Here is a 57,671-nt window from a genome sequence, read left to right as displayed (position 1 = left end):
AACCGTCTCCGTTCCGACTTTTTTCCCATTCTCCCACTTGTCCTTCTGGCCGCCCCAGAACTCCGTACTCGCATGGTCGGGCTTCCTTTTTTCGATCTCCTTAATCGTCATCATGACCAGCTTGTTCTTCTCCGGATACTTTAAAAATGAGTGGAAATAAAATCCGCCCACAATTTTCCCACGGTCAAAAGGATTCCTGATCTCGAACTCATACCCTTCATGAGGATGATTAGCATCTTTCTTGATAGGAACGAAATAATCAGAGGAATAGACAAGTTCTACGGTCACATGATCTGGAACCTCCAAGCCGTATTTAACAGCCTTCAATTCCAACCCCCGGTACCCTTCTATAAATCCGATGTCGTACTTACTTGTGTTGTTATTTTTGAAGGGGACTAGATTGATGTGATTTGGCTGAGAAGGGTCAAATCCAATTCTGGCGTAGGCCACCACATCCCGCGCCAACTTGTCCATATTCACATTTGCCCAAGTAACTGGCAAAGAATCGCGGTATTTCTCCGACTTCTTGAGCCGCTTTTCCTCGGTTGTCTTAAGCACCGAGTCCAGGGCAATGAAATAGTTTTGCGCAAGGCGCTTCTGAAAATCTGTCAGCGCAACTTCGCCCACATTGGAACCAAACTCGGAAATAACTTTCGCCATGAACCGCTCTGACTGAGTAGGTTCCTGCTTTGCTACGGCAGCCTGTTTTTGTGCTGTCAATTAAATCGCCTCCTGCATGCTGCTATTTTTCGTCTCCACCCGAAGCTTCTTGTCGGACTCAGACACGATTAGCCGAATCACTTGGGCGTCCGTATCGATCAACTGCGTCACCGCCTCGGCATTGTCAATGAAGATCGGGGCTGAAAAGCCGTAATGCTCGCTTAAGGTGTTGATAATATCCAACCCTACATTAATCCGAGCGGCATTGTTCAGCCCACCATCATAAGGAACACCATTGTAGAGCGTGTCACAGACCTCTTTTACTCCGCCATTAAGCTGATCCTCAAAGAGTCGGAATCGGGCATACTTGAATTTGGAATTGATCTTCGAATCCAACAAAGCCACTTTAGACCGAGTGAACTCTTCCGTAAGAAAAAGCTCTTCTTGCAGTCGTTCATACTCTGCTGCAAGCTCCCGCTCCTGTTGTTCAAGTTCCGCTATCCGTTCTTCAGTCTTTCGAACCTGGGCAAATTTCGCCTTTTCTACTTCTAAGGTATCGAGGTGTGCCTGTAGTTCCCTAATTTCTTGCTGGACACGTGAAACCTCATATTTTAGCGAATCATTGAGTTGAGCAAGCTCGCTACGAACAGCATCCTTCTCCTCCAGTAATCGTTGGTATTCGGGATCTGACTTTGGATCCTGTAATCCAGACCTAAGTGCTGATAGCTCTGCTTCAGCATTTACTAGACGTTCCTGTAAATTTGTAGATTGGCTGCTGATCCGCTCAATCTCATCCATCAAACGGGCGTTATCATGTTCAAAATGACGTACCTCGTCCTTGGCCGCCTTGCCTTCGGCACTAATTTGCTCCAACCGATGGGCTTTCCCGAGATTAAAGGAAGACATCGCTTTGACATGAGCTTCCTGAATCTGTTCAGTAGGTAGGGCCTGGCCGCATGCAGGGCAATTTTCGTCATGATGATGTTCAAATTCTTGAGCATTGACTTCGTTCCATTTGGCCTTTAAACGCTCAGCTTCTTGATTACGCGATTCGATAGTACGTTCGTTCTGTCTGATACGATGCTGATTGTCATCAATCTTCCGACGAATAGAATCAAATTCGGATTGCAGCCGGTTAACCTCATCGCGTTTAATCGCAACCTTGTCCAAAACGTTCGACTGCAGTCGGCTTTGAATAGTAAGCAATTCACTTTCTATCTCACGTATCCGCATCTCTTTAACAGAAGACTCACTACCGTTCTGGATCCGGATCAACTCTTCATTTTTGGTCTTGATCCGGGAACGAAGATCATCGATATCCTCCAGGAGAAGCTCTTCGTCCAGCCCTGAAATGTCTGGCTGACTCCGCTGTGCTTCACTTATCCGGATCGGCAATTCGCCGATCTCTTTATTAATGTCCTTGCATTTAGCGGCGACGGTTCTACGATGATTCTCTACGTCCCTATCACCGAGAATAGCCGGCAGCCGGCTGAGTTTCGGATTAGAATGAATGACCTCAGCATCAGTAATATCGCCACAGATCTCAAGTAGCACCTTTCGGCGCTCCTCCTTTTTAAGCTGTTCATTGAAAAATCCCGGACTAGTTAAGAGTCGGAATAAATCCTCTTTAATGAGAGAATCAACCTCAGAATCGTACTCCGATTTTTTAGCAGGAACACCGTCAATGTAATAATCCGTCGTGTGACCTTCGAACGAATCGGTAGCAGAACCACGTTTCTTTGTCCATTTCTCGGAATAAATTCGGCGGAACGTCCGGCGCCGTCCATTGACCAGAAGGTCCGCCTCCACTTCGTGCTCCAATTTATGCCGTAAAACATTTCCAAAAGAATCCAGTTCTTTGATTTCAAACAATTGCTCTGAACGATTGGCACTGTCCTTGCCGAACAGGAGCCACGTAAATGCGTCAAATATGGTCGTTTTACCTGTACCATTGTCACCGAACGCATCTACGTTCCCGCCGTTGGTAGAAAGGATAAATTCACGAAACCCTTTAAAATTACGGAGCGTCAAACGCTCTAAGATGATTTTTTTCATGCTGCACCCCCTTGGAGCAGACTAGCGACAGCCTGCAGCGCCTTGAACTCGTCGCGCAATCTAACGAGTCTGGTGACATTATTTTTCAAGTGCAGCTCTGCATTATCGAGATTTTGTCGCTCATATTCAGTATGCTGACGCATTTGGGCAGCGCGAATCTCAGCGTTTTTCCCATCGATCACATTACCGAGTAGCAAGTCATCCTCTTTTTGCTGCAGAAACTCCTTAGCTAGTACCACCTGTCTATCTGCTTCAAGAACTGTGTATTCCACAGATGCGATCTGCCCAGGCAACTCCAACAACCGATTAACAATCTCTTGCTTTGTCATGCAATGTCCTCCTCTATAGATTGATTGATTTCATGATTTAAGATAACTTGCTGTTCCGGAGTTTCTGGATATCGAATACCATCCAGATAGGTCCGAAGAGCATATTCGATCTCCGCCAGCTGCTCGTTTGCGGCATAGATTTGAATTGAACCGAAACTTCCCTTTAATGTGACCATCGGCGGAAGAAATGGCGTTTCTGGCTCGATAGTGGTTTCAACATTCTGATCGCTCAGATCAACTGAGTAGGTCGAGTAAGCCTTGTTCATTCCAGCCCCTCCCTCTTGTATGATGCGCCCCCATCTGCTACGATAGGGGCAAGAAAATTAATTAAGTACCAGACATGACCCGTTGCAGCGGGTCATTTTTCGTTTTCACAGTCCTCGCATTTACGAGGATAGCCAGTCTCATCGCCGTCTATATAGCTGCCGCAAGTCTCACACAGCAGCCCGTCCAAGATCATTTCCGTAATCTCGCCCATTTGCCACCTCCGCCGGTCCGTCTTCGACAATCACTTTCCAGTCCAGAATCACTGGACAATTTTCAATACTAGCAATAAGTTCATTATTCTCGTCTAGCACATGGAACTCAGAAAAGACCCCATTATCGTGCTCATACCCTACCTGCTTGATTTCGATCACTTCTCGGCCACCAAGCTCGGTCCCAACCTCGAAGATCCGGGTCGGATTGCTAACCACTGTTAGACACTGAATCACATTAACTCCCATTGAATATCCTCCTTTCTAGATATTGATGCGTCAGCCGCATCTCTCGACGCCGAACGGAGAAAAGGTTATAAAAACCGTCCGACGCCGGGAGACAGGGCCGAAGCCTGTCTATTTTTGAATCCCTGCTGCAGCTGCCATCTCTCGAATCGCTGCCTTGCTGACCAACTTACCCTTGAAATCAATTAGATCCTCTGTATCGCCGGTGAGAACGCAACCTGGTACATACTTGCGAAGAATGATCTGTTCTCCATAAGTGAAGATCTCAAGTGGATCCTTCTCACCGATCCCCAACGTGCGGCGTAACTCCTTTGGAATTACAACCCGTCCAAGCTCGTCCACATTTCTAACAATTCCAGTTGATTTCATATTCATAGTTAATTACTCCTTTTAATAGTTATTAAACCGAATGCGTAGCGCCTCGAAGGCTACTCCCTTGTGATGAAAGTCCAGGTAATCCATATCCGATAGATTCACTTTGTTAGATTCGCTATATAGGTGCAGTGCCAGAGCCATCATGAACTTCTCCGACTGTGACCAGCCTTTCGTTGCTACCCGAAGCCTTTGAATATGAAGAATCCCTTTCTTCGGGTTCATGTATTGTGTTGTTAGGAGCGGCTCTAACCGCGGTGTATTTTGAAAAATATAGAGTAAGGCTTTCCAACGACGGTCCATCAGGCAATTTCCCCCTTGCCCTTCTGGCTATCGTCACGTAAAATAAACACAACGAGATTCTTTAGATGAGTTCTCAAACGCGACTGCCCTGGCCGGCGGTCGTTTTTCATTTGCACTTCTGCTTCCGCGAATTTGATCATAGTGTTCAGATAAGTGATACCGTCCACTAATTTCTTGGAAGATACCATCCGCTCCGGTTCCCGCGTAATCATCTGCAAGTTATGTTCAGCTGCTTGTCCAGCTGCCAGCGCTTCCGCTGCTAAAACCTCTCTGTTCAAATCCATCACCCTCCTATTAAAGTCATTAGATTTTGCATGATATTAAGCCCGTCCATCCCGCAAAGGAACGCTACAGCAACTTCCTTTGCGCCAGTCGCGTCTACCCACGATAGAAATGTTTGCATGTCAGGAACTTTACGATCTTTCTCGAATTTGCTAATGCAACTCTGCGATCTGTGTAGGCGTTCAGCCATTTCCTCTTGACTTAATCCTGCTCGTTCCCGACAAGCTTGCATGATTGCACCAAATTTCAATTTCATTTCACCTCCCGTTTATTCCAGATTGGAATAGGAAGATGGAGTTACTAGCAGTAATATGTAGTTAAGAGTTTTACTCCACCCCTTATCCCCTCATCCGCCGGCCGCTGGTACCGATCCGGCGGGTTTCTTCTATCCTTTTAAGCTCAGCCCTTGCATCCCTCATCAACCGCCTGTGCTCCAATTGAGAGATTGATTCCGGATTGACCGCATATTTCGGGAGTGAAACCTTCAAAGCTGCCTCTATCTCCATTCCTTTTACATGGCTCCGGATAACAACAGCATAGATGCAAGCTGATCGTGATGTTTGCTTCAGCCAACGGAATCGCATCGCTATGCAACACCTTTCTTTAATCGTGATTTTTCACCTGCATTTTCTCGTACCCAGTCTGTATGTTCATCAATCCAAATCATCAATGAGTTTGTTGGTACTCTAGGGCGACCAAAATCACGGATCACAGGGAAATCTTTTCGATTGAGTAATTCTGTCGCCTTCGTGCCCTTAATATCAAATAGGTCCATCAATTGAGCTTTAGTAAGCACTGGTGGCAGGGAATTTTTAAAAGCGTGACGTTCGATTGCTTTATCAACTGCATCAGCAACTACCGTATTGATCATCTTCTGCAGTAACTCGACATCGAAATCCATTTTAAAAATATTGGTAGACATTAGATAGCCTCCCTTATTTAAATTTCACAAGAACATAACGGCTACGGCTTGGCTCGTGGTTAATGTAATTGATCACCCAGCCATCTTGCAGTAGCTGATTTGCTTCCTTAGGATCTCGTGTCTCGTGAATCTCTTTAATGTCCTGCAAGTTGTGTTCCAATTAGATGACCTCCTTCCGTGTTGCACCTCCTAATATCTGCTAAAATGGGATTGTCTAGATCACATTGCAGAAAGGAGAGATAGAGTTTGAAAAAGATTGGATTAAATCATGAAATTCTGAGCCAGATTGGTATGAGTGAGTTTTATACAGATCATTTAAATCGCCTTGATTCGACTTCTGAAATAGGACAATCAAACAATTTTAGTGCTGAATGGAATGAACTTGCCTTTGAAGCAATCATTAAATCTGTTGCAGTAATGATCGAACAGAACAACAACGAGCTTCTAAAGCAGCTAAAATCCGCTGGCGTGCTTCCGGATCAGTGATCCTCATTTCAACACGACGTTTACGAGTTTCAAGCAACTGCAGTTGTTCTTCAAGAATTGCCGCCGTTCCCGCGGCGGCTTCTCCCTTAAGATTCAAACCGCATATTCTGCAATAGTTGTCCATCTCACTTATCTCGCTGTTACTACAGCGTGGGCACTTGCTCAACTACCCCACCTCCTTTCGTTCGGATGACAAAGCACTTTCAGCATTCAACTTTTCGTGGATTTTTTCTTCAAAAAAAATTGCAATCGGTACTCCTAAAGCCTTCGCTATCAACTCCAGTTCATTTGCAGAAATTGTTCTTTTTCCATTCTCTTTCATATTATAATTAGAGATCGTCAACCCCGTTTCAGTTGCTACAAAAGTTTGTGTGATTCCCTTTGATTGACGAACAACTCTAATTCTTTCAAACAGTTCCATTCTGTATCACCTCAATTCCACGTAAAGTTGATTGGTTGTTTTCATTATAATTCCACGTATAGTGTAAGTCAACTATTAATTTAACTTTTTGTGGATTATGTTTAACGGAACGTGAAATGTTGTTATGATTTAACGTAAGAAGATAAACAAGGCGGTATGTATTTATGAGTTTAGGGAGTCGTTTAAAAAAGGAACGAGAAAAAAGAGGTTGGTCTCAGATGTACGTTGCTGAAAGATTAGGGATAACCAATACCGTACTCTCTAATTATGAACGTGACTACCGAGACCCCGACACTGGTATGTTATCGAAACTTGCTGATCTTTATGATGTTGACGCAGATTATTTATTAGGACGAACTGACAAACCTCGTTTTTCAGGTCGAACAATTGATTTTGATGAAAAAGAACAGGCAGAATTCGAAGCCTTTATTAACAATCCTGAATACGGGATCTTTTTTAAAGATTACCTAAACGCTCCGGAAGAACGTCGTGAAGAAATGCGGAAAATATGGAGTATCTTGAGAGAGAAAGAGAAGGATCGTAAGCCCGGGGATCGTCAGGGGGAATAACTTTGGAGAAAAAATGGATTCCTATAGAAGTAGACGAACTTCCGTCTACTGATGATTTTATGGATCGATTAAATAAATGGACGAAAGATCCTGAGAGTGACCCTGAATTAGAAGAGTGGTATAAGTATGGAGCTCCAGAAGGATTATCATTTCAGATCAAGAAGCCTGAACAATGGGAATTAGATCATGAAATTTACTTCCCTATGTACGATGAAGCTCAACGACTTGAGATGAATGAACATGAGGAAAAAGCTTTAAGTATTTACTTGGAGATTCATGAAAAGTTTATTCCTCGAGGAACAGCTTACTATGACCATCTGCTATGGATACTTGAAAAACGCGGACAATTTGATAAGGCAATAGAAATTTGTGAAAAAGCGATAGATGCTATTTCACGAAAATTATTCAACGCAGATGTCGAGCCATACAATCGGGATATAACTAGATTAAAAACAAAAAAGATACAATGTAAGGACTTCCCTTCATATGAGTCTTTTGTATTTAGTAAAATCATTGAGTTAGTTAAGGAAAATCCAAATATTAATGTAACCACCCTTCAAAGTAAGTTGGATAACAATGATGTCTATGGCGGACGAAGTTATATCGATAAAGCAGTAGAACAAAATCTCATAACTAGAGAAAAACGAGGACGTTCTTTAATACACAATTTACCTTAAATAAATCAGACAATAAGGAATACGGTGAATGCTAAAATGAGCAAATCAATAAAAATTCTGTTCCCTTTCATCATTGCTTTTCTTGTGTTTTTTGTTATTAAGAACTGGGATCCTATAGCTAGTAATAATTCTGAAGAAACTAAAAACTTTTCTAACGATTATTTTTCAGTCGACTACCCTCGAACGTGGAAACTGTCTAAAGAAGGGAATAACATCTCTATAATTAACTCAAAAAGCATATCAGGATATAAAGAAAATGTAGTCGTACAAATTCAAGAGTCCAATTTTGGTAAAGCACCTGAAGCTGATAAGCTTTCAGACGCTTTGGTGAAAAATATGTCATCATATGACGATCCATACATGAGTGACTTTAAGATGATTACTTCAAAGATTGTCACTCATCAGAATTATGAAAGTGCTAAAGTCATTGCCAAATTCACTGCTCGAAAAGCAAACCTAGATATTATTTCCTATTATCTATTGGTACCTGTCGGTAGAAACGTGTTTACATTATCTTACGCAACTCCATACAGTGATAGTGATAATAGCAATAGTGATGTGTTATTCGAAGAGTTACTAAGAACTTTTGAAATAAAATAACATTACAAAAAGAATATCTCATTGTATTAATCGAGCCGGTAACGGCTTTTATTTTCACATCAAAACCGAACATACATTCCCCTACCGGAGGTTATCACCATGGTCAAACATTATCGAATGACTATTTTGGAAGAATTTATAGAGCATACGTATGTAAGTGCCGGCATTACTTCCCCCGATCAGATCAACATTGATGAGCTATCTACGCGGTTAAATGTATGGGTCCATTATGCAGAGGTCGGCAGTCGAGCCCTGGAAGCAGTCAGCGGCATGTACAGCATGTTTATCGACAACCGGTTGCCACAAGATCAACAGCGTCTGGATTTCCTCCATGAGCTCTGTCACCTTCTCAGGCATGCCGGTAATCAAATGACGATGCCTGAATCGTATACCCAAATGCAGGAGCTCGAAGCCGAACAGTTTGTTTTATATGCAGCAATGCCAGCGTCAATGGTGTTCGAGCTGACCCCAATCATGCCCACTATGGCGGATGCGATACCATGCCTGGTGGAAGTATTCGACGTTCCTCCTGAACTTGCAGTCAAGCGCATAGAGCAAATTAAACGACGAATACTAGACGGTTACCGTCAGAGCAAACGGTGCGAGCTAAAGAACCGTATCCATGAGCCTGCTTGGTCATGCGAAACTAAAAGAATCCTGCAGCAACTCGATAGCCAGTTGATTGCGAAGGGCTTACCTCGTTATCAGGATCATGGTCTGTTATAAAGGAGGATTTTAATCATGGCCAGCTATACTAAGGTACCAGCCAAAAATAAGCAAGGCTATAAATATGTTTGCGTCATTGATGGTCCATCTGACCCTATTACGGGTAAAAGGAAGCAGATCTCTCGGCGTGGTAATACACAGAAGGAAGCCTTAAAAAGGGCGGAAGCTGCACTAGACGAACTTATAAATCAAGAGGAATCTGAAGAAATTATAGCCCCTCCTACTTTCGAAGAGGTCGCAAATGACTGGCATGCTACTTTTTCAAAACGAAAAATCAAGCCTGCCACTAAGAAAAAGCGTCTAGACGATATCAATTTGCTGCTTCGTTTTTTCACAAATGTTATGATTAATCAAATTACGCATAAGATGTATCAGGACATGCTTAATAAGCTAGACGACGACGATTATGCGCTTAATACCATGAAAGGTCTCCATGTTACGGCCAATATGATCTTTGAATATGCAATTAAACATAAATTTAGAGAGGATAATCCTTGTAAAGATGCGGTGATACCTGAACGAATACCTACGGTTGCAGAAATAGAGAGTAATCCTATTGAAGAGAAGTATCTGGAAAGATCTGAGTTAACAGAGTTTCTCGGGACTGTCTTAAAACATGGTTTGCCACTAGATTTAGAACGTTTCTATCTTTTAGCTTTTAGCGGTATGCGCCCAGGAGAGCTTTGCGCTCTGAAAGTCAACGATTTTAACTTCGATACTAATGAGGTCCGTATATCAAAGACTCTCTATAATGAAACTGGTAAAATGACCGAATATGAAGTGGTTACACCTAAAACAAAAGGTTCTATAAGGAGCGTCAGCGTTGATAAATCGGTCATGATAATGATCAAATCATTAATAGATCGTCGCCAAGTGATCATGACTCTAAATAAAAAAATAGATCCGAATTGGCATGACGAGGGTTTTGTATTCTGCCGTGATAACGGATATCCATTTATAACTAACGCTATTGTGGACCGGATGAAGAGGATATTGAAAAAGACGGGCATTAAGAAGAATGCTACCCCTCATATCTTGCGTCACACTCATGTCAGTATGCTTGCCGAAGCAGGAGTAGATCTTAAGACTGTTATGCAACGGGTTGGACACGAAGATCCGAATACAACACTTAAGATTTACACTCACGTTACTAACAAAATGAAGAAGAACGCTGATGAGAAGATAAAAATTCATTTTGCAGATATTCTGAGTTTTAAATTCAGTAATCAAGAATACGGATCTGATCATTCTGCCGAGAATGTGATTTTTTCGTGATTTTATTTCAAGGCCCTTCCCTCTTGAACTCTATATACACTAGGATTTCGGGGGTTTTGAGGAATAATCTATATTATGTATAACATAATATAGCAATAATTTTCACTTGCAATTATTACCAACTGACTTTGCCTAGACTTTGACGTAAAAAAAGTTGGCTCTACTACCAACTTTTCTTACGTCAAAATTGAACTTAATGCGCTGTTTTAGTCGATTTTCTGCTTAGGAATCCGTACAGAATGTTTAGGATTGGCGCCACAATACAGAAGATAGCGAACGGTAGATACTCAAGCGTAGATACGCCGAGTGTACCCGTGATAAATACTCCACTGACTCCCCAAGGAATCAGAGCGTTCACAGCCGCTCCGCCGTTGGCCAGTATTCTTGACATTTCTTTGCGGTTCAATTGGATCGCATCGTATTGTGATTTGAATGCTTCACCTGGTAAAATAATCGACAAATATTGCTCGCCGAGCAGCAGATTGACCCCCATCGAGCTTAAGCCCGTCATAAGAATCAGTTTTCCTTTAGTGCTTACGAATGAGGTTATGCGCGAGATGATCGTCTTGATGATATTCATTTCGACGAGCAGTCCACCTAGAGCAAGCGCCAAGAGAATCAAGGATACAGACCACATCATACTCTGAATCCCGCCGCGTGTAAGCAGATTGTCCACGCTCTCAACACCTGTATTAGCTACATACCCATTTTGCATCAGCGCGGAAATATCCGATAAGCTGATATGCGGGTGATAAATGTAGATCACACCGATCGTAAACAGAATGCTTAACAGTAGTGTCGGAATAGCGGGTACCTTCCGCCATGCACATAAGAAGAGCACAAGAACAGGAATTAACGTTACGACAGAAATAGGGAATGAAGTGCTTAGTGTATTTACAAGTTCATTGACTTCCTGTCCGGTTGTCAATACCTTGGCATGTCCCGTGACTGCGAAGAAGATTAAGGAGATGAGGAATGCCGGGATGACAACACGCATCATATAACGGATATGATCGAATAAATCAACCTCAGCAATGGCCGATGCCAGGTTGGTTGTATCGGATAATGGAGAGATATTATTGCCCAAGAAGGCACCTGAAATGATAGCACCAGTCGTGATTGCAGGATGGTAGCCCATAATTTGCCCCATGCCGAAGAATGCGATGCCGACGGTTGAGATCGTTGTAAATGAGCTGCCTACCGTAATCCCTACGACCGCACAAATGACAAATACGGAAGGCAAAAAATATTTAGCGGATAAAATTTTAAAACCATATATCATAATGGTCTGAATTGTACCTGCTGAAATCCAGACACTTATTAATGCGCCAATTAACATAAAGATAAGTATAGGTATCAAACCTGGAGAAATTCCGTTCTGGATTCCCTTATGAATCCGATCCCAGGAAGCCCCTTTAATTTTAGCAAATACGATAATAACACCCAGTGAGACTAAGATTGGAATTTGTGGATCCATTCCTAAGCCGATAATACAAGCTCCAATAATAGCTAACAATACGACTAAAAGAAATAGGCTTTCTTTTAGAGACACCTCTTTGTTCATAAGCTGAACTCCTTATCATGTATTAAACACCTGTTGAATTGGGTGATCATTTATGGATTGATCTTAGAGTGGACAAAAGGAGTCTTTGCTATTCAATGCGCCCTTCTGCCTTGTTGTATGCGCCATGCCAGACAGGACCTACGAAGCGGTTAAAAGCAAATCCGCTTTGAATAGCCGCTGTTGTGAATTGTTTGGCCTTGGAGACTGCATCCTTGACGCTCATTCCTTTAGCTAATCCGGCAGCGATAGCAGCCGCAAAGGTACAGCCTGCACCATGATTATGATTCGTGTCGAGCTTATTCGCCTCATATAAAGTAAATTCATTGCCGTCATACAGCAGATCGACCGCCTTCTCAGCTTCAAGGGACTTACCACCTTTAATAACGACGTTCTTGACACCACGCTCATAAATTCGACGTGCAGCTTCCTTCATATCGTCGATCGTTCTTACCTTAGATATTCCAGCAAGTTGACCTGCTTCGAACAGATTTGGTGTTGTAATTGTAGCCCGTGGCAGCAGAAGCTCGCGAATCGCTTGTCCATTCTCTGGTTGAACGACCTCATCCTCACCTTTGCAGACCATGACCGGATCGATAACGATATTTGTGATATCATGCTCATCAATCACTTTGCTTAGCATTTCAATAATTTCAACGGAGCCAAGCATTCCGGTCTTCATCGCATCCAGCTTGCCGCCAGCCATTACAGTCTTAATTTGCTTGAGAACCAGCTCGGAATCAATAGGCTGAACTTCATGATGCCAATGATTATCGGGATCCATGGTAACTATTGAGGTAATACTGCAGAATCCGAAGGTCCCATATTCCTGAAATGTTTTTAGATCGGCTTCAAGACCAGCACCACCACTGGAATCTGAGCCTGCAACTGTCAGCACTTTTCTAATGTTGGACATTCAAAGCACCCCTTATATTGGATAAATGAGGAATGCGTAACAACCGCACTTGGGTGTTACGCATTTCCTTATTTATGGAAGATTAGTTCATTTCGTACATGTAGATTTTTTCAAGCTTTTGTTGCATAGCTTTCTCAATCTTGGCTGCATATTCTTCAAATGTCTCAGCATCATGAGCATATGGAGACAATGCACAAGCTCGAAGGATTGTTACTTTACCAGCGCGATCCCATTCTTGGTTAGTAAAGCCTAGGCTCTTCACGAATTCCAATGGGCTGTTGCCATAGTCAGGAATAGCAAAGTCAGTATGAGAAGTGATGAACTCATTGCTGTACAAACCGCCTTTAACGTAAGAAGCATAGTCAAAGAAGTCATGGTTCAATTTGTTCATTTTAACCAAATCGGTATTTCCTTCTTCGTTGAATACGTAGTCGACCATGTTGAAGTCTGGCTTCGTCAATGGATGAAGAACGATGGTCTTGTCGCCAACTGTAAATTTCTTGTTCTTCAAGAAGTTATAGAAGCGATAAGCACCCTCGATACTAGCGCCCATCAGTTTACCGTAGCCTGTTACGTTCAACGGCAATACCTTGTGAGCTGTCCATACAGCAGCTGCAGTTGCGCCAGCCTTGGAACCTTCAAGGATATAAGCACCAAGCAATGCAGGAATATCTGCGCCTTTTTCAAATACATAAGTTGCGAAGTAAGAAATCGACTCACGCATACGAATGTCACGAATCGCAATCGCACCCGCAGAGTAAGGAATATAACCCATCTTGTGAGGGTCAATGGTAACTGATTCTACTTGGCTGATGGCTTTGAATGAATTGTAGATATCTTCAGTAAGCCATTCGTCCTTCAACTTCATATCTGTAAAGATGTTGTGTTTCTTGAATACTTCATCGATTTTGTTGTATTCAATGAATTCATCATTCTCATCAAGGAAGATGGCACGTGCATAACCGCCATATGCAGCATCGACGTGAATATAATAATAGATGCCTTCTTTAGCGAGTTTTTCACGAAGTTCAACAATTTTATCGATATGGTCAATTTGGCCTTCTTCTGTACTTCCGACAACTCCGACAACCCCAAGAACCGGAATATTTTGTTCAGCCAATTCACGAATGCGTTTTTCCAGTTTTACGATGTCCATGCGATATTCACTGTCAACATCAATGGCTTCAACTTGATCCAAGCCGATACCGATAATGTCGCCAGCTTTCAACCAGGAATAGTGTTTCGTTTGTGGAATGAGCCATTTACCAAGTTTCTGCAAGTTTTTACCAGAACGAGCAGACTTAGCTTTAATTTCATCCATTTTGTCAGCCAGTTTCTCTGTAAGCTCCATGATTTCATCCGTTGACATATTCAGCAATTCCCATTCGGATTTGCCTTCAACAGCCTCAGGTACAACTTCTTTAATGGCCAATGGAAGAGACTTGATATTACGTGCATACCAGAGGCCTTCCAAGTTGGCAATCGAACCGTCGGCAGCAATGTGGCCCCAGCTCTCGCCTGCTTTGTAGCTCATCAGTTTAGCAATTTCATGACCTACTTCTTCTTCCATTTGCGATGTACCTGGAGAAGATTCATAAGCCACGTTATTACCGTTCCAGAGCATTGCTGCTGTATAAGCGATAATCGATGGCATCAAGGTTTCGGAGTTCATGTGGCCCCAGAAACGACCTGCAGTGTGCCAAGGCAGCGATTCGGAGCGAAGCTTCGAAGACAATACATTGAATACGCTGCGCATATGATCGGCAGTATCTTGGAAGCTCTTAGAACTTTTATCGAAAGGAGTGATCACTGGCAAGTCTTGAGGCATATAATTTTGGCGCCAGCCCACATGCTCGTCAACCATTTTCAATAGGATTTCCTTAAATAAATCGACGTTCTCGCCTTTATCACCAAGGAACAATGCTTTGAGGTTAATATCAGGAATTGAATAGTTCATGTTGAGTACCTCCATATTATGAAATTTATAAAAAAGGATTAATGAGTGCGTCTTAGCTGTGATTAATCACTTTTTTTCCAGCTAGGTTTCTTGAATTTATATATGATCAGGGCAACGCCAACCATCACTACAGTCGCAACGACTTGGTAAATGACGTATCCCGTGGAGAAACTCGCAGGCAGAATGGATGGTGGAATCAAGCTGACAATGATCGTAATTACAACACTGAGCATTGACAACAGCGATACGAACCACATCATACCGTTGCCTTTGCCAAGACGGAACGGTCTATTCATATCCGGCGCTTTATAACGCAAGCGAACTGCTGAAATCGCGATCAAGGCGTATACGATACAATACAGAATCGTCGTTGTAATTGTGATAACCAGGAACGCACTGTTAACGTCAGGAACGACGATGTACATGACCGATACTAAGGAAATTACGATCGCTTGAAGCAATACGAATGTAATTGGAATACCTTTGCTGTTTCTCTTCTGGAAGAATGGCGGCAAATTGCCGTCTTCTGCTACTTTAATCATCGATTTACTTGGTCCAAGCACCCATGCACTAAGCTGTACAAGGACACCGATTAAGATCATCGCGGAGATAATGTTAACGAAAATAGATGGAATACCCAGGTCTGCACAGAAAATCATATATGGCTGAGTAATATTAGAGAGCTCCATTTTCCCCATTGGAACACCGTTCGCAACAGTCAAACCGGCAATCAAGTTGAAGATAACCAGCAAGATTACGGAAGCAATAACTGCAATTGGATAGTTGCGCTTCGGATTCTCGATATTATTCGCATGCACTGAGGAGATTTCAACCCCGGCAAAGATGAAGATAATACCGGACAGATAAGCCAGGCTACCTAGATCGCTAAGATTAGGCAACAGATCGCCAGCCTTAAAGTTAGCCAAGTAACCCGCTGGATTAATTCCGTTCTTGAACATATAAGCAAGACCAAGCACGACGAGAACTACAAATGGAATATATACGCCGATGATCGAACCCCAGTTACCGGCGATCTTAACCATATCGAACTTCAAGTTCAGGAGTGTAACACCCCAGTAAGAAATCAAAATAACTGCAAAGATGAAGAAGTTATTTGAAGATAAATGAGGTACATTAATTACATATCCGAACAGTACCCCTACTGTTGAAGCAACCATAACCATACCGAAGAACATTTGAACCCATAGGAGCCATGAGGTAACAAATCCCCATTTCTCACCTATTGCTTTTTTAACCCAGACTTGCGGTCCGCCCTCTTCTTGAAATCCTGTGGACAGTTCAGCCGACATCAAAGCGATTGGAAGTGCAAATAATACTGCTGCAACGAGCATGTAGAAAATTTGTGTCCAACCGGTGATAGCGAGCGTCGGTACACTACGTACAGTACCGAAGAAGGCCATCGTGATACCAATCAACCCGAATAAGGTTAATTTTTTTGAATTGGCCATAAAGTCTCCCTTCTTTCTCTCTAGTCTAGCTTCTTAATTCATCCAAATATGAATAATTGATGTATTACAAATAAATGGATGAATCATGAAGTTGTGGTGCAAGGAAAATTTATGAATTCGTTAATCGATTAACTTTCCTCGTCAATATACGCCTAAATTTTTGTTGTGTCAATTCGGTTCAAAGCCTTGTCACATAAGATAATTTTGATAATTTCCAGAATCTTATTAACATTCACTTTAAAGGTTTTACTATTTCATCGCAAAGTGCTTTAAACCATTTTCGCTTTCATGGGTTAAAGCACTTTCAGGCAAAAGTAATGTATAACAATTCTATTTTACGTATAAATATCAATTCCTATATTGGAGAATCATTCATGCTCCAGACACTACGGTTTATAGGCAGCACTCTCCTTTTCATTTGAAGAAATCGGCAATGAATGATGGTTGGCTGTTGGCTTTGCTTATCGTTATGATGGCTTCGGCTAATGAAACTTATGACTGCACATTACCCCAAGTTGAGGAATATAGTGGTCAAATCCTGTGGGGAGTTTATAAAAAGGAATACTTATGCGATATGGGGAATAGCTAATCATCTTCTCGAGCCTTACAACCTGGTTTACAGAAGAAGTAATATCCATCAATGTTTCTAGTATTTTGAATTTCGGTGAAATCTCAAGCGTTAATTCGACTGGAAAAATAAAACAAAATAAACCGATTTTCAGCTGTTAAAACAGTGAAAATCGGTTTATTTTTTTGCAAAAAATGCATTGTATTTGTGATGGAAATCATAGATTTGATAACTGTTTAAGGGATGGATTTGCATCTTCTCTTAATCCTGGATGCCAATCAAGAATAAATTCAAAAGCATTGTTGGCAAATGCATCATTTATATTATAATCTTGTAAGTTATAGACGAATTTTGGTTGTAAGAGATCGACTTGCTCTTTTAACAATCTACTATATCCGATCATTCTTCTAGAGGTAATTGGATCATCTAGTCTCGCTGGCGCTTTATCCGATTCATTATGTAAGAGGATCAGCCCGTTCTCCATCTTATCCGTAATGGATTGCTGATCACTCTTATTATTTAATACATTTACATTTAACGATAGATTATAGTCTGGATTCATATCTAGTGCTCTACGCCAATAGGATGACCATTCACTTAACTTAATATAATAACGCCCTTGAAAATAGCTTCTGATCGTCGGCATCAGGATATGAATAACCGGATGCAGTTGTTCTTCTTCCTTTATAATGTCTAGCATTCGGAAGTAACCAAGACTTGCTTGCTTCACTTTCTTATATTTAAATAATCGATTCAATCCAAGCAGCATTTGATCTAATACTTCATTAATATGCTCTTCGGTTACGTGACGGATGCCTAAATCGATAATCTGCCAATTGACTTGTCTGGTTCGATTCACTTCCGATATCAAACGATGATTAATAAATGCAAGCTCCAGTGTTTTTTTCCACGATCCAAGCATTCTTAATCCTCGCCTCCATTCTTAAGGGAAGAGAATAGCTGAAATCAGCTATTCTCCGAGTTTAACGAGGTTGTAGTTCTTCTTGCCCTTACGGATAATAATGAAGCGGCCTTCGAAGGAGTTGTCCACTGTCACATTCATTTCTGTATCAGTGATCTTCTCACCATTCAGAGAAATGGCTCCGCTTGTAATATCTTCACGTGCTTGACGCTTGGATGGTTCAATTCCTACATCAACGAGCCAGTCAACGATATTCTTTGCTTCCTTGGAAGCGTGGAATGTAGGCATTTCTTTAAATCCTTGTTCAATTTCATCTGCGGTCAGGGACTTGATATCTCCACTGAACAATGCTTCTGTGATCTTCTTAGCTTGTGCGAGCGCCTCTTCACCGTGTACGAATTTCGTCATCTCTTCAGCCAATACACGCTGCGCTTCACGTTTATGAGGTTCAGTCTGTACCTTCACTTCAAGTGCATCGATCTCTTCCTTCGTTAAGAAGGTGAAGAATTTGAGGTATCTAATGACATCCCGATCATCTTGGTTAGCCCAGAACTGGAAGAATTCAAATGGAGTCGTCTTGTTCGGATCGAGCCAGATGGCCCCGCCAGCTGTCTTACCAAATTTCGTTCCGTCTGCTTTGAGCATCAGCGGAATCGTTAAGCCAAATGCTTTCGCTTCTGGGCCTTCCTTCTTACGGATCAAGTCAAGGCCGCTTGTAATGTTCCCCCATTGGTCAGCACCGCCGATCTGCAATTGCACATCCTCATTCTTAAATAGATGAAGGAAGTCGATCGACTGCAGGATCTGGTACGAGAACTCAGTGAAGGAAATACCCGAATCGAGACGGCTAGCTACAATATCTTTGGCCAGCATCGTGTTGACGCTGAAGTTCTTCCCGAAGTCACGAAGGAAGTCCAAGATTGTAATGTCCTTCGTCCAATCGTAGTTGTTCACCATGCGAAGACCCGTGTCTCCTTCATTAAGGAACAGCTTCTTCATTTGCGCAGTCAGAGCATCCACGTTGTTCTGTACTTGATCCATCGTCTGCAATGTGCGCTCTGTAGTACGTCCGCTTGGATCACCGATTGTACCTGTTGCGCCGCCAATCAGAATGACGGGACGATGTCCTGCGAGCTGGAATCTCTTCAACATCATAAATGGAATCAAGTGGCCTATATGCATACTGTCACCGGTAGGGTCAACACCACAGTACAATGAAATCGACTTTTCGCTCGTTAGTTTACGCAATCCTTCTGCATCCGTCTGTTGATTAATGGCACCGCGCCATTCCAATTCATCGATAATGTTCATCATTGTAGTTCATCTCCCTGGTGAATTTTAAATTTAGATAATAAAAAAATCGTCTCCTAGTCTATTGTAGACATAGGGACGATTTATTAACCGTGTTACCACCCACATTGCATTAATGGCGCTGCAGTTCACCATTAATACCACTCATAGCAATGATATCGATTGCCAGTCCGCTTAGCATTACCTAAGGTACTCCGGAGTGTAATTCGCAAAGTTTTGTATGACCAGGTCGCATCAACCCCTGGCTTTCTGAACAGTGACAAACTTGCTACTTCGCTCTTTCATCGTGCATCCAATATTAGATTACAGCAATCATAGTGCTAATAAATTTCTTTGTCAACACTTTAATTTCAATTTTTTTTGGTGGAAAATTATTCCCGTATTTAAATTATAGTTGCTGTGATCTGTATGGTTTGTGGAACTATAGGGGATGGTTATAGTGCCTTTTAAATACAGCCAATATACATATTAAATTTCTTATATTTAATGTCATTAATAATATCTTCTCTTTGCTTTTTCTTACAAGCTTAATTGGTTCGTTTTTTGACGATAAGGCATTGATTTTATTGGCAATTCCTTTAATGCATGTTACCGAACAAACACTTGGATTAACATGAATTATCATGATCACGATGACAACTTTTAAGAAGTATATATTCTGGCTAAATAATTTATAAAAATTCGAACTTTAGAAAAAATATTGAGTCAGCTTTACGATTAAATTCAGCGATCAGCTCCTATTTTTTTTCTGAATAGATGGTTGGTTTATTCATTAATCGTGTAGAAATTAAATGCATATTTTGGAGAATAATGCTCAAGCTATATTAGACCAAAGCTGGCCAAATGTTGGATTCGATTACTATGGAGTGAGTTCTTGTGGACAAGACTGGCGGTAAGATCAATATTATCCAGATCATTATGATCATCATGCTCTTCAATGGATTGCTAAGCCATGTTATCGTCAATCCGATTCTGCTCGATGCTTCTCATAGAGATTCCTGGATAACGCTTCTGTTCACAGGAGTGCTATACATCCCATGGAGTGTTCTAATTGTCTATATTATGAGGAAATCTGAGAGGCAGCATCTTCAGGAATGGCTTGCTAAGAAAACCAGTCCATTCTTATCTTGGGTTATGCTAGCCCCGGTTGCTGTATTGTTATTTATTATCGGGAATATGACCATTACACAGACAACGGTCTGGACGGTATCGAACTATTTGCCATCTACACCACAGACAGTCGTTATTATCATCTTGATTATAGTTTGTCACTATGCGGCGAAGCATGGCATTACTGCTATTGCCATTGGTTCAGGTATAATGCTGCCAGCTGTTATTGTTCTTGGCTATTTTGTGTCAATTGCCAACATGCGGGAGAAGAATTGGTTATTTCTACTGCCTATCTTTGAGAATGGTTGGATGCCTATCGCTAACGGGATGGTATATGCCGGTGGAGCATTATCTGAGATATTTCTGGTCCTGCTGCTTCAGCATCGTCTTAAGACAACGATGAAGCCATGGCAGATCATGCTCTTGGCTCTCCTGCTTGTCTATATCTCTCTCGGTCCGATCATCGGCGCGATCACAGAATTCGGCCCTACCGAATCCGCGAAGCAGATGGTATCCCCTTATGAGCAATGGCGGCTGGTGAAGCTCGGGAACTATCTAGAGCATGTTGACTTTCTATCTGTATTCCAGTGGTTGTCGGGAGCAACGGTTCGCATCAGCCTGGCACAATTCTTGATCGCAGAGTTATTTGCACCTCGTAATGCTAAATTGCGCAATCGAATCATAACACTGATTACAACGCTTTACCTCATATTAGCGATTGGCCTTAAACGATACAATACGTTCTATTTGGGCCTGTTCAAGGTTGTTCTCATTGTTACTCTAGTCATTGCTGTTGTCTTAACTGTCAGTTGGGCCGTTATCGCCTGGTTCGCTAAACCGGCTAAGGAGGAGACATCATGAGCGAACATCACATGCAAACCTCAGTTTGGACCAAGCAGAAGCTGTCCGATTTATTTAACAAGTCATCCGATGTTATTCTCCAGTCATTTCATTTTAAGGATGAGAATACGACTTGTGAAATTATGCTTATTTATTCCGGAGGACTCTGTGACGGCGCGGAAATTGTGCATACGGTGCTTCCGGAGCTAGATCAAATGTTCGGGCGTGATCATTTCCACAACTTGCTGATGGAAGGTGCGACTGGAGCTCTGCCGCTGATTTGTTTCAACAAGGAGATATCTCAGGAAGAGATCGTTGAACTCGTATTTGAAGGTAATCTTCTGATTTCTTTTACGGATACCAATGATCTATTTAAACTGAACATCAGCAATATTCCAGAACGTTCTCCAGAGGAATCCAGCACGGAGATTTCCATTAAAGGACCAAAGGACGGATTTGTCGAGGCATATGCGAAGAATATCGCTCTGATCCGCAAGCGTATCCGTAGCACCTCATTGTGCTGTGAGACGATTATGGTGGGAAAACGAACGAGAACTAAGGTTACTATGATGTATATAGACGATATTCTGTCTCCAAGAATCTTAGAAGAGCTTAAGAATCGTATTCAAAAAATCGATGTAGATGGTCTCTTTAGTATTAATCAGCTAGAAGAAGCTCTGTCCGATACAAAGTATCCCATCTTTCCTTTGCTTGATTCGACCGGACGGCCAGATTTTGCCGTGAACGCTTTGCTATCGGGAAGGTTTGTTATTATCATTGATGGAAATCCGCTCGCTCTCATTGGTCCAGCGACTTTCGCTCTCGTCCTGAAATCGCCGGAGGATATGCATTTTGGCTTTCTATATGTCTCCTTTGTCAGACTGATCCGTCTCTTCAGCTTCTGGATGTCGATTCTATTGCCTGGCCTATGGGTGGCGCTGACTGCCTATCATCAGGACCAAATTCCGTTCCAACTAATGGCGACCATTGCTTCTTCACGCCAGGGGCTTCCCTTCAATGCTCAGCTAGAGATGTTCATACTACTGCTCCTACTGGAGATATTCCGGGAAGCTGGCGTACGGCTCCCGACCTCGATCGGACAGACGTTAACGGTTATTGGAGCGCTCGTTATTGGAGATGCTGCGATCCGGGCGGGACTCGTCTCCCCTTCCGTCGTCATTGTTGGTTCGATTACCGCGGTAATGGGGGTTACGCTGGTCAATCAGTCGTTAAGCTCCGTCGTTAGTGTGCTGCGCTTTTTTATATTTCTGATCTCCTCATTTTTTGGGATGTATGGGCTTATTCTAGCGATGTTGCTGCTCTTGTTCTATATGTCGAGGATCAAGTCATTCGGCGTTCCTTATCTCGTGCCGATATCCCCTCCAAATTTTAAAGACATATTGAAGAGCTATTTACGACTTCCATGGAGCAAGATGCGCAAACGTCCAGGTTCGCTGGATCCAATTGATCCTGACCATCAGAAGGAAGATGGACAATGAGAGGGCTTAGACGGAAACTCCTGCTGTTCGTGAGCGTCATTCCAATATTGTTATTGCAAACGTCCTGCTGGAATTCCAAGGACATTCAGAACATGGCCTATGTAACGGGCATCGGGTTCGATTATGAGAACGGAAAATACGTTACATATGTACAGGTGCTTAATTTCGCTAATGTAGCCAAGTCCGAGACCAATTTGTCGGGACGCAACGTACCAACCTGGATTGGTAAAGGGGAGGGTACAACGGTAACCCAGTCCTTCAACTCCATCTATTCAACAGCACAGCTCAGGGTGTTCTGGGGGCATGTTAAGGTCCTCGTATTCAGCGACCGATTCCTTAAAGAAGGTGAACGGATTCGATCTACATACGATTTCGTGAATCGTTATCGTGAAATTCGCTATAACATTCCGATATACGGAACCCGGGAACCGATGCGTGATATTTTCTCTGTGAAGTCGAATTTGAACCTATCTCCCCTTCATACGGTGATGGAATCTCCCGAGATGACTTATTCTCAACGGTCATACATCCTTCCTTTACACGGTTATAAGCTTATCGCTCTTATTAATGAACCGGCCGGAGCCCCTCTCCTTCCTTCTTTAGCCATTGATCGGGAAGCATGGACGGAAGATACGGACCAGAAGCCGATGTTAAAAATCGATGGCGCCTACTTCTTCAAGGGTACTGTGGCTAAAGACTGGTTCTCCGAAGATGATCTACAAGGTTACCGCTGGATGCAGAAGAAATTACAGCGCTCGATCATTAATATTCCGAACGATATCGAGCCTGAAGCGGCCATTGTAATAGAGAATCCGAGGAGTTCGGTTCATCATACCGTTCGGGGCGGGCATATCTATTTCACGATTAATCTGAAGCTGAATGCTTATGTCGATGAACTTCGACGTAACCTTAAGAAGCAAGAAATCGAAAAAATGGCAGCTCAGACGATCGAAAAACAAATCAGACATACCTATATGAAGGGTGTGGACCGTAAAGTAGATATCTTCAATCTTACCGAATGTCTATACCGTGAGAATCCAAAGAAATGGCGTGAGTTGAATTCAGAAGGCGGGTTCATGATCGATAAGGAATCACTGGTGAACGTCAAAGTCGATGTGAGTCTACATCATAGCGGAAAATATAAGCTAAGAGTTGATTAACTGGAGCATAAGAAAGAGCATCCACGGGGAGACAGGCTGTATATACCTGCAATCATTCATGGATGCTCTTTCATGTTCAGTCTTACTTACTATCTTTTTGCTTCAAACAACAAATCCAGTATCTTATCATCTGCCTTGCGATTCTTACCTTGGTATGGATAACAATGAATATGAATCGCGGGATTAAAATTAATCTCAATAATGCTGTAGTTATGAGGGGTTGCCTCATTCTGGTAATCATCAATCATCATATCTACGCCGCAGATTGTTGCCCCAGCTGCTCTAGCTGATCTTATGGCTAATTGCTTATAGCTGTCTGGAATATCATCAGTATAGTCAATGCTGTCTCCGCCTGTACTGATATTTGAGTTTTCTCGCAAATAGACGATTTCGCCACGAGCTGGAACATCTTCTGCTGATTTTCCCTGCCCCTTTAAGAATAGTGTTTCAGCCTGACCTAACTGGATTCGTTCAAGCGGAGTTTTGTATCCCTTTCCTCTAAGCGGGTCTTTATTCTTCTCATGAATTAATTGGGCAATGGTGTGCAGCCCATCCCCGATTACATTTGCAGGGACACGGTGTAAAATCCCAACCACTTCATCACCCATCACCAGAAAACGGTACTCTTTCCCCGACATGAATTCCTCTAACAATACGGTACGATCATATTCAAAAGCCATCTCAAATGCCCTGCGATAATCCTCTCTAGAAAACTCACCTGTGAATATAGTTATTCCGAGGCCAAAATTAGTGGATTTAGGCTTAATAACGATTTGTTTTCCTAGATAATTCTCAAATGCGGACATAGCCTCTTCTATATTTCCGTATGCCTCTCCGTTCGGAACACGAATACCGTTTGCCCGTAAGACTTCTTTGGTAACTATCTTATTCTCCATAATAAGTACAGTGCTATAAGAGTCTAATGAAGTTTTGGTAGCTTGCTTTACATATTCGACCTGAGTACCCGTCTGCAACCGGATAAAATTCTCTTCGCGATCAAGGATGTCAAATCGAATACCGCGTTTGATTGCCGCCTTAAGTAGAAGCTGCGTGGATAATTCAAGGTCTTCATACCCAGGAAATTGATAACCCACTTCCATACTTTGCTTCTTGTACAGCTTAGCCTGGTTCAAATGATAGGTTGAAAACGATGATTTTACAATTTCTGATTTGACGATGGCTGCATAGCTGGTTTGCGGGTTTAAGATCCGCTTCTTTTCTTGTTCAATAACTTGCAGATCATGTGTATCACCAGGCTTAAGGATATTTAACAATTCCATCATAGAATCCAAAATCTCAAGAGCAAGAGCCTCCATACTCACCGTCGTATGACCCCTTTGGATCTTCGCTTGAATTCCTTCAGACAAGAGCAAATCAACGTTAGCATGTGCTTGCTTCTGCTCCTCCAAATCCAAGGTTTCGTCCTGTAAGAACAATGAGAATACAATAAACAAATGAATGAATTGAAGCGCATCATGATGAATTCCAATCTTACTTAAAGGATTCAGATCGATCATTCGAAGTTCTAAATATTCGACTCCATGCTCAATCAACTCTGCTAGCATATCTTCCCCCTTGGCTGTTTTGAGCCGCAGAGAACTATACAATTCCTTTGCACTCAGCAGTTCCTTGTTTGCAATGAATTGACGAATATCTTGAACATAATCCTTAACGGAGTTAAATGACACATAATAAGGCTTTTCATTACGGTATCCACACCTACTATTCCGCAATGAATTCATATATGGGAAGTAGTGGCTCTCTTCATCAAGATTACTACTTAAATGTACGCATTTCTCAATATAGGTTTTATCGAATACAGGACTTGCACCTGTTAGGTAAATGAGCAGCCATCGGTAGCGAAGTATGTTCCGCGCTACTTTTAAGTACATCCCATCTTTAAATTCCTGATATGAAAGGGCTGGACTTAGCTTTTGATGAAGTCTTTTCAATAAGCTATCCCGGAAAGAGAAGTTGAAATGAATTCCACTTAGCAATTGTTTTTTACGTCCATATTTCTCGGCCAATTGTACACGATAATGGTCTTCCCTTGGATCATTCATCTTCGCAATAGGAATCTTCTCTTCCGATGGAAGTACTGGCGGATTACTGCTGGTCCATAAATACTCATCTTGCAGTTCAAGTGTGACGATATCATGCAGCGTCTCTAAGAAATGATAAGCCTCTTCTGTACTATTCAGCGCAGGGGTAATCATTTCAATCTGACTTTCGGAGAAATCCGTTTTAATGTAGGGATGATCAAGCTTATCGCCAAATACCGATGGATGAGGAGTTAGGGCGAGTTTTCCGTCTTGATCTACCCGCGCATTTTCCTTTTCAAGTCCAAACTGGCCTTTAAAGACTTCTTCTTGTAAATTCCCTTTAATAATTTCATCTATAAGATGATGATCCAATGCGATCATACTCATGACCTTCCTTCAGTAATGATTAAGTATTCAAGGCAACAGGTTTATTCAAATTTCGAAGAGTGATATTAAACCAAACTGCAAGAATAATTCCCTTCAGCACACTGCTTAATGCAATCGACATCCATACTCCATTCAATCCAAAATGCCATGATAGAACGATGGCCATAGGTATACGAAGGGCTGTGAGAATGATACTAAAAATCGGCGGGATATGCGTCTTGCCTATTCCGTTAAAAGCCCCAACAGTCATTAACTCCATACACATAAACAATTGTGAATATCCGATGATTCTCATATAATCTGTACCCAGCTCTAGAGATGTAGATTCCGTCAGAAATAATGAGAAGAGTGATTTTGGGAATAAAATAAAAATGAAGGATATAAAGACTCCGAAAGTCATCGTTAACAATAAAGCTCGATGATAGCCCTCCTTTATTCGTCCTAATTTTCGCGCTCCATAATTTTGACCAAAAAACGCTGCGATGGCGCCCTGTAAGCCGCCAATGGTCATATAAGAAATGGACTCGATTTGAATCCCGACCTTTTGTACAGCGATTGCCTCTGGACCCCAGTTGACGATAATTTTTGCAATAATGATGGAAATCACAGTGAACGTTACCCTCTGTATCGTAATCGGAATTCCCAGCGAGATCACTTCGCGCATTTCTTTCCCTTTGTACGAAATGTCCTTTGCAAAAAGATGAGTCTTCTTCGCTTCAAAAACAAACAGCACCGTGACGATTATATTGGCTGCTAACGTTGCAAATGCCGCTCCCTTAACTTCCATAGCTGGTATGGGGCCCAGTCCAAAAATCAATATTGGATCAAGCAGCATATTGATTAAAAAGCCAATCGTAAAAATTTTGAAGGGTCGCTTACTGTTGCCCAGTGAATTTATAATGGTGCTAAATAAGGTGTTGATGATAGAGAAGCTTATTCCGATCATAGAGATCAGCAAGAACTGAATAGCCATGCTTTCTACATTGTCATTACCTAGCCCAAAGAAACCAATAAGTCCATTTTTAAATGTGAAAATAATCACCATGTATAAGACGCTTAAGACTACTGACATCAAAAAGCCATTCTTGATATACACCTTGGCTTGGTCTTCTCTTCCTTCACCTATGCTATGTGCCACTTTAATTCCGGTTCCAATAGTAATCATGGTCGATAATGCAACCGCTAAATTCACAAAAAAGCTAGCCGTTCCAATAGCGGCAACAGGATCGCTTCCCAATTTGCCAACCCATATCATATCAACCAGTCCATAAGTGGTAGAAATAAAGTTTGTTGCGATAATCGGTAGCGTTAGCTTCACAAGTGTAGGGGTAATGGGCCCCTCTGTTAGATTCCTCGTTCCTTTCATTCCACTAAACTCCTCGGGTCCGAAAATAAACCGACCATCCAGGCCGGCCCTCTATCGATAGTTCTTATTTCCCTGATGCTAAAAACTGATCTACACGTGCTTTTATCGAATCACGTACTGCTCTGAATTGTGACATAATTTCCTCTTCGGTCCCTGTGGCTTGAGCTGGATCATCAAATCCCCAGTGCCACTTCGTCACATTCTTATTGGAAATGACCGGACAATGTTCATCCGCATGGCCACAAAGTGTAATGACATAAGTAGCCCGATTCAGAATCTCTGGATGAATGACATCAGATGAATGACTAGTTATGTCAATACCTGCTTCTTTCATGACCTGAACTGCCCTTGGATTTAATCCATGAGCTTCAAGTCCTGCACTGAGCACCTCATAACGATCGCCACCAAGATGTTTCAACCAAGCCTCTGCCATCTGACTACGACAAGAATTTCCTGTACATAAGAAATACACTATTGGTTTACTCATTAATATTACGACCCCTTTGTTGAGAAATATTTTCTTTCAAACCTACGCGCTACATTCACAAGCAGGATCAATACAGGCACCTCAACAAGAGGACCTATCACCGCAGCAAATGCCTGCCCCGAATTAATTCCAAATACCCCAATCGCAACTGCAATCGCTAATTCAAAATTATTACTAGCCGCTGTGAAAGATAGCGAAGTACACACTTGATAGCTTGCTCCGGTTCTATGAGATAAGTAAAACGACGCAAGAAACATAATAACAAAGTAAATGACTAAAGGGATGGCGATACGAACCACGTCTAACGGTAAACTTACAATCATATTTGCCTTTAAGGAAAACATCATAAGGATCGTAAACAGCAAGGCGATTAAGGTTAGTGGACTAATCTTCGGAATAAATTTCTGAACGTACCAACCTTCCCCTTTAGAACGAACAAGGAAAAAACGTGTCAAAAATCCAGCCACAAACGGGATTCCTAGGTAGATTAAAACACTCTCTGCTATTTGCCCTATGGTAATGTTTACTTCCATTCCAGCGATGCCGAACCATTCTGGCAATACCGTGATGAAGATATAAGCAGATACAGAATAGAATAGGATCTGAAATATTGAGTTAAAAGCTACAAGTCCTGCCGTATAATCTGGATCACCTTTCGCTAAATCGCTCCACACTAGTACCATAGCGATACAGCGAGCAAGGCCAATCATAATAAGACCAATCATGTATTCAGGCATATCACTCAAAAACAGGATGGCTAGGACAAACATGAGGATCGGACCCAGTATCCAGTTCTGAATCAATGAGAGAATAAGTACCTTCCAATCTTTAAATACCTGTCCCAATTTCTCATAACGAACCTTTGCAAGTGGAGGATACATCATTAAGATAAGGCCGATAGCTATCGGAATAGAGGTAGTACCTATTTGCATCTCTGTTAGAGTATCCGATACCCCCGGCAATAAGCTTCCGAGTAAAATACCTATTGCCATCGCAGCGAATATCCAAATCGTTAAAAATCGATCTAGAAAAGATAATCGCTTGATAGTCTGACTCATATGCAGTCCTCCTTTGGCTTACACGGAATTTCATTTAGAACGGACCTGGATTCTTCGCTTAATTCGGGTAAATGCATCAGTATTTCGCGGATGTAGGGTTTATCATTCATATCCAAAGAATAAAAGATCCATTGACCTCTACGTTGTTCTTGTACAAGGCCACCGTCTTTTAATTTACGCATATGTTGACTGATATTCGGTTGAGTCATCTTTAAGATTTCAACCAAGTGACATACGCAAGCTTCTTGGTGAAATAAAATATTGATAATGTTTAAACGTGTTTTATCCCCTAACAACTTGAGTTGTTCTGCCATGATATCTGTAGGAATCACATTTGTCCCTCCTTCCCATACTCATTCCGATCGTATATTTTCAAAATCATTATATAAGCATTCACTTATATAATCAAGTAATTATTTAATTATGCCTATTGCAAAAAAAGCAGCTAATCATCATGATTAGCTGCTTTCGTGCCATATTGAACGAACTTATTTCTTTTCCAATACGGCAAAGTAATTTTCTTCGTTATCTGCGAAGTTGAAGACTCTACCAGTCGGCAGTTCAACAATCTCTCCAACTTTTACATTTTTATTTTTCAGATCACTATATAACTCATCGAATTTCTCAGTGAAATACATGAGAGATGGTGTTCCGAGGTTCATATCAGGGTTCATCTGGGCAACGAACTCTTTACTATGAAGAACTATGCTGGTAGCTGCACCTTTAGGAGCAATTTCGATCCATCTCATTGGACCATTGGTTTCTTCCGAAATGATCTCGAACCCTAGCTTTTCTGTCCAAAAATCTCTGGATTCATCTTGGTTATTCACATACAACATAACCTGGCCAATTTTATCAATCATCATCTATACACTCCTATTGTGAAATAATTACTTAAGTGACTCCAACAACTCGGCCAAACGATCCCAGGTTTCGCTGATTCCTTGCATCATGCCCATGTCTATAACTGTTTTAAGGGCCTCTGCTGACACATATTCAGAACGGTTCACCAATTTCGTCTTGCTGCCCAAATTGATAAATTCTATCGTGATTAAGGTAGCTGGCAGGGACTCGTTAATATTGCCTTCGGCATCTGAGAAGTAATCGTTGAAGTGTTATGGTTTTTCCTTATTTTGCAGTTCATGCAAGTAATAGTTCAAGTTGTCAAATCGCTCTTCCATAATATGCTGGAAGGACTGTAGCCAAATGTCCATCGCTTGGAAGGGCTCAGACCGGAGCTTGTAGATCCGACGGTTCGCATCGACTCGTACTTCCACAATCCTGCTATCGCTAAGTACTTTTAAATGCTTCGACGCCTGGGGTTGGCGAAGCCCCAAGCGATCGGCGATTTCACCTACGGTCAGAGGGCCGTCACGCAATAGTTGAACGATATTCATACGATTCGGTTCAGCTAATGCACTCAACGTCGTTATATCCAATACAGATTTATTCATGACATATTGTCTCTCACCTCTGTAGTTAACAGTTTCTACTTTATCTTCACCGTTATTCAGGGCAACTTTCATCTTTAATATACCCCATTCGGAATATTCCCGTTAAGGTATATTCAAAATAAACTCCCCTCATTATTCACGAACCTCATATAGGTATTTGTCATATGTTATAGATATGTTAATCAAATTAATGTACAAAGGAGTATTACCACATGAATAGATATGTGTACTATGGCTATCCGCAAGCCTATGCCCCGTTCCCAAATCCGCCATATTATCGGAATGAAGACCCACAGCGCAGAGAAACTCCGGTATTACCCAAAAATACGATGTACACGACAATTGTGGAACCCAAATTCATCGAGCATTTGAAACAACACATCGGGTCAAAGATTGCCGTCACGACAGTTGTAGGCAAATTAGTAGGCACCTTGGATAATGTTTTTATTGATCACATAGCTCTCGTCGTTGATGGAAAATTGCATCACATTCGAATAAGTGAGATTGTTTTCTTTGAAAAAGCAGAGGAGAAATAAATCCTGCTAAACAAAAGATGTAAGTCTCGTCCATCAACTTGGGCGATGACTTACATCTTTAAAAACATAAAGCCGCGATTTCCGAGACTTCTTATTTAATTTGCATCACCCATTGCTTCCATTTGTTGAATCGTATCGACAAAGATCCATCCTTTTTCCCAACCACGTTCTTTATGAAGGCGGTCTTTAATTGCTTCCTTAACTGAATCCCTATGCCAGGCTTGAACAACCATGCTTCCCGTTCTAATTTTCTTATCTCGTCCATGGTACTTATAATTCGCCTTAAACACTAACATTCCCTCAGGGCCTTCCTTAGCACTACTTATCTTGCCATCTTGTGATAGTCTTAGACCAAGTACTTTGTCGAATACTGATTGGGCGACTTCGATCTGATGATTGAGAAATTCCTTGTCTGAAGCGTCTTTATGCTCACTTTGTAATCTCAGCAAATATTCTTGAACACTCTGTTTTATCAATGCTGCCTCTTCGCTTTGTAGTCTCTCCCGCATATACATACACGCTCCTTGTTCCCATTTGTTTATCCTATATCAACAGAAGAACCTTTGAAGCTCGGTTCCTTCTTGATCTATTATCGCAATTATCCACCTAATAAAAGAATTTTGCAATCAAAAATTCTTTGTCACTTTTAAACCATAAAGCGTCAAATGCCAAAACGAACATAAGTGTATATTCAAAAGTCGGTTTTCAGCACAAAACACCATAAAAAAGGCTGCCGATGTTGGCAGCCTCTTATAGTTTGATTGAAATAAGTTGCCCTAGTCCTTCTAACCCAAGAAGGCGATAGAGCGCTTTACTTTCCTTGCGAATGCAATAGGATCATCGATCGATTCCCAGTGAATATACATAAGTCGAGGGCTCTCAAATAGCCAGTGATTATGAACCGCCGTTACCTTAATCCCGTTCTTTCGAAGATTGGACAGTAATCGATTGACTTGGTTTTGGAAGAGAGCTGTTTCCCCTAAACAAAGTGCACGTCCTGAACTGTCCAATGATTCAAATGAGAACAGTTGATAACGGACCAATGGGGATGTCGTACGTCTTCCTAAGATAGAGGCTTTAAACCTCCTATTTCTGGAGACAAAACAAACTGGACCTTTTGTGATTGTATGCTCAGTCCCACCTAAAATGGATGAAAATTGATTACATAGTCTTATAAAACGGGGACTTGCTTTAACTTGTTCAGACATTCAGTATCATCCTTTCATTAAATGATCAATACACCTTCATGTCGACTACTTCAACCTAAGAATGCAATGGATGCTTTGGTTTTTTTAGCAAATTCAATCGGATTCATAGTGGCTTCCCAATGCATATACATTAACCGAGGATTTTCTTTTAGCCAGTGATTATGGACCGCAGTCACTTTGATCCCACGTTTCCGAAGATTCGATATCAATCGATTAACCTGATTCTGGTGTACGGCAGTCTCACCCAAACAAAGCGCGCGTCCCGACCTATCAAGTGATTCGAAAGAGAACATTTGCATTTGAACTAATGGGGATCTCGTTCTTCTTCCCAAGATCTTCTCCCTCAAGTTCGTCATCCGCGTGACAAAGCAAACCGGACCTTCTTCAACTTCCGATTCGCCCCCTAATATTCTCCCAAATTGAGCACACAACCTTTTGAATTGTTGGCTTACCTTCGCATGTTGCGCCATTTAAATCCTCCCTTTCATCATGTTCTGTCTATCCTATGACGGAGGATATAGATGGGACTTGGATGACTGTTCCTATTAACAAAATATTTGTTAAATGACCTAGATGGAATACAAGCAGTTCCCTCTTCAATGGAGGATCTAGACAGAAATAGGCACCTTTCTCAGAACAAAACAATATTCTAAATTAGTTTACTAAAAGGAGACCATTCATGAAGAAGAACTTAACTTATGATTATATTGTTGTGGGCACAGGTCCGGCAGGAGCTGTTATTGCGAAGACGCTTACTGACGACAAACGAACCTCTGTACTTGTCCTAGAATCAGGCGGAAATCATGATCAAGATATACCGATCAAGGATTCCACCTTTGCATTGGAACTTGAAGAAAATTACTCCCCAAATTACTTCTGGCAAGGTGAAGGGGTTCCCCAGGAAGGACTCGATGGCCGCTCATTCGAGTGGACTACGGGACGTCTCTCAGGAGGCGGTTCATCCATAAATGGTGAACAATATGTACGCCCCACAGCAGCTGTACTCAAAAAATGGGAACGACTGCTGGGGCCTATATGGTCGCCTGATAAAGCCATACGACGTTTCAAACAGTTGGAGAAATTCGATGGTTCAACTACAAATATGGCCGCACACGGTTATAAAGGAAGAATAAGTATCAGGCAAGCGCCTGAAGATCCTACCCCGATGGCACAAAAATTAGCAACTGCGATCGAGCGGGCTTCTGGATATCCAATAATTCTTGACTACAATGATCCTGATACCCCCCTTGGATCGTTCACACGCTGGCAATTATACCAACAACCTGATGGCCTGAGGGAGAGCTCCTCCACAGCCTTTTTGTCTGCGGATATTATGACACCATCAGGTCGGGGGGTTAATAATCGTAAGCTAACCGTCCTGTTTAGAACAACAGCTCTTCGTATTCTCTTTTCCGGAAATCATGCGATTGGAGTTGAATTTTTGAAGGATGGTAAATGCACCCGTGCATACTCTCGTAAAAAGGTTATTATATCAGCAGGGATCAATAGCCCTCAGATACTGATGCTGTCTGGGATCGGACCCGCTAACATGTTAAAAAAGGCAGGCATCCCGGTCATCTTCAATAATCCAAACGTAGGACAGCGATTAAAAAATCACACTTTAAACTTCGCTGTATTTGCTACCAATCCCAATGACCGTCCGCTCCCTTCCCAAGATCCAAATGCACTTTATACAGGAGGTGCTTTCTTGCCGGATCCATCCGGTAACCATCCTGGAGAGCGGGCCGTTCAACTCCTTGGTATCGGATCCAATGGGCAATTGACCATAGCGATTCTGTATTTGCGACCTAAGAGCAAAGGGAATATCCGCATACAAAGCAAAGATCCGCTAAACATTGTATTGGCAGACGAGGGGTTTCTTTCTGATCCAGATGACATGGAGGCTGTAAAAAGAATTTATCGAACTTATATCAAGAATATTGCTCTCGAGTTATCACAAATTGATCCTTCTTATCAGCTTCTATCACCTACATTTGATATCATCGATGATGATGACAAACTCGGAGAGTATATTATAGAAAATTTCGACCATAATCATCATCAGCAAGGTTTTCTGCGAATGGCGCCTTTATCAAAAGGGGGCGTTGTTGATCGTAGAGGAAATGTACATGGGGTCAAGAATTTGATCGTTGCAGATGCATCCAATGTCCCATTCACAGTTGATGGCAACACTTCTTCCGCTGCATATCTTATCGGTTATACAATAGCGAAGCAATTATGTATAAAAACAAACCGTCAAAAAAAGCAAAGAGCACGAACAGAATACGCGCAAGAGTGAATTCAAAAAGGGGCTAATCAGCCCCTTTATTTTGGAATAATTTCAAAAACAGTGCCTTGGTGAGCATCGGCCACTTTGGTAGAGCCATAAACGCCTAAATATAGTCTGGATTGATTGAGATTCGCTCCCATACTAACATAATAAGCGGATTGAGGCCCAAAATTATAATCGACTTTAATAACACTAAAATCATTTAGTTTGCACTCTTTTGGAACACTGGTATAAGCTAAAACCCCTCGCACTGGATGATGAGATTCTTCTTTCCTGGCCAGATCGGAAAACACAACACATCCCGTTAAACCGGGGATTCCATTTCCCATATATGGCTGGACTCCAGTAAGCGCAGTTCCTCCAAACTTATCGCTTCGGGGATCTTTATGAAAATAACTAATTAGAGGCTGAAGACGTCGTACCGAAGTTTCAATAGCTTCATCGTAATAAGACATTGTTTTCTCATCCAAAGCGGGATTTGCAGAGCAGCCTGTGATGATCGAAGTCGGAAAAGCGCCTTCCCACCCTCTCCAGCCAAAGTTAATAAATCCTTTTTGGTCAGGTTCAGAATTCATTAAAGCCGCTTGAACAAGCTGAGTAACAGGTATTGGTTTATAATGAATGAACGAAAAAATCGACTCTACGAGATCCTGTCCGACATTTCCTACATATTTGATATAATAATTATAAAACCTTTGAAATGAAATGCCTGGTATATTGCGGCCTCCCTTGGCAATTACCATAAGCGTCTCCTGAATTGGTACGGGTAGCTCATTAAAACGTGTAACTACGGGCGGGTTATCAATAAATGTATGCTTAGATACATCAATTTCAATTATTTTACCAGCGATTTCCATATCATTTTGACTTAAGTTAAATGGATCATAGCCGGATCCGCCGTCTCCAGTAGTCAAAACAAGTTTTCCTGTTTCAGGTGAAAAATTCAAGCTATTGACACCATTATGATTTAAAAATGGCCTTCTTATATTCAATAATGTCCGCTGTCTTTGAGGTTGACCCTTCGAATTTAGAACCCATTCTTCAACGGTATCAATATGATCATATTGAGTTTCTCTATTTAACCACTTTAAGTTTAAGGTTCCAGCATCACATGGGTTGGGCTTAAAGGATTCAAAAGTACCTGTAAGTGCACCTGGACCTTGGCTCCCAGCCACTGAATAATGGAGATAAAACAAACCGTTATAATAAAAATCAGGATGAAATGCTAGCCCGACCAACCCCCGTTCATCATACCCACCACTAGAGGCGCCTAATTTTATGATTCGTTGGCGAATATCTAAAAAAGTCCCTATAACCCCGTTCCCTATGTAAAAGATCTCCCCTACCTGAGTTGCTACAAATAATCTTTCCATCGAATCACCCGGAAGTATAGCTGTTTTCAAAACAGTAGGCATATTGATCTTACTTACAATGGGCCGTAAACTGACCTTAACTTGTATCAAATAGCTGTACACTCCTTCCTCGTATCTTTTTTATTAAAAGTATGAGTAGAAGTGTTCTGATAGTACCAATGATAGCTTCTTTCGACATTAGCGACATTACCTTGTCAATTACTATTCCAAATTATATAATACCGCCCAGACTAGCTCCTTTTACAAATAAACGCTCAATCTTCTTCTCTACAGTTGGATCGGGAACTAAAGGTGGTGCTTGATGCGGCTTAGTACGGGCATCGATGATTAAATTATCACAACCCCAGTGCTTATGCTCATAAAAGCTATTCACTCCATGAATATCATGGGAAGGATTGCTGCGCGTAAATGTAACCCACAAGAAGTTATGGATCGATTCACTCAAAAACGAGCTGTCGTCGCAGAGAACAATCATTGGACAGGTTTCGAAAGGTCCCTTCTCTTGAAGAGCATCACACAACCCTCGCATTTCATTCTCTGTATCGGCATAGCTGTTAAATTTAGGACCTTGCATTGCCACAACACCCGACATGATAAGCCGAACATTCTCATATCCACGTATGCCCTTTAAATTTTCAGGTACTTCATGGCATAAATTTCTCAGTTTATCTCCATATGCCGCAATAACTACTTTACTGCCGCTATTCAGACCTGTCCCCGAATAATCAAGGGTATCAATCGTAGTATTCGTATAAAAATGAATGTCACGACGCAGATCGATTCGCTCTAAAATATAAGTTAAGAAATTTACTTCATGATGTGAATTAATGGGTTCGTTATCTTCAGCAGTAATAAATAAATATTTAGCCAAGCTTAATTGTCCCGTGCCTAATATACGATTCGCCAGTGTAAGGAGCTCAGTAGGTTTCTTTACTTGTTGATAAGGTGTATATCTCTCGCTGCCAACAGCGAAAAGCAACGGATGAACCCCCGCAGCATCTACTGCATGAACCTCTTTTACCCCCGGAATTTCATGCTTGATCGAATCACCAGTCAATTCGTGAATGAGTTCGCCAAAAGATGTGTCCTCTTGCGGAGGTCTTCCTACGACTGTAAATGGCCAAATCGCATTCGGCTTGGCATATACTTTATGAATTTTCATCACTGGAAAAGGATGAATTAGACTATAGTAGCCTAAATGATCTCCAAAAGGCCCTTCTGGTTTTGTATCTTCAGGATATATCTCCCCTGTAATTACAAAATCAGCATCACTGCTGATACAGTAACCATCGACATAATTGTATCTAAAGTTATGCCCCGACAGCATACCAGCGACCGTCATTTCACTTAATCCTTCCGGCAGCGGCATAACGGCTGCTAAGGTATGTGCTGGCGGACCGCCAATAAAACAGCTTACTTTGAGCGGCATCCCCATTTTATTCGCCTTTGTCTGATGAACTCCGATTCCCCGATGAATTTGATAATGCAGTCCAATTTCTTTATTCATCTCATATTCATTGCCGGTTAATTGAATGCGGTACATGCCTAAGTTGGAATTCATAATTCCGGGTTTTTCGGGATCCTCTGAATAAACCTGCGGCAGTGTTACAAAAGCACCGCCATCATTGGGCCAATGATGAATCAGCGGAAGATCTGATATTTGAACTTCTTGGGCCATAACCGAAGGCTTGCCCCATTTTTTTAACGGAAGTGCTTTAAATGCGGCTAATCCAGTCCCTATATTGCTAAAGGGTTTTTTAAGAGCTTTCATTGGATCGTTGCGAACTGCCATTACATTGTGTACAGAATCCCACGTCTTTCGAAAAATAAACTTACTGCGCTCCATTGTACCAAAAAGATTAGAAACCGCACGAAATTGAGATCCTTTTACGCGCTCAAACAGTAAGGCAGGACCTCCCGCCTCATACACTTTCAAATGAATTGCAGCCATCTCAAGATACGGATCAACTTCTTCTCGGACCCGAACCAAATGACCATGCTTCTCTAAATCAATGAGGCAATCTTCTAAATTGCGATACATTATAGTTAGCTCCATTCTGCATATATAAGATCATTATTTTACTTCATCATATCTAAATTATAAACGATAGTAATTAAATTATCAGTTAAATACTGAAGTCAGTTTAAATACTATTGTCGGTATCTCTCAGAATGGATGCTACTGGTTCTATCGCAAGTAAATTTCTTCACCTATTTTAAAATGCATCGTCAAATGCACGCTCCATTTGATCGGCCTCTTTGGAAACTGCAAAGAAGACAAATGCCCCCTTCGTCTTCAGCACATGATGTTCTACCAAGAAATATTCGTCTGGACGATAGTCCTTGAATTTAATTTTTTGCGCATCTATTCGTTGTGTGATCTTCTCTTTGACGTTCTCGGCTTGACTTGGATCCTTAAGCTTGATGATAACCAATTCGTCCGCTCTCACATTCGATGTAGATGTATAAAGGATAAAGTCTTCAACACTCTCCGCATCAATCTTATACAACTTTTGCAGTTTGTTCTGGTCTCCCTCTTTCATGTCCTTCAAGCTCACTGCCTGTTCGATTCTTTCTCTGATTTGGGCAGCTGACAATTTGTTTGTAGCCATGTCATCCTTGCCCGAACAACCAGTCAGAACGCTAAGCGTGAAGATAAAGCTCATAACTATAGGTAAAAGCCTTCTTCTACCCTTCCTTTGCCCTCTCATACAATCACTCCGATAAATATTTAATAGATGGATCTTCAAAAAATGTGTTTGCATTATATAGCAGCAGCATGTCATCGATGTCGTGCTCATTCACAAACGTCGTTAACTCTCCGTCGTAGTAACGCAGGTCTACCACATCAATTTCACTGAAATGCTTCAACAAGAAAGGAAAGAAGCTGTTGGCGTAGGAATCTTTGACTACAAGCAGCTTTTTCCCATCTGGATGAGCCGTTTTGATATGGATAAGCGCATGGTTGCCGTTCAGAAACACCGCATATTTATCCTTCTTTTGAAGCTGTTCCATCGCATATAACGTATCCGTGCTTTCCTCTTCATCGACATAGGTTACGGTATAGTTCTCCGGATCCTTCGGCAGATACAGATCAATGCTGTCCGGCTGCAAATGTCTGAACCCACTCTTGGAATACAGTGAACCGTAAAACTCACCGGTTACTTGTTGGATAGTAAAATCCTCCTTGCTCTGAGGCGTCAGCCCCATTTGCCTGCAAAGCTCCAGATAGGCGACATAAGCGCCTTCGGTCGTCCAATGATGATCTGTTTTATAAAATATAGGCTGCTCCCGTTCCGCATACAAAGCAGGGAACACATCAATAAAATGAATACTGGGTGGCAGCAAACGCTGGACTTTGCCCAGATACGCTTCTTCATCGCCGACCATAGCATATTTCGGAAGCTTATCTTTATACAGAGCCGCAGCTGTTGGGACCAGCATCACATATTTCTTCAAACTAGGTGTGGCTTGGTCAAACGCCTGAATGGCATCCACCTTCTCCTGCAAATCCTCTTCTGCCGGTGGGATAAAATTCTGAATCAGAATCCCGTCCTTGCCAAGGTATATTCCATTACTCTCCTTTCTCCCCGTGATGCGGTCCGTATCAGTTTTCACACCGATCCAAATATCCCTATAAATAAATTGGTCGGACACGTATTTCTCGAAATCGGAAGTAAATGTCCCCGACATCAGTGTTTTCAGCGAGAAAGTCGGCAACTGCTCCAGCATCCGGTTCTCCGATTCCGAGAATTCCTGATCCTGTGCCAGAAGATTGAGAGCGCTGACCACTCCTACAAATAGCAGGAGCAATAAAGCTAGCAATTTCCGATTGATTTTGATATGTCCGTCCATTGGCCGCCCCCCTTAAAATCGAAAGTATAAAAACGGATTGTAGGTTTCATTGACCAAATAAGCGGTCGACAGAGTCATGAACAAAATATAGATAAACGGAACAGTAATCATACCGGCGATTTTCCATTTCTCTCGCACAAAGGATAAAATCTTCGCGGGAAATGGAGTGGCACAGAAAGCCAATACGACCAGTAATATAGCATTCGTAGATAAAGCATAAAGCGCCTGCTGATCCGCCCAACCATGCCCACCGAAAGCGAACATCACAGCGATGAAGCGTCCAGCGGAAGTCAGAGTGTCCATTTCGAATAATACCCAGCCGATGATCACGACCAGAAGCGTATAGATATGAGCGACATAAGCGGGTCTGCGCTCTAGCCATCTTAGCAGCAGCAATTTCTCAACCATCACGAAGAAACCGAAATACAAACCCCACACGATAAAATTCCAGCTGGCGCCATGCCATAAACCGGTTAAAAACCATACGACGAACAAATTCCGGAGCTGCTTCCTCAGCCCTGACCGGTTTCCGCCAAGCGGGATATACACGTACTCCCGAAACCACGTACCCAGCGAGATATGCCATCTTCGCCAAAATTCCGTCACGCTCTTGGAGATATAGGGGTAACGAAAGTTTTCCATAAAATCAAAACCAAACATTTTGCCAAGTCCGCGGGCCATATCAGAATACCCGCTGAAATCAAAATAGATTTGCAGTGTGAACGCGATAATGCCAAGCCAGGCAGACAGCACCGTCAATTGTTCCAGCGGAGTTGCTTTGATGCTTGTCCATAATAAGCCGATATTGTTGGCCAAAAGCACCTTTTTGGCCAGACCTCTGATGAATAGCTCCGCCCCTTCGCCAAATCGATCCAGAGTCACCTTGCGGGAATCGAGCTGCTTCGCGATGTCTCCGTATTTCACGATGGGGCCGGCAACAAGCTGTGGGAACATCGTCACGTATGCCCCAAAAGAGATGAATTTACGCTGTACCGGCACTTTATCCAAATAGACATCAATCACATAAGACATCGTCTGAAAGGTGTAAAAGGATATGCCCACAGGCAGCGGCAAGTCGGCCGCTTGGAGATTCAGATGAAACAAATGGTTGATATTGTCCACCACAAAACCGGCATATTTGAAAAACCCGAGAATACCTAAACTGCCAGTCATAGAACCGATAAATATCGCTCTAGCGATGGGCTTTCGATGTCTATACTTATCGATCAGCAGTCCGTTGAAATAATCGAATACGGTTGAGAATATCATGATAAGAATGTATAAAGGCTCGCCCCATGCATAGAAGATCAGACTAACTACAAGCAGGACAGCATTTCGAAGCTTCCTAGGCGATACATAATAGATTAGAACGGTGAGCGGCAGAAAGAGGAACAGAAATATCAGGCTGCTAAAGACCAATATCCACACCTCCACACAGATGACCCGTTCTCATGCTATTTCACTTGATCTTTCAGCAGATCCAGCAATTTTGTATAATACTCCGGTTTAAAATGAATGCCGTCCGAATCGTACAGCGCATCAGAGCCGCTTGTAAATAACGGAGACAAATCAACAAATCCGATGTTCTCCTTCTCCGCCAGCTCTTTTAAGCCTTGGTTGTAATCGCTGATATTGTTGTATCTGGGTTCCTGCTTCACCGCTTCGGCTGTGACTGGGGTTACCGTTAGAAGCGTAATTTGGGTTTGTGGCAGCTTTTCCTTGATCAAACCGATCAGTTTCACATAGTTCTGTATAGAATATTCTTTAGGGTTATCCGTAGGCCACAGGATGTCGTCTGACCCCAATTGAATAAAGACTTGCTTCGGGTTCCGTTCGGTTAACTCGTTGATATCTTCCAGCGCAAATTCCGCCGTCTTTCCTGCACCTGCCAGCACATTTCCCTCTTTGAGAACATCATGGAAGGATAACCCCTCCGTAATGGAATCTCCTACAAATACGCTATCTTTATAGATGGATTGATAAGGAGTCTCGGTTAATCCTTTCGAATCTGTTGTCTGCCCTTGTGCAGTTGATGTCGGTTGCTGCGGTCCCGCGGATTCGTTTCCGCATGCGGCCAAGCTGAGTGTTAGACTCCCTAAGAGTAGTATCATAATCATTTTTTTCATAGCTGAAGTTCCTCTCTTTATTTTAAATTTAGAGCTTCATTAGCTCTGTACAGTATGGAGACTGCCATCTTTGCAACTGGACTTGTTCTTCCTGAAAAGAGTGTAATCGGCGGAGATAAAGATAAAGTGCAGATCATATCAAAATCATTTGCAGAATTTCACTAATGCGCCGAGCCACTTCTATAAGCGATGATCCTTTTGAAAGTTCATATGAAAATGCTCGTTATCGTCGTAAACGCCAAATCGGTATCCTTCTTTTTTGTAGAATTCAATGATCTCCGGAAGAACCTGCAGCGTTTGCGGCTTTTCATGCATCAATACGACTTCCAAATCAACTTTTGTCGCCTTTTTGATGTTCTCGACGATCTGTTCTGGTTGATCCTTCAGTTTCCAGTCGTTCGATTCAATGGTCCAGTCCCAGATCTTCATTCCTTCCTGGGCAATTTGGTCGCGAACGATCGTATCGTCCAGTCCAGGCACTGAACCATATGGCGCACGTACCAAATGTTGGTTTGTTCCTGTAATATCATGGATCAGCGCCAGGTTGTCTTTCATCTCGGATACGAATTGTCCCTCTTCGTACAGCTTTTTGTATTGGTGGGTCATGCTGTGTCCGCCAATGTAATGTCCCTCATCTGCCGCACGCTTCACCACGCTTTGTAAATCCTTATGCCGAAGATTGCTTCCTTGCATAAAAAAGGTCGCCTTAACGCCATGCTCCTGCAGAACGTCAAGAAATTTCCCTGTCCATTCGCTCGGACCATCGTCAAACGTTAAATAAACGATCTTGCCTTCCGGTCTAGCATCCTCGCCTTTTGGATTAACCTTGCTTACATTCGTCGTAGATTGTTGGTACACTGGCTGTTCTCCTTGCTGCTTCGCAATCGCGGCTGTACCAGGCGGCAGCATCCATCTCATCAGGCCAAAACAAAATAAGCCAATAGCTGCGAACATAACTATTTGCCGTCTACGCTTCTTAGCTCTATGTTTTCTTTCTCTTAGACCTCGATCAAAGTTTGTTCTTGCTGTCATTTTCAATCCATCTCCTCTCTCTCAATGTAGAAAGAATAATAGAGAAAGATGAAGAAAAAGTGCAGATCATGTCAAATTCATTTATAGAATCAGATTTTCTGCAGTAAAAAGTGCAAAAATAAAAAGCGCAGAACCGAAGTTCTACGCTTTTTTATTCAAATGAAAATAAAACATAACTCCGTCGGGGGTATTAATTGCGCCATAAGGCACGCCATGCATCTCCAGAATTTTCTTGGAAATGGCGAGGCCTAATCCGGTGCCACCGACCAACCGCTGGCGAGAAGGCTCTCCGCGATAAAATCGCTCCCAGATCTTCCCCAGTTGCTCGTCCGGAATGCGTGTCCCTTTATTTTCGATGCAAATTTTTACGGTGTCCCGATCCTCCAAGATTCTGACGAGTACGGATTCCTGCTCCGGCGTATAGCGAATTGCGTTGCTGAGGAAATTGACAACGACCTGCTCAATGCGGCGCTCATTTGCCATCACTTCGATTGGTTTCAGCAACGTATCTAGATGCAATTGCTTCGCCTCGATGTCCGTAGCCAACTTTGCACATACCCGCTCGATAACAGCGTCGATATAAAAGGAATCCATATCCATGGTATACGTGCCGGACTCATATTTGGCCAATTCCAGCATGTCCACGATCAGCAGATCCATTCTTTTGACTTCGTCCTCCATCGCCTGAAAATAATAATCGCGTTTATGGCTCGCCACCCCGTCCTTCATAATGGCCAGGCAGCTCTGAATGACGCTTAGTGGAGTTTTCAGCTCATGGGATACGCCGGATATAAACTCTTTTCTTGTATTCTCCAGCTGCTTTTCCTTCTCGATGTCCTGCTCAAGTCGAAGAATATGGGAGTGCAGGCGTTCGGAGAGCTCGTTAATATTACGCGACAAATCCCCGATTTCATCCTTCGTTGTGATCGGAATTTTCTCTGAAAAATCAAGATCGGCCATTTGCCGTGTGGTACGGTTGATACGCAGCAATGGCCTAGTGATCTGACGGGAGTAATAGAACGATGCCAGCATCACGAGAAGCAGAGTAGCAATGATGATGTACACATAGTAATCCTTGATCATCCCTGCGGCTTCATTAACCGGTTGGAGTGACGTCATCGCGAATAAATACGCGGGATTTCCGTCGTGATCCTGAATACGATTCACAAAAATTTTGTAATTCACATGGTTTTCTTCATAATCCAGGATCTGATTGGTATTCGTGCTATCCTGCAAGCCGCCGTACAATAGATCCGCTTGGAAAGCCTTGATCCGATCCAGCAGCAAATGATTGGTGTAACGCGAGACCCCTGCCCCTTCCGGTATCCGAACCTTCGTAATAATCCCTTTGACCAGAAAGTTGGGATATTTCTCATGATATTGGATCGGATTCTCATACCGACTGACGACCTCGTATTCTTTATTCACCATCTGCCGATTTTCCAGGTGAGTTTCATCTCTTAGATTAGACTCCCTCTTCCCCATCCGCTGGATAACCGGCTGGCCATCCATGATCAAGCCTTCCATGGCGATCCCTCCACCTTCTTCAATCCAGGGAGTGAGGAACGGATTATCGTAGCTGAATTGCTCTACGTTGATGAAGCTATATAGAGGGACAGTCATTGTTCTATTGGAGAACATCTCCTCATCCGAAGGCTCCAGCTGAATCTCCATGCTGAAATCGTCGGTATCCTTTAAATTTCCACGGGTGTCCACGGTCGTAATCCAGGTGTTATGCTTTTGATAAAAATCTTGCTCCAGCTTTGCCGTCTCCTGCGTGTCCAATACATGATTCAGGTAGTCTTGTTCATAAGACTGAAGCGCCGCGTTCACATCCTTCACTTTCTGATGAACATAAAACTGTTTGAAAAATACGGTCTGCAAGGTAAAAATAACGGCAAGAATGAATAAGCATAATCCCGTCGTTAATAGGAACAGCTTAAGAACAATGCCCCGTTTCATAACTTCTCCTCGAATTTATAACCGGATCGAACAATGGTGGCTATATGCTTGGCATGCTCCCCTAACTTGGAACGCAAATTACGGATATGGCTGTTAACGGTCCGGTCGTCACCGACGAAGTCATATCCCCATATTTTTGTAATCAGCTGTTCTCTGGTTATAATAATTCCTTTGTTTTTCATCAGGTAAGCCAAAATTTCAAATTCCGTATGCGTCAAACTGCAGTTTTCCCCATCCACCGTAACCATTCGGGATGGAAAGTGGATGGAAATACCGCTGCTGGACAAAGTATCGTCCTCTTGTTCCCGGGTCTGTCTGCTCTCCAAAAGCCGCTTCGCCCGTGCCAGCAAGATTGGAGGGCTGTACGGTTTGGTGACATAGTCGTCAGCTCCTAGTTCAAACCCAAGCAATGTATCGTCTTCGTCCGAACGAGCTGTTAACATAATAATTGGAACATTCGATATTTTCCGAATCCGTTTGCATACGGACCATCCGTCTAGTTCAGGGAGCATAATATCGAGAATGATCAGATCTACTTCATGTTCGTGGAATAACTCGAGCGCATTTTTTCCATCGCCAGCTTCAAGCACTTCGTATCCTTCTTCCAGGAAATAATCTTTCATAACTTCCCGTAAAATAGGCTCATCTTCTACAATCAATATTGTTCTAGTCATATAACTACCTCACAATGTTATTCTTACCACCCATAACTTGAGACTTTTTGCGATTGCCAATATGAGTATAATTGGATGCTAGCATGTTTTCAAAGACTAGACAAATGACCTGGTACAATTCCTTCTATACAACTCTTAAGAAAGCGCTTAATATTTGCTATAGTGAACTTATTCGTAAAGGAGTCATCGCAAACATGCTGCAACCAAAAATAGCCAATCAATTAAAGAACACGTTGAAAGCAAGTATTGATAACAAGGAAATTGCCGGTGCGAACTTTATGGTCATCAAGGATGGAAATAAGGTTTTTTATCATGAAGAAGGCTTGGCCGACATCGAATCGGGACGTCCTATTACAAGGGATTCGATCTTCCGCTTATATTCGATGACGAAGCCAATTACCGCCACTTCTATCATGATGCTGCTGGAACGTGGAGAAATCGATTTATTCGATCCGGTAAGCCGTTTTATTCCAGGGTTCAATAACCAGCAGGTTGAGAAGAACGGTGAATTGGTGCCTGCCGGACGCGAGGTCAATATTCACGATTTATTGAACATGACATCGGGATTAGTATATGGTGGAACCGACAAAGCCGATAAGTATACTGAGGCACTGTTCCAAGAAATCAACGGTCGTATGTACGGTGAAAACCCCATGAGCACCATAGAATTCGCAAACCGCCTGGGTCAAGGCCCCCTCTCGTTCGAGCCAGGATCGAACTGGCAATACGGGGCGTCAGCGGATATCCTTGGCGCGATTGTAGAGACGGTCAGCGGTATGCGGTACGGACAATTTTTGAAAAAAGAAATATTCGAGCCATTAGAGATGAAGGATACCGGGTTTTGGATACCCGAAGAAAAAAGAGCTCGTCTGGTGAAAACTTATCAGGATGATGGTTCAGGAAGCTTGAAGCTGTATGCGGATAATCATCTGGGGATCGCCCATCAGATGGATCAGGAGCCGGCATTCGAATCTGGCGGAGCTGGCCTAGCGTCTACGATTGACGATGCCGCCAGGTTTACAACGATGCTGTTGAATCAAGGCAGCTTCAACAACATTCAACTGCTGAGGCCAAGAACCGTTCAATATTTGACCTCAGCTACTCTTACGGACTGGCAGCAAAAAGGCCTCGACACGTGGCATACTTTCCGCGGCTATAGCTATGGCAACCAAATGCGCATCATGACCGCTCCGGAAAAAGCCGGATTGATCGGCAGCCCGGGAGAATATGGCTGGGACGGCTGGCTTGGGGCATACTTCTGCAACAGTCCTCAAGACGGCCTGACAATCCTATTCATGATCCAGAAAAAAGATGCCGGCACGATGACGATTACACGCAAGCTTCGTAATATCGTGTTCAGCAGCTTGTAGACTATGTAGGACCAAGTCTTCTGCATTACCTCGAACGCATCAACGACATTCTCAGGTGAATTATCCCGCTTCGCTAATTGATTGCTCCTGTCATGATTACATAGATAAGAAACGGCTGCCGACGAAGGCATCCGTTTCTTGTCACTCAACAGCTCTTTCTGCTGTTCTTACCTGGGTTCATCGGTTTATTTCCACTATCCTCTGCCAACTTCTCACCGAATTGATCTAGCCGTTCAGGGGAAGAGGCAGGTCCGTCGTTCTTAGGCTTGTTGTTTCTTCCAGTCATGACGCTCACCTCCATTTATAACATGAACGTCTGACCTCGTTTTCATTCAGCTAGCCCTAAATAGATAGTGGCTTTCCCATCAAGCCCTCCAATGATTTATTATTTTAGCGGCGGCTATTAAAATAGGACCATTGTATCGTAAACCTGATTCTTTGCATTCTTTCCCAATCCGTAATTTGAATTATTAAGTCACATCTATCTACCACGAATGTTTGTACATAAAGAAGTGAGAATCATATATAATATGCTTTAAATATAGTGAAATGGAGTTAGTCAATGACTAAAAAAAAGGCGTTACTCTATATTTTTCTTATAGTAATGGTATTGGATCTTCTCCTACTTTGTTTATTAGCAAAGAATTATGATGTGATCTTTCTAAAAAAGAGTAATTACCTGGCTCCTATCATCCTTAACATTGTTGTATTTTTCTTGGTTGTTAAAAAAAGTAGAGGGATTAATTTAGTTTTAGTAGTTTTAAGTATTATACTTTGTTTTTGGTTATTGATAATAAATTTATGGACTGAATTCTTTCATAGTTTTAATTATGAGGAAATTACATCTCCGCAGAAAAGTAATGTTGTGATCATTGAACATCGAAATAGCCTTATTGATCAAAATATTTCAAATTACAAAATATATCAAAAGAAATATGGAATATTAATGAAAGAACTTACGAAAAAAGATATCATAATAACTGTTCCTTACATTTTTACACTATCGCAAAAAGAAATTTTTGATTTCGAAGAACCTATCTGGATAAATGAAAAAAAGGTCATTTTTAATACCTTAGAAGATCGATATAAATTCAACTTGGACTAAACACTAACTTATTCGATATCTTTTATTCTAGCTGACCCGAAGTCGCATTGCACTAGATACAACATGGCCTTAGCATCCAAGTGAGCATGTATCTACAAAAAAGATCGTTCCCTAGTATACCAGGGACGATCTTTGTACCGATCTAATGCTGCAACGCTGGGCATCAGGTCGTCATCTTATACAAATTGGTGTTTATCTTCTCCACAAAAGGCGTCCAATCCCCCGTAGAGTAGAGCAACAGTTGATGCATAGCCCGCGTACATGCAGTATATAGAAGCTTGCGATCATTGTCCCGGCTATACGCTTGAGATGAAGCCTCATATATTAGAACGGCATCGAACTCAATCCCCTTAGCCAGATATACAGGAATGACCATCACTCCCTTATCAAACTGAACCGTCTCCTTAGTAATCAGCTGCAATTCTTCGCTTCCCTGCGCCTGTAAAGATTCAAAGGCTGTTCGGCTTTCAGCCGCTGTCTTCGTAATGACGGCAATCGAGTCATAGCCTTCGCCTTGAAGGGCGGCAATGTCTTTCAGTATTTGCGCGGCACGCTTCTCCTCGCCTTCTATCCTAGTAAGAAGTGGCTTCGGTCCTCTCCTCTCAAATGGTACGATATCCGACTCTTCCGAGAGCAGTTCCTTTGTAAATTCTACAATCTCCCGTGTTGAACGATAACTGCGCACAAGGCGGATCAAGCAGGTCTTGTCATTACCATAAAGCCTGACCATTGGCGAATCGTCCCCTTGCAGTTTTGTAGACTGCGTGAAGATAGCCTGCCCAAAGTCGCCGAGTACCGTCATACGGGCACGAGGAAACAGCTTCTTGAGATATTCATATTGAAACGCCGAATAATCCTGTCCTTCATCGATAAAGACATGGCGAATCTCCGTGTTCGTCCGAACGCCTTCAATCAGTTCTTTTAAATACAAGTACGGAGTCGCATCCTCATAGAACAATTCGTTCTGGTCCAGTTTTTCTTTGGTTTGTTGGCAGATTTCAGACCATAGAGCAGGAACTTCCCCCTCTTTCGTCTTCTCTCGATAATGCGCTTCATCATCAAACAATTGCTCGTATAGCCCCTGGACATCTATAAAGAATAATTTCTTCACGCTTTGTCTTACCGGTTTGAAGCTCTGCTTCACAATCCTCTGGCTAAGCAATTCTTTCTCCTGATCGGCGAAGTCGAAGTCGCCTTCATCTTTCCGGCGCTTTTTGCTTATTATCTCGTACACTTCGGCGTAACGCTCGGCAATATCAAACACTTCTCGATCCTTGTGCAGCTCGCCGAAAACTTCCTCATATTGTTCGATATCAAGGTATTGGAGTTCCTCCTCTACCCAGGAAGCTTCGCGTTCTTTACGTTCCAGGACCGATAGTTCCTTCATAAGCCATTTCTGCAGGAGATCGATCCGATTGGCCAAGCTCAAGGTGAAGTCGTAACTGTAAAATTGTAAGCCTATCCGCTCCGCAGTGATCAGATCACGGTCCCGAAACCGAATACTCTTGAAGAGCATTCCTTCCTGACCTAACCACTGTGCATAGTTCTGCAGAGCTGTCAGAAAAGCCTCGGACGCCTTGTATTTCATCCCCTGAAGCCGCGCCTCATAATTTGGCATTAATTGTGCGGTCAGCACATATTCGATCTGATCGAACGGATCCTCCAGACGTAAGGATGAACCAAGCCAATATTCGAGATATTCCTGGAAAGTCGTCTGCTGCATATTCTCCTCCCCGAGCTCTGGAAGCACGGAGGATACATAACTGTTAAAGATCGGATTCGGCGAGAAAAGAACGATCTGATCGGCCTTAAGTGTATCGCGGTTCTTATACAATAGGTAGGCTACACGCTGCAAAGCCGCAGAAGTCTTTCCGCTGCCAGCAGCTCCCTGTACAATAAGCAATCGGCTGTGGTCGTCTCGAATGATCGTGTTCTGTTCCTTCTGAATCGTCGCTACAATACTTTTCATTTGCGAGTCCGCGCCTTTAGACAAAACTTGCTGGAGCAGCTCATCGCCAATCGTTACGTTCGCATCAAACATGTTGCGGATTTGTCCGTTTTGGATCTGATACTGCCGCTTCAGCTCCATCGTTCCCGTAATCCTACCAACTGGCGTGTCATAAAAGGCCGCACCGGGGGAATGATCGTAGTAAAGACTGGCAATGGGAGTACGCCAATCATATACTAGGAAGCTCAGTCCATCTTCTTCCACGAAGGAAGATACTCCGATATAGATTTGCTCAGTCAAGTTCAGACCGTCCTCTTGAAAATCAATGCGACCAAAATAAGGCGAGGGCAGCAGCCGATTTAAGCTCTTCCATTGCTGGCTCAGAAGCCGATGACGGCGCTCCCGTTCGGATAAGACCGCGGCTTGTTGTTTAATAGTATAGAAAGTCTCTTCAAAGTCCTCATCCGAGCTCGTGTTGACCGTCACTTCTTCCCAGAAGTGCCTGCGCATCTCGGAAGCCTGCTCACGTGTCCCTATAACCTCCGGCTCCAGCTCTTCGATCCTTGCTTGCAGCTTCTCTCTAACTTGATCCAGTCGCGCTTGTTCTGTCTGCCATTCCTTCGCTTCCATATTCTTCTGAACACACTCCTTTTCATTCCGAAAAATGGGCATTGACAAATCAGAAGTCACTGGTATAAAATAAAATTAGGAAGAGTAATTATAATAACCAGTTATATTTTGATTTCCAAATGCGCTAATGATTATATCATAGCGCTTTTAGTGTTTCAAATTATTTTTTAGCTTGGTCTTCGGGCCAAGCTTTTTTTGTTTTGGCAAAATTCGAACTCTCTTGCTAGTGAGTATCTATCTAGAGCATTTCCCGCTAAATACAACTCTCTTGTACCGTAGGACGCACTGTCATATTTGCATAGTCGCTCTTCATACATTTTGATATATCCTAACAAATTCGCATACGGGTATGGGGAGGTTGAAAGATGAACGAGAACAATGGAACTCGCCCTAGAGATACTTCGGCTGCTTTTCATTCACAGACAGTAGGTGAACGAGGCCCTGTATTGGAACAGGACAACGTGCTGCATGAAAAGCTGCAGACATTCATTCATTCGAAATTGTTGGAAAGGCCCGTACACGCCAAAGGTTATGGCGCATTCGGCTACTTTCAGACCGTGAATACCATGACGGCTTACACGAAGCTTTGTTTCTTGCAAAATCCGGGCCAGCAGGTCCCCGTTGCGGTAAGATTCTCCTTAGCCGTAAGCAACGCAGGCACGCCAGATACTTCCCGTAATGTACGCGGATTCGCCACCAAGTTCTATACGGACCACGGAGTGTTCGATCTTGTCTTTAACCATATCCCCGTGTTCCCTGTCCGAGACGCCTTCCGCTTTCCCGAATTTATCAATGCCTTACTGCCTTCTCCCACCAACAACCTCACCAACCCGGAACGATTTTGGAATTTCATCGCCAGAGCACCGGAATCCACACACTTTCTCGTCCAATTCTACTCTGACGCGGGCACGATCAAGAGTCTTCGACATATCCCGGGGCACAGCGTCAATACTTATGTCTGGTTAAACGCTCAAGGTGTCCGCACTTACGTGAAATACCATTGGATGCCTCTTGAGGGTGTACAGTATATTGACCGTCAAGAAGCAGCCCGGCTCGCTTGCGAGAATCCGGATTATGTCGCCAAGGACTTATTCGATACATTGAACGCGGGCAAAACGATTGAATATGGGCTTTATGTACAGCTGATGAACCCCCAAGATGAGTCTTTTCTCCCTTATGATCCGTTGGATTGTACAAAGGTATGGGATGAGCGGCAATATCCCTTGCTCCCGGTAGGGAGATTGGTGTTAAATAGCAATCCGAATAATTATATGGAACAAGTAGAAAAGTTGGCTTTCTCCCCCTCCAACCTGCTGGAAGGCGCAGAGTTATCGGACGATAAGCTACTGCAGGGGCGCGCAAATATTTATTGGGACTCACAGCGACATCGACTTGGTCCAAATTTTCGTAAGATTCCGATAAATCATCAGCAGAACTGGACACCCGATTTTCTAGTGACTAGCGGCAACGGGAGATTCGTGGAAGGACGCCTCGTTCGGTCCGATGTTCCTAAGCAAGATGACTTCGCGCAAGCTGGTCAGTACTATAGCGCTCTTGCCCCATTACAGAAAATTCACTTGGTAGATAATCTGGCAGTTGATCTTGTCGGCATATCCCCCGAAACGCAAAACATCGTCCTCGGCTACCTGTACCAGGCGTCCCCCGAGCTCGGGGAACGTGTCACCCGAAAGATTCAAACTTCATAATGAATCGTATTTAAGCAAAAACCTGCCATTACTTAAGGTACGGTTCACCGTGCAAGCAGCCGCTCCTATCATCGGAGCGGCTACTTTACGTGAACCTGATATAAATTGAGTATAGCAACAGTTGATTCATCAGAATAAAAGGTATCGTTATATGACACCTTTTTATTTTATACTATAGTTAAAGAAGATAGAAAAGGAGAAACCATTAAAATATGAAAAAATTATTTTTAGCCTCATCTTTCAAAGATTTAGCCAATATATTCTCAGACTTTGAAAAAAACTTGAATGGTAAGACTATAATTTTATACCTACGGCAAGCGTAGTAGAAAAGGTTGTTTTTTATGTAAATGCAGGAAAAAAAGCACTCGAGAAATTAGGGCTGATTATTGATGTTCTAGAAATATCCACAGCCACCGCTGATGAAATAAGTGCCAAATTAAAAGGTAATGATTTTATTTATGTGACAGGTGGCAATACCTTTTTCCTGTTGCAAGAGATGAAAAGGACAGGAGCAGATCAAATCATCATTGAAGAAGTAAATGCAGGGAAGCTCTATATCGGGGAGTCTGCAGGGGCAATGGTTACAGCCAAAATATCGAATATGTAAAAGGTATGGATAGCGTTGAAAAAGCTCCCGGTTTTGAAATAAATCAAAGCCGCCGTTTGCCTGTAATTATCACGACTTTGTCTTCAAAAAATGAAACGCAGCACCATGATAGAAATAATACCGACCACTACAGTTCCTAACAAACTCCGCGTTAATTTAGCCACGATGAAAGTTGGCAATGCCGCCAGTAACTCTAGGTTGCTTTGTAAGGGAGACCATTCTCCATTCTTCATTAGTAACTCTTGCCCTACTAATGCCGCCATGACGGCAACTGGAACATAATTCAACCAGCGCATTCCCCATTCGGGTATTTGTATGCGACTAAGCACAACAAGCGGAAGCACCCTTGGAATGAGCGTGACGATAGATGCCCCGATAATAATCAATAGAATTGACCATCTTACTTCCATTTTTCCACCACCATTCCAATTGTCGCGGCAATGATTGTAGCTACGATGACCCCTACACTTCCAGAAGTCACCAGAGATACACCTACAACAATGACCACTGCACTTATAGCGACCACAATATCTACAGCCACTTTAGCCCGACTCACCATCATTAGAACCAGCAGACCGATAAACATGGCTGGCAAGGCAAAGTCGAGACCAAATTTCTGAGGGTCTGTGATCCATTGTCCCAAGAATGCTCCGGCGATATTGGCGATGACCCAATTTAGATAAGCTGTGATATTTAAACCATGCATCCATCTATCACTGATGTATGTCTTGTTCGCGGTCTGAGCCATGGCAACACCAAATGTCTCATCCGTAAGCAAAGAGCCTATCAACATATTCTTTAAGGGAGATAAATGCCGGAAATAAGGCGATAAAGCCGCACTCAATAAAAGGTGACGGAGATTCACAAAGAAAATCGTAAATATAATAGCCGAAGCCGAGCCATTTGCCGCCACCATCCCGGCAATAATAAATTGAGCGGAGCCAGCATAGACTAGCAAGCTCATCAGAGTGATTTCAGTGATGCTTAGTCCTGATGTTTTTCCCAGCACTCCAGCAGCAAATCCAATACTCAAGTAACCCAATAATGTAGGAATACAGTCTTTTACACCTTGTAAGAAGCTCTCTCCGCTAACTTCAACCCCATGTTGTTTGATTTGCAAATTCTCTTGCATCGTATGATCCTCTCCACCTTTTGTCTTTCTGTGTCCTCATTATAATAGAAAAACAGTCGATTTTCCGAGTTAGTTGCTAGTTATTGTTTTTCTGTATTCAGTTGGAGAGACTCCCCATATTCGGTAGCATTATTCATCATCCTGTTTTAGCTCACCGGTAACTTACTCTCCCTTCCTCTGGCGAAGCATCAGCCGATACGCCCCTGGAGTCATTCCAAGCTTGGCCGTAAACAGGCGCACCATATAGTTGGGATCGCGGATCCCCACCTTTTCCGCGATCTCAGAAATGCCAAGCACCGTTCCGCCCAGCAATTTTTTGGCCTCCTCCAGACGCAGGTGCAGTACATACTGCAGCGGAGTTTTGCCGATATGCCTCTTCATGCACCTTGTGATGTAATTCGCCTGGAAATGCAGATTTGCCTCCAACGCTGCCAGCTGAAATGGCTGCCTCCAATGTTCGTTCAAATACGCTACAGCAGCCCTGGCTAGCCGGACGGAAGGCTCAGGTTCGTATGTCCTTACACATTCTGCCTGCAGCGCCGCAAACAGCTCAGCCAGTAATAGATGAAGCCGAAGTGCAGTTTCTACGTTCAACCCATTGTGGATATTGTCCAACTCGCGCACCAGCGGCTCTATGCTTTGTACATCGACGGAAGCGAATTTCGGCAAGTACATCCGCTGCTGCGAGGACGGCTCAACATCCTCGTTCGTCCCTTTGGACAGTAGGGATGACCAAGGAATATCCTCCTGCCGGATGTGCGACGCTGGATGTCCATGGACGAAATGCACCCAATAAATCTCCGTATCCTCCGAGCAGGATCGATGTCCGAAATGCGGCAGCCCTGCTTCCAGCACAAGCATCTTTCCTGCGCCGATTTCATATTCCGTCTCTTCTTCCGTCATATAGAGCGTTCCTCTCGTTACCAGAAGCAGGTCGTATACGCCAAAGACGCGGGCGAAATGCTGGTCTCCCGGCTTCCATAAGGCACGTCCCGCCATTAAGAATTGCGGCAGTGGCGGAATGGCAAATTCCAGACAATACACGTAGATTCTCTCCAATCTATAAGTCCGTTTTGTGCTATCCAAAGTTTATATTATCACTGGTTGCGCTCGTGTAAAAGAGGTACATTGAACACAAGGAATCGTTCTAATCTACCACTAAAGGAGCTGCTCACACATGCGCTTTCGTCAAGTTCATCTCGACTTTCATACTTCTGAGGCCATCCCAGGCATCGGAAGCCAGTTCTCCCGATCTCAGTTCCAGAATATGCTGCGTATTGGGCATGTTGATTCTATTACTGTCTTTTCGAAATGCCATCACGGCTGGGCTTATCATCCCAGTGAAGCTAATACTATGCACCCGCATCTCTCGTTCGATCTGCTCGGCGAATTGATAGCAGCTGCTCATGAAATCGACGTCAAAACGCCCGTGTACCTTTCCTCCGGCTTCGACGAAAAGCTGGCTAGGCGCCATCCCGAATGGCTAATCCGTGATGCAGAGGACCGAACACGCTGGGTGAAAGATTTCATGACGCCAGGCTACCACGAATTTTGCTTCAATACCCCTTACCTGGACATCTTGCTGGCCCAAATCCATGAGGTCGTCTCCAACTATGATGCGGACGGCATTTTCCTCGACATCGTCGGGATTCGCGAATGCCGATGCCAGTATTGCGTGGCCACGCTTCGGGAGGCCGGACAGGATCCACGCGACGAAGCGGCTGTTGCCGCCTTGGGCGAACGAACTTACCTCAACTACACCCGGCGAGTTCGGGAAACTATCGATGCTGTCAAGCCTGGCCTTCCGGTCTTTCATAACAGCAGTCATCAGCTGCGAGGCCGCCGTGATCTTGCCCATGTCAACAGCCATCTGGAGCTTGAATCGCTGCCGACCGGGGGCTGGGGCTATGATCACTTTCCGCTTTCGGCCCGCTACGTCCAATCGCTGGGCATGGACTATCTGGGCATGACAGGCAAATTCCACACCTCCTGGGGAGAATTCGGCGGGTACAAACATCCGAACGCGCTGCGGTTCGAGACAGCGCTTAGCCTCGCCCACGGCGCCAAATGCTCGATCGGCGACCAACTTCATCCGTCGGGACTGATGGATGAGGCAACCTATGCCCTGATCGGTGCCGCCTATGCTGAAGTAGAAGCGAAAGAGCCGTGGTGCCGAGGCACTTCATCCGTGGCAGACATCGCCGTCTTGTCGCTGGAAGCAGCTCGGGTGGCCTGCCCGGACGCCCAGGAGAAGGATGAACGAGCCCATCTGGCTGATGCAGGAGCAGTACGAATTCTGACCGAAGGTCATTATCTGTACGACATCGTGGATGTCGATGCGGATTTCAGCCGTTACAAAGTGTTGATTCTACCGGATGAGGTGCCGATATGGTCGGAATTGAGGGAGGCTATCAACCTCTTTGCAGCTAACGGCGGAAAAGTTCTAGCTACGGGGCGTTCGGGTCTAAATGTGGCCGGCGATACGTTTATGCTTGAATTGGGATTGAATTGGAAAGGCATCAACCCGTACCAGCCGTCTTATTTTCATCCTCACTTCTCCCCAGGCTCCCTTCTGCCTGCTTCGTTTGTTATGTACGGAGAAGGACAAGTGGTGGAACTGAACGGAGGCCATTCACTTGGACGACGGGAGAATCCGTATTTCAACCGCGACGTTTTTACCTTCAGCTCACATTTGCATACCCCGAGCACCGGGGAGGATAACGGACCTGGTATGATCGAAAGCCCGAACGGCATCTATATCGCCTGGAATGTATTCGGCGACTATGCCGACAATGGCCACCTCATTCTGAAGGAGATGGTATTACACGCTCTTTCCCGGCTGCTGCCGCGGCCGTCCCTGTGCTGCGATTTGCCGGCTCGAGGCATCGCTACTCTCCAATATCAAGCGGAGGGGAATCGCTATATCAATCACTTATTGTATGCCACTCCTGTGCTGAAAGGGCGTGTTGAAGTCATCGAGGACATCGTACCGCTGCAGGACGTTGCCGTCAGCTTGTATCTCCCTGCTTCCGCATCAATCAAGCGGGTCTATCTGGCTCCCTCTATGGAGGAGCTTCCCTACGAGGCCGGGGAGCACGGTGAAATCAGCTACACGGTTCCTTATTTAGATAATCATCAGATGGTCGTGTTGGAGCTTGTGTAGACGCCTTACTTGTCTATTGTATAAATAGAATATTACGAAAGCTGCCGCAGTCCCGAGACCACGGCAGCTTTTATTAATCAGCTTATTCCTTCTTTTGCCCTCCCTGCATGCATAGTCCGCTTTAGGCAGCATCAGATCATGGGTCACCATTACTTTAAGTCCTTATATAGAACTCTATAACTTAGTGATTCCAAAAGATAATATGTTGCGGGAAATCGCTGAGCACATCGTACAAATGACGTTCCAAGAAAGTAAGCACTTCAAAGAGAAGGCAATTTTAACTAGATAAAATCGAATGGACGAACATTGAAATAAGAAAATAAGTGCTTATTTACAACTAAACCGGCTTTTATAAACGTTAATGTTGCATATAACTGCATTTACGGTTCGGCCCCTTAAATCTGGAGTCTGACCCGAGTAAAATACTGTATTCGCAGTCTAACGCTAT

Annotated in this window: 57 protein-coding genes, 2 pseudogenes and 1 other annotated feature (1 of these 60 running past the window's edge); of the genes and pseudogenes, 16 read left to right on the top strand and 43 right to left on the bottom strand. The window is 43.1% G+C overall.

All coding sequences use genetic code 11. The annotated features are described in order from the left end of the window. The 11 genes from ABD014_RS10815 to ABD014_RS10765 all read right to left on the bottom strand — a co-directional run. A protein-coding gene (locus tag ABD014_RS10815) for a recombinational DNA repair protein (RecE pathway) (RefSeq protein ID WP_343860820.1) crosses the window boundary here: on the bottom strand, positions 1-720 show its 5' portion. The gene continues 324 nt to the left of window position 1, outside the view; only the first 720 of its 1,044 coding nucleotides appear in the window; its start codon is at positions 718-720; its stop codon lies off the left edge, out of view. After that, positions 721-2,715, bottom strand: a complete 1,995-nt coding sequence (locus tag ABD014_RS10810) for an AAA family ATPase (protein WP_343860818.1) — start codon at positions 2,713-2,715, stop codon at positions 721-723. Next, positions 2,712-3,044, bottom strand: coding sequence for a hypothetical protein (locus ABD014_RS10805; protein ID WP_343860816.1), 333 nt, complete (start codon positions 3,042-3,044; stop codon positions 2,712-2,714). Before ABD014_RS10805 ends, ABD014_RS10810 begins: the two co-directional genes overlap by 4 nt. Next, entirely contained in the window at positions 3,041-3,310 is a 270-nt protein-coding gene (locus ABD014_RS10800; protein WP_343860814.1) for a hypothetical protein, read from the bottom strand. The genes ABD014_RS10805 and ABD014_RS10800 overlap by 4 nt, the downstream gene beginning before the upstream one ends. A gap of 168 nt (positions 3,311-3,478) precedes the next feature. Further along, positions 3,479-3,769 (bottom strand): hypothetical protein, encoded by a 291-nt coding sequence (locus ABD014_RS10795; RefSeq protein ID WP_343860812.1) that lies wholly within the window; start codon positions 3,767-3,769, stop codon positions 3,479-3,481. Between the two features lie 108 nt (positions 3,770-3,877). Continuing rightward, complete coding sequence (locus ABD014_RS10790; RefSeq protein ID WP_343862072.1) at positions 3,878-4,135, bottom strand: AbrB/MazE/SpoVT family DNA-binding domain-containing protein; 258 nt, start codon at positions 4,133-4,135, stop codon at positions 3,878-3,880. A gap of 21 nt (positions 4,136-4,156) precedes the next feature. After that, complete coding sequence (locus tag ABD014_RS10785; protein ID WP_343860810.1) at positions 4,157-4,441, bottom strand: hypothetical protein; 285 nt, start codon at positions 4,439-4,441, stop codon at positions 4,157-4,159. Beyond that, the gene (locus ABD014_RS10780; protein WP_343860808.1) at positions 4,441-4,719 is read right to left on the bottom strand and encodes a hypothetical protein; all 279 of its coding nucleotides are present in this window, start codon (positions 4,717-4,719) and stop codon (positions 4,441-4,443) included. Before ABD014_RS10780 ends, ABD014_RS10785 begins: the two co-directional genes overlap by 1 nt. A gap of 5 nt (positions 4,720-4,724) precedes the next feature. After that, complete coding sequence (locus tag ABD014_RS10775; RefSeq protein ID WP_343860806.1) at positions 4,725-4,979, bottom strand: helix-turn-helix domain-containing protein; 255 nt, start codon at positions 4,977-4,979, stop codon at positions 4,725-4,727. 330 nt (positions 4,980-5,309) lie between these two features. Beyond that, on the bottom strand, positions 5,310-5,645 hold the full coding sequence (locus ABD014_RS10770) for a DNA-binding protein (protein ID WP_343860804.1): 336 nt from the start codon (positions 5,643-5,645) through the stop codon (positions 5,310-5,312). A 13-nt stretch (positions 5,646-5,658) separates the two neighbouring features. After that, positions 5,659-5,805, bottom strand: a complete 147-nt coding sequence (locus tag ABD014_RS10765) for a hypothetical protein (protein ID WP_343860802.1) — start codon at positions 5,803-5,805, stop codon at positions 5,659-5,661. Positions 5,806-5,891: 86 nt separating this feature from the next. Here ABD014_RS10765 and ABD014_RS10760 point away from each other — a divergent pair, with 86 nt between their 5' ends. Beyond that, the gene (locus ABD014_RS10760) at positions 5,892-6,131 is read left to right on the top strand and encodes a hypothetical protein (protein WP_343860800.1); all 240 of its coding nucleotides are present in this window, start codon (positions 5,892-5,894) and stop codon (positions 6,129-6,131) included. A gap of 166 nt (positions 6,132-6,297) precedes the next feature. Here the strand turns inward: ABD014_RS10760 and ABD014_RS10755 are convergent, their stop codons facing one another. Next, positions 6,298-6,552, bottom strand: coding sequence for a helix-turn-helix domain-containing protein (locus ABD014_RS10755; RefSeq protein ID WP_343860798.1), 255 nt, complete (start codon positions 6,550-6,552; stop codon positions 6,298-6,300). Positions 6,553-6,716: 164 nt separating this feature from the next. Here ABD014_RS10755 and ABD014_RS10750 point away from each other — a divergent pair, with 164 nt between their 5' ends. From ABD014_RS10750 to ABD014_RS10730, 5 genes are all read left to right on the top strand, one after another. Beyond that, on the top strand, positions 6,717-7,121 hold the full coding sequence (locus ABD014_RS10750) for a helix-turn-helix domain-containing protein (RefSeq protein ID WP_343860796.1): 405 nt from the start codon (positions 6,717-6,719) through the stop codon (positions 7,119-7,121). Positions 7,122-7,123: 2 nt separating this feature from the next. Further along, positions 7,124-7,798 carry a hypothetical protein gene (locus tag ABD014_RS10745; RefSeq protein ID WP_343860794.1) on the top strand — a complete coding sequence of 225 codons (675 nt, stop codon included), beginning with the start codon at positions 7,124-7,126 and terminating at the stop codon, positions 7,796-7,798. A gap of 36 nt (positions 7,799-7,834) precedes the next feature. Further along, complete coding sequence (locus tag ABD014_RS10740; protein ID WP_343860792.1) at positions 7,835-8,398, top strand: hypothetical protein; 564 nt, start codon at positions 7,835-7,837, stop codon at positions 8,396-8,398. A 99-nt stretch (positions 8,399-8,497) separates the two neighbouring features. Further along, positions 8,498-9,124, top strand: coding sequence for an ImmA/IrrE family metallo-endopeptidase (locus ABD014_RS10735; protein WP_343860790.1), 627 nt, complete (start codon positions 8,498-8,500; stop codon positions 9,122-9,124). A gap of 15 nt (positions 9,125-9,139) precedes the next feature. Then, positions 9,140-10,399 carry a tyrosine-type recombinase/integrase gene (locus ABD014_RS10730; protein WP_343860787.1) on the top strand — a complete coding sequence of 420 codons (1,260 nt, stop codon included), beginning with the start codon at positions 9,140-9,142 and terminating at the stop codon, positions 10,397-10,399. A 193-nt stretch (positions 10,400-10,592) separates the two neighbouring features. Here ABD014_RS10730 and nhaC read toward each other — a convergent pair whose 3' ends face one another. The 6 genes from nhaC to tyrS all read right to left on the bottom strand — a co-directional run bounded on the left by nhaC (position 10,593) and on the right by tyrS (position 19,103). Next, on the bottom strand, positions 10,593-11,963 hold the full coding sequence (nhaC, locus tag ABD014_RS10725) for a Na+/H+ antiporter NhaC (protein WP_343860785.1): 1,371 nt from the start codon (positions 11,961-11,963) through the stop codon (positions 10,593-10,595). A gap of 88 nt (positions 11,964-12,051) precedes the next feature. Next, the gene (pdxK, locus tag ABD014_RS10720; protein WP_343860782.1) at positions 12,052-12,876 is read right to left on the bottom strand and encodes a pyridoxine/pyridoxal/pyridoxamine kinase; all 825 of its coding nucleotides are present in this window, start codon (positions 12,874-12,876) and stop codon (positions 12,052-12,054) included. 82 nt (positions 12,877-12,958) lie between these two features. Continuing rightward, on the bottom strand, positions 12,959-14,833 hold the full coding sequence (gene tdc, locus ABD014_RS10715; protein WP_343860780.1) for a tyrosine decarboxylase: 1,875 nt from the start codon (positions 14,831-14,833) through the stop codon (positions 12,959-12,961). Positions 14,834-14,895: 62 nt separating this feature from the next. Beyond that, positions 14,896-16,302 carry a tyrosine-tyramine antiporter gene (gene tyrP / locus ABD014_RS10710; protein WP_343860778.1) on the bottom strand — a complete coding sequence of 469 codons (1,407 nt, stop codon included), beginning with the start codon at positions 16,300-16,302 and terminating at the stop codon, positions 14,896-14,898. A 785-nt stretch (positions 16,303-17,087) separates the two neighbouring features. After that, positions 17,088-17,792: a protein rep gene (locus ABD014_RS10705; protein WP_343860776.1), complete on the bottom strand. Its 705-nt coding sequence runs from the start codon at positions 17,790-17,792 to the stop codon at positions 17,088-17,090. 48 nt (positions 17,793-17,840) lie between these two features. After that, positions 17,841-19,103: a tyrosine--tRNA ligase gene (gene tyrS, locus ABD014_RS10700; RefSeq protein WP_343862070.1), complete on the bottom strand. Its 1,263-nt coding sequence runs from the start codon at positions 19,101-19,103 to the stop codon at positions 17,841-17,843. 71 nt (positions 19,104-19,174) lie between these two features. Beyond that, positions 19,175-19,397 (bottom strand) — a binding site (T-box leader). A 582-nt stretch (positions 19,398-19,979) separates the two neighbouring features. Between tyrS and ABD014_RS10695 the strand changes: the two genes are divergently transcribed. Genes ABD014_RS10695 through ABD014_RS10685 form a run of 3 tightly spaced genes read left to right on the top strand, consistent with a single transcriptional unit; the run spans position 19,980 to position 23,712 of the window. Further along, positions 19,980-21,074: an endospore germination permease gene (locus tag ABD014_RS10695; RefSeq protein ID WP_343860774.1), complete on the top strand. Its 1,095-nt coding sequence runs from the start codon at positions 19,980-19,982 to the stop codon at positions 21,072-21,074. Further along, positions 21,071-22,552, top strand: coding sequence for a spore germination protein (locus ABD014_RS10690; protein WP_343860772.1), 1,482 nt, complete (start codon positions 21,071-21,073; stop codon positions 22,550-22,552). Before ABD014_RS10695 ends, ABD014_RS10690 begins: the two co-directional genes overlap by 4 nt. Continuing rightward, positions 22,549-23,712, top strand: a complete 1,164-nt coding sequence (locus tag ABD014_RS10685) for a Ger(x)C family spore germination protein (protein ID WP_343860770.1) — start codon at positions 22,549-22,551, stop codon at positions 23,710-23,712. Before ABD014_RS10690 ends, ABD014_RS10685 begins: the two co-directional genes overlap by 4 nt. 89 nt (positions 23,713-23,801) lie before the next feature. On the opposite strand, the gene gshAB is transcribed toward ABD014_RS10685, so the two are convergent. The 8 genes and pseudogenes from gshAB to ABD014_RS10645 all read right to left on the bottom strand — a co-directional run bounded on the left by gshAB (position 23,802) and on the right by ABD014_RS10645 (position 30,506). Beyond that, positions 23,802-26,135 carry a bifunctional glutamate--cysteine ligase GshA/glutathione synthetase GshB gene (gshAB, locus tag ABD014_RS10680; RefSeq protein ID WP_343860768.1) on the bottom strand — a complete coding sequence of 778 codons (2,334 nt, stop codon included), beginning with the start codon at positions 26,133-26,135 and terminating at the stop codon, positions 23,802-23,804. 25 nt (positions 26,136-26,160) lie between these two features. Then, a complete protein-coding gene (locus tag ABD014_RS10675) occupies positions 26,161-27,507 on the bottom strand; it encodes an MATE family efflux transporter (RefSeq protein WP_343860766.1) in 1,347 nt (448 codons plus the stop codon). Positions 27,508-27,571: 64 nt separating this feature from the next. Further along, positions 27,572-27,994 (bottom strand): arsenate reductase (thioredoxin), encoded by a 423-nt coding sequence (gene arsC / locus ABD014_RS10670; RefSeq protein ID WP_343860763.1) that lies wholly within the window; start codon positions 27,992-27,994, stop codon positions 27,572-27,574. 5 nt (positions 27,995-27,999) lie between these two features. Next, positions 28,000-29,052 (bottom strand): ACR3 family arsenite efflux transporter, encoded by a 1,053-nt coding sequence (gene arsB, locus ABD014_RS10665; RefSeq protein ID WP_343860761.1) that lies wholly within the window; start codon positions 29,050-29,052, stop codon positions 28,000-28,002. After that, positions 29,049-29,384, bottom strand: a complete 336-nt coding sequence (locus ABD014_RS10660) for an ArsR/SmtB family transcription factor (RefSeq protein ID WP_343860759.1) — start codon at positions 29,382-29,384, stop codon at positions 29,049-29,051. The genes arsB and ABD014_RS10660 overlap by 4 nt, the downstream gene beginning before the upstream one ends. A gap of 156 nt (positions 29,385-29,540) precedes the next feature. Next, positions 29,541-29,915, bottom strand: coding sequence for a VOC family protein (locus ABD014_RS10655; protein WP_343862068.1), 375 nt, complete (start codon positions 29,913-29,915; stop codon positions 29,541-29,543). 27 nt (positions 29,916-29,942) lie between these two features. Continuing rightward, positions 29,943-30,164: pseudogene (locus ABD014_RS10650) on the bottom strand (SRPBCC domain-containing protein); the annotation flags it as partial. 3 nt (positions 30,165-30,167) lie between these two features. Next, on the bottom strand, positions 30,168-30,506 hold the full coding sequence (locus ABD014_RS10645; protein ID WP_343862066.1) for an ArsR/SmtB family transcription factor: 339 nt from the start codon (positions 30,504-30,506) through the stop codon (positions 30,168-30,170). A 212-nt stretch (positions 30,507-30,718) separates the two neighbouring features. Here ABD014_RS10645 and ABD014_RS10640 point away from each other — a divergent pair, with 212 nt between their 5' ends. Next, positions 30,719-31,042 (top strand): DUF2642 domain-containing protein, encoded by a 324-nt coding sequence (locus ABD014_RS10640; protein ID WP_343860757.1) that lies wholly within the window; start codon positions 30,719-30,721, stop codon positions 31,040-31,042. A gap of 95 nt (positions 31,043-31,137) precedes the next feature. On the opposite strand, the gene ABD014_RS10635 is transcribed toward ABD014_RS10640, so the two are convergent. The 3 genes from ABD014_RS10635 to ABD014_RS10625 form a co-directional block, all read right to left on the bottom strand. Further along, a complete protein-coding gene (locus tag ABD014_RS10635; RefSeq protein WP_343860755.1) occupies positions 31,138-31,551 on the bottom strand; it encodes a hypothetical protein in 414 nt (137 codons plus the stop codon). 276 nt (positions 31,552-31,827) lie between these two features. Next, entirely contained in the window at positions 31,828-32,250 is a 423-nt protein-coding gene (locus ABD014_RS10630) for a DUF1259 domain-containing protein (protein ID WP_343860753.1), read from the bottom strand. Positions 32,251-32,300: 50 nt separating this feature from the next. Then, positions 32,301-32,720: a DUF1259 domain-containing protein gene (locus tag ABD014_RS10625; RefSeq protein ID WP_343860751.1), complete on the bottom strand. Its 420-nt coding sequence runs from the start codon at positions 32,718-32,720 to the stop codon at positions 32,301-32,303. Between the two features lie 209 nt (positions 32,721-32,929). On the opposite strand from ABD014_RS10625, the gene ABD014_RS10620 reads away from it, so the two are divergent. Continuing rightward, entirely contained in the window at positions 32,930-34,549 is a 1,620-nt protein-coding gene (locus ABD014_RS10620; protein ID WP_343860749.1) for a GMC family oxidoreductase, read from the top strand. Between the two features lie 26 nt (positions 34,550-34,575). Here the strand turns inward: ABD014_RS10620 and ABD014_RS10615 are convergent, their stop codons facing one another. From ABD014_RS10615 to ABD014_RS10575, 9 genes are all read right to left on the bottom strand, one after another. Beyond that, complete coding sequence (locus ABD014_RS10615) at positions 34,576-36,003, bottom strand: PQQ-dependent sugar dehydrogenase (RefSeq protein WP_343860747.1); 1,428 nt, start codon at positions 36,001-36,003, stop codon at positions 34,576-34,578. Between the two features lie 121 nt (positions 36,004-36,124). Continuing rightward, positions 36,125-37,954: a UbiD family decarboxylase gene (locus ABD014_RS10610; RefSeq protein WP_343860745.1), complete on the bottom strand. Its 1,830-nt coding sequence runs from the start codon at positions 37,952-37,954 to the stop codon at positions 36,125-36,127. 175 nt (positions 37,955-38,129) lie between these two features. Next, entirely contained in the window at positions 38,130-38,525 is a 396-nt protein-coding gene (locus ABD014_RS10605) for a DUF4358 domain-containing protein (protein WP_343860743.1), read from the bottom strand. Positions 38,526-38,628: 103 nt separating this feature from the next. Beyond that, positions 38,629-39,768 carry a DHHW family protein gene (locus ABD014_RS10600; RefSeq protein WP_343860741.1) on the bottom strand — a complete coding sequence of 380 codons (1,140 nt, stop codon included), beginning with the start codon at positions 39,766-39,768 and terminating at the stop codon, positions 38,629-38,631. A gap of 12 nt (positions 39,769-39,780) precedes the next feature. Continuing rightward, positions 39,781-41,187: an MBOAT family O-acyltransferase gene (locus ABD014_RS10595; RefSeq protein WP_343860739.1), complete on the bottom strand. Its 1,407-nt coding sequence runs from the start codon at positions 41,185-41,187 to the stop codon at positions 39,781-39,783. 35 nt (positions 41,188-41,222) lie between these two features. Beyond that, positions 41,223-41,894 (bottom strand): GDSL-type esterase/lipase family protein, encoded by a 672-nt coding sequence (locus ABD014_RS10590; protein WP_343860737.1) that lies wholly within the window; start codon positions 41,892-41,894, stop codon positions 41,223-41,225. Between the two features lie 180 nt (positions 41,895-42,074). Further along, positions 42,075-42,926, bottom strand: a complete 852-nt coding sequence (locus tag ABD014_RS10585) for a polysaccharide deacetylase family protein (protein ID WP_343860735.1) — start codon at positions 42,924-42,926, stop codon at positions 42,075-42,077. A 141-nt stretch (positions 42,927-43,067) separates the two neighbouring features. After that, on the bottom strand, positions 43,068-44,888 hold the full coding sequence (locus ABD014_RS10580) for a sensor histidine kinase (protein WP_343860733.1): 1,821 nt from the start codon (positions 44,886-44,888) through the stop codon (positions 43,068-43,070). Then, positions 44,885-45,562: a response regulator transcription factor gene (locus ABD014_RS10575; protein ID WP_343860731.1), complete on the bottom strand. Its 678-nt coding sequence runs from the start codon at positions 45,560-45,562 to the stop codon at positions 44,885-44,887. The genes ABD014_RS10580 and ABD014_RS10575 overlap by 4 nt, the downstream gene beginning before the upstream one ends. A 194-nt stretch (positions 45,563-45,756) precedes the next feature. Between ABD014_RS10575 and ABD014_RS10570 the strand changes: the two genes are divergently transcribed. Continuing rightward, positions 45,757-46,932 (top strand): serine hydrolase domain-containing protein, encoded by a 1,176-nt coding sequence (locus ABD014_RS10570; protein ID WP_343860729.1) that lies wholly within the window; start codon positions 45,757-45,759, stop codon positions 46,930-46,932. A gap of 145 nt (positions 46,933-47,077) precedes the next feature. Here ABD014_RS10570 and ABD014_RS10565 read toward each other — a convergent pair whose 3' ends face one another. After that, positions 47,078-47,218, bottom strand: a complete 141-nt coding sequence (locus ABD014_RS10565; RefSeq protein ID WP_193556459.1) for a hypothetical protein — start codon at positions 47,216-47,218, stop codon at positions 47,078-47,080. A 276-nt stretch (positions 47,219-47,494) separates the two neighbouring features. Between ABD014_RS10565 and ABD014_RS10560 the strand changes: the two genes are divergently transcribed. Next, positions 47,495-48,037 carry a hypothetical protein gene (locus ABD014_RS10560; protein WP_343860726.1) on the top strand — a complete coding sequence of 181 codons (543 nt, stop codon included), beginning with the start codon at positions 47,495-47,497 and terminating at the stop codon, positions 48,035-48,037. A gap of 163 nt (positions 48,038-48,200) precedes the next feature. On the opposite strand, the gene helD is transcribed toward ABD014_RS10560, so the two are convergent. Beyond that, positions 48,201-50,615, bottom strand: a complete 2,415-nt coding sequence (gene helD / locus ABD014_RS10555; RefSeq protein WP_343860724.1) for an RNA polymerase recycling motor HelD — start codon at positions 50,613-50,615, stop codon at positions 48,201-48,203. A gap of 365 nt (positions 50,616-50,980) precedes the next feature. Here helD and ABD014_RS10550 point away from each other — a divergent pair, with 365 nt between their 5' ends. Both ABD014_RS10550 and ABD014_RS10545 read left to right on the top strand, forming a co-directional pair. Beyond that, complete coding sequence (locus ABD014_RS10550) at positions 50,981-52,321, top strand: catalase (RefSeq protein WP_343860722.1); 1,341 nt, start codon at positions 50,981-50,983, stop codon at positions 52,319-52,321. Positions 52,322-52,533: 212 nt separating this feature from the next. Then, positions 52,534-52,954 (top strand): annotated as a pseudogene (locus ABD014_RS10545) (Type 1 glutamine amidotransferase-like domain-containing protein); the annotation flags it as partial. A gap of 57 nt (positions 52,955-53,011) precedes the next feature. Here the strand turns inward: ABD014_RS10545 and ABD014_RS10540 are convergent. The 3 genes from ABD014_RS10540 to ABD014_RS10530 form a co-directional block, all read right to left on the bottom strand. Continuing rightward, positions 53,012-53,338, bottom strand: a complete 327-nt coding sequence (locus ABD014_RS10540) for an AzlD domain-containing protein (protein ID WP_343860720.1) — start codon at positions 53,336-53,338, stop codon at positions 53,012-53,014. Then, complete coding sequence (locus tag ABD014_RS10535) at positions 53,329-54,060, bottom strand: AzlC family ABC transporter permease (RefSeq protein ID WP_343860717.1); 732 nt, start codon at positions 54,058-54,060, stop codon at positions 53,329-53,331. Before ABD014_RS10535 ends, ABD014_RS10540 begins: the two co-directional genes overlap by 10 nt. Before the next feature lie 162 nt (positions 54,061-54,222). After that, the gene (locus ABD014_RS10530; RefSeq protein ID WP_343860714.1) at positions 54,223-55,104 is read right to left on the bottom strand and encodes an AraC family transcriptional regulator; all 882 of its coding nucleotides are present in this window, start codon (positions 55,102-55,104) and stop codon (positions 54,223-54,225) included. A 133-nt stretch (positions 55,105-55,237) separates the two neighbouring features. Here ABD014_RS10530 and ABD014_RS10525 point away from each other — a divergent pair, with 133 nt between their 5' ends. Continuing rightward, complete coding sequence (locus tag ABD014_RS10525) at positions 55,238-57,223, top strand: beta-galactosidase trimerization domain-containing protein (protein ID WP_343860712.1); 1,986 nt, start codon at positions 55,238-55,240, stop codon at positions 57,221-57,223. Positions 57,224-57,671 lie beyond the last annotated feature (448 nt).

It is taken from the genome of Paenibacillus motobuensis, from assembly GCF_039521865.1.
GTDB lineage: Bacteria > Bacillota > Bacilli > Paenibacillales > Paenibacillaceae > Fontibacillus > Fontibacillus motobuensis.
The sequence above is the reverse complement of the archived record's forward strand: the minus strand, read 5'-3'. Positions and strand labels throughout refer to the sequence as shown.

Bases quoted from the DNA above. Each gene is read 5' to 3' on its own strand.
- ABD014_RS10810 (WP_343860818.1), bottom strand. From the start codon at position 2,715: ATGAAAAAAATCATCTTAGAGCGTTTGACGCTCCGTAATTTTAAAGGG.
- ABD014_RS10805 (WP_343860816.1), bottom strand. From the start codon at position 3,044: ATGACAAAGCAAGAGATTGTTAATCGGTTGTTGGAGTTGCCTGGGCAG.
- ABD014_RS10800 (WP_343860814.1), bottom strand. From the start codon at position 3,310: ATGAACAAGGCTTACTCGACCTACTCAGTTGATCTGAGCGATCAGAAT.
- ABD014_RS10795 (WP_343860812.1), bottom strand. From the start codon at position 3,769: ATGGGAGTTAATGTGATTCAGTGTCTAACAGTGGTTAGCAATCCGACC.
- ABD014_RS10790 (WP_343862072.1), bottom strand. From the start codon at position 4,135: ATGAAATCAACTGGAATTGTTAGAAATGTGGACGAGCTTGGACGGGTT.
- ABD014_RS10785 (WP_343860810.1), bottom strand. From the start codon at position 4,441: ATGGACCGTCGTTGGAAAGCCTTACTCTATATTTTTCAAAATACACCG.
- ABD014_RS10775 (WP_343860806.1), bottom strand. From the start codon at position 4,979: ATGAAATTGAAATTTGGTGCAATCATGCAAGCTTGTCGGGAACGAGCA.
- ABD014_RS10770 (WP_343860804.1), bottom strand. From the start codon at position 5,645: ATGTCTACCAATATTTTTAAAATGGATTTCGATGTCGAGTTACTGCAG.
- ABD014_RS10755 (WP_343860798.1), bottom strand. From the start codon at position 6,552: ATGGAACTGTTTGAAAGAATTAGAGTTGTTCGTCAATCAAAGGGAATC.
- ABD014_RS10750 (WP_343860796.1), top strand. From the start codon at position 6,717: ATGAGTTTAGGGAGTCGTTTAAAAAAGGAACGAGAAAAAAGAGGTTGG.
- ABD014_RS10740 (WP_343860792.1), top strand. From the start codon at position 7,835: ATGAGCAAATCAATAAAAATTCTGTTCCCTTTCATCATTGCTTTTCTT.
- ABD014_RS10735 (WP_343860790.1), top strand. From the start codon at position 8,498: ATGGTCAAACATTATCGAATGACTATTTTGGAAGAATTTATAGAGCAT.
- ABD014_RS10730 (WP_343860787.1), top strand. From the start codon at position 9,140: ATGGCCAGCTATACTAAGGTACCAGCCAAAAATAAGCAAGGCTATAAA.
- nhaC (WP_343860785.1), bottom strand. From the start codon at position 11,963: ATGAACAAAGAGGTGTCTCTAAAAGAAAGCCTATTTCTTTTAGTCGTA.
- pdxK (WP_343860782.1), bottom strand. From the start codon at position 12,876: ATGTCCAACATTAGAAAAGTGCTGACAGTTGCAGGCTCAGATTCCAGT.
- tdc (WP_343860780.1), bottom strand. From the start codon at position 14,833: ATGAACTATTCAATTCCTGATATTAACCTCAAAGCATTGTTCCTTGGT.
- tyrP (WP_343860778.1), bottom strand. From the start codon at position 16,302: ATGGCCAATTCAAAAAAATTAACCTTATTCGGGTTGATTGGTATCACG.
- ABD014_RS10705 (WP_343860776.1), bottom strand. From the start codon at position 17,792: ATGCTTGGATCGTGGAAAAAAACACTGGAGCTTGCATTTATTAATCAT.
- tyrS (WP_343862070.1), bottom strand. From the start codon at position 19,103: ATGAACATTATCGATGAATTGGAATGGCGCGGTGCCATTAATCAACAG.
- ABD014_RS10690 (WP_343860772.1), top strand. From the start codon at position 21,071: ATGAGCGAACATCACATGCAAACCTCAGTTTGGACCAAGCAGAAGCTG.
- ABD014_RS10685 (WP_343860770.1), top strand. From the start codon at position 22,549: ATGAGAGGGCTTAGACGGAAACTCCTGCTGTTCGTGAGCGTCATTCCA.
- gshAB (WP_343860768.1), bottom strand. From the start codon at position 26,135: ATGATCGCATTGGATCATCATCTTATAGATGAAATTATTAAAGGGAAT.
- ABD014_RS10675 (WP_343860766.1), bottom strand. From the start codon at position 27,507: ATGAAAGGAACGAGGAATCTAACAGAGGGGCCCATTACCCCTACACTT.
- arsC (WP_343860763.1), bottom strand. From the start codon at position 27,994: ATGAGTAAACCAATAGTGTATTTCTTATGTACAGGAAATTCTTGTCGT.
- arsB (WP_343860761.1), bottom strand. From the start codon at position 29,052: ATGAGTCAGACTATCAAGCGATTATCTTTTCTAGATCGATTTTTAACG.
- ABD014_RS10655 (WP_343862068.1), bottom strand. From the start codon at position 29,915: ATGATTGATAAAATTGGCCAGGTTATGTTGTATGTGAATAACCAAGAT.
- ABD014_RS10645 (WP_343862066.1), bottom strand. From the start codon at position 30,506: ATGAATAAATCTGTATTGGATATAACGACGTTGAGTGCATTAGCTGAA.
- ABD014_RS10640 (WP_343860757.1), top strand. From the start codon at position 30,719: ATGAATAGATATGTGTACTATGGCTATCCGCAAGCCTATGCCCCGTTC.
- ABD014_RS10635 (WP_343860755.1), bottom strand. From the start codon at position 31,551: ATGCGGGAGAGACTACAAAGCGAAGAGGCAGCATTGATAAAACAGAGT.
- ABD014_RS10630 (WP_343860753.1), bottom strand. From the start codon at position 32,250: ATGTCTGAACAAGTTAAAGCAAGTCCCCGTTTTATAAGACTATGTAAT.
- ABD014_RS10625 (WP_343860751.1), bottom strand. From the start codon at position 32,720: ATGGCGCAACATGCGAAGGTAAGCCAACAATTCAAAAGGTTGTGTGCT.
- ABD014_RS10620 (WP_343860749.1), top strand. From the start codon at position 32,930: ATGAAGAAGAACTTAACTTATGATTATATTGTTGTGGGCACAGGTCCG.
- ABD014_RS10610 (WP_343860745.1), bottom strand. From the start codon at position 37,954: ATGTATCGCAATTTAGAAGATTGCCTCATTGATTTAGAGAAGCATGGT.
- ABD014_RS10605 (WP_343860743.1), bottom strand. From the start codon at position 38,525: ATGGCTACAAACAAATTGTCAGCTGCCCAAATCAGAGAAAGAATCGAA.
- ABD014_RS10600 (WP_343860741.1), bottom strand. From the start codon at position 39,768: ATGGACGGACATATCAAAATCAATCGGAAATTGCTAGCTTTATTGCTC.
- ABD014_RS10590 (WP_343860737.1), bottom strand. From the start codon at position 41,894: ATGAAAAAAATGATTATGATACTACTCTTAGGGAGTCTAACACTCAGC.
- ABD014_RS10585 (WP_343860735.1), bottom strand. From the start codon at position 42,926: ATGACAGCAAGAACAAACTTTGATCGAGGTCTAAGAGAAAGAAAACAT.
- ABD014_RS10580 (WP_343860733.1), bottom strand. From the start codon at position 44,888: ATGAAACGGGGCATTGTTCTTAAGCTGTTCCTATTAACGACGGGATTA.
- ABD014_RS10575 (WP_343860731.1), bottom strand. From the start codon at position 45,562: ATGACTAGAACAATATTGATTGTAGAAGATGAGCCTATTTTACGGGAA.
- ABD014_RS10570 (WP_343860729.1), top strand. From the start codon at position 45,757: ATGCTGCAACCAAAAATAGCCAATCAATTAAAGAACACGTTGAAAGCA.
- ABD014_RS10565 (WP_193556459.1), bottom strand. From the start codon at position 47,218: ATGACTGGAAGAAACAACAAGCCTAAGAACGACGGACCTGCCTCTTCC.
- ABD014_RS10560 (WP_343860726.1), top strand. From the start codon at position 47,495: ATGACTAAAAAAAAGGCGTTACTCTATATTTTTCTTATAGTAATGGTA.
- helD (WP_343860724.1), bottom strand. From the start codon at position 50,615: ATGGAAGCGAAGGAATGGCAGACAGAACAAGCGCGACTGGATCAAGTT.
- ABD014_RS10550 (WP_343860722.1), top strand. From the start codon at position 50,981: ATGAACGAGAACAATGGAACTCGCCCTAGAGATACTTCGGCTGCTTTT.
- ABD014_RS10540 (WP_343860720.1), bottom strand. From the start codon at position 53,338: ATGGAAGTAAGATGGTCAATTCTATTGATTATTATCGGGGCATCTATC.
- ABD014_RS10535 (WP_343860717.1), bottom strand. From the start codon at position 54,060: ATGCAAGAGAATTTGCAAATCAAACAACATGGGGTTGAAGTTAGCGGA.
- ABD014_RS10525 (WP_343860712.1), top strand. From the start codon at position 55,238: ATGCGCTTTCGTCAAGTTCATCTCGACTTTCATACTTCTGAGGCCATC.